This window comes from Pseudomonas sp. B19(2017), from assembly GCF_002113165.1.
Classification (GTDB): Bacteria; Pseudomonadota; Gammaproteobacteria; order Pseudomonadales; family Pseudomonadaceae; genus Aquipseudomonas.
In genome coordinates this window covers 448,812-506,482 of the sequence record NZ_NEJR01000001.1, presented here as the reverse complement: position 1 = coordinate 506,482, position 57,671 = coordinate 448,812, and the positions used below count along the sequence as shown (strand labels likewise).

The 57,671-nt window shown below is 62.8% G+C and carries 45 protein-coding genes (2 of these 45 cut by a window edge); 21 read left to right on the top strand and 24 right to left on the bottom strand.

The window, feature by feature from the left end; genetic code table 11:
• On the top strand, window positions 1-339 hold the end of the coding sequence (locus CAF70_RS02390; protein WP_256573237.1) for an NEL domain-containing protein. The gene continues 5,199 nt to the left of window position 1, outside the view; only the last 339 of its 5,538 coding nucleotides appear in the window; its start codon lies off the left edge, out of view; its stop codon occupies window positions 337-339.
• 60 nt (window positions 340-399) lie between these two features.
• On the opposite strand, the gene hutG is transcribed toward CAF70_RS02390, so the two are convergent.
• From hutG to hutC, 7 genes are all read right to left on the bottom strand, one after another.
• Window positions 400-1,203, bottom strand: a complete 804-nt coding sequence (gene hutG, locus CAF70_RS02385; RefSeq protein ID WP_085621719.1) for an N-formylglutamate deformylase — start codon at window positions 1,201-1,203, stop codon at window positions 400-402.
• A 10-nt stretch (window positions 1,204-1,213) separates the two neighbouring features.
• Entirely contained in the window at window positions 1,214-2,419 is a 1,206-nt protein-coding gene (gene hutI / locus CAF70_RS02380; RefSeq protein WP_085621718.1) for an imidazolonepropionase, read from the bottom strand.
• A 16-nt stretch (window positions 2,420-2,435) separates the two neighbouring features.
• Window positions 2,436-3,839: an amino acid permease gene (locus tag CAF70_RS02375; protein WP_085621717.1), complete on the bottom strand. Its 1,404-nt coding sequence runs from the start codon at window positions 3,837-3,839 to the stop codon at window positions 2,436-2,438.
• Window positions 3,840-3,990: 151 nt separating this feature from the next.
• Window positions 3,991-5,523, bottom strand: coding sequence for a histidine ammonia-lyase (gene hutH, locus CAF70_RS02370; RefSeq protein ID WP_063912025.1), 1,533 nt, complete (start codon window positions 5,521-5,523; stop codon window positions 3,991-3,993).
• Between the two features lie 105 nt (window positions 5,524-5,628).
• Window positions 5,629-7,302 (bottom strand): urocanate hydratase, encoded by a 1,674-nt coding sequence (gene hutU, locus CAF70_RS02365; RefSeq protein ID WP_054884271.1) that lies wholly within the window; start codon window positions 7,300-7,302, stop codon window positions 5,629-5,631.
• A 255-nt stretch (window positions 7,303-7,557) separates the two neighbouring features.
• Window positions 7,558-8,130 carry a HutD family protein gene (locus CAF70_RS02360; RefSeq protein WP_085621716.1) on the bottom strand — a complete coding sequence of 191 codons (573 nt, stop codon included), beginning with the start codon at window positions 8,128-8,130 and terminating at the stop codon, window positions 7,558-7,560.
• Window positions 8,127-8,837: a histidine utilization repressor gene (gene hutC, locus CAF70_RS02355; RefSeq protein ID WP_178076340.1), complete on the bottom strand. Its 711-nt coding sequence runs from the start codon at window positions 8,835-8,837 to the stop codon at window positions 8,127-8,129. Before hutC ends, CAF70_RS02360 begins: the two co-directional genes overlap by 4 nt.
• 145 nt (window positions 8,838-8,982) lie before the next feature.
• Between hutC and CAF70_RS02350 the strand changes: the two genes are divergently transcribed.
• The gene (locus tag CAF70_RS02350; protein WP_085621714.1) at window positions 8,983-10,347 is read left to right on the top strand and encodes a formimidoylglutamate deiminase; all 1,365 of its coding nucleotides are present in this window, start codon (window positions 8,983-8,985) and stop codon (window positions 10,345-10,347) included.
• A gap of 33 nt (window positions 10,348-10,380) precedes the next feature.
• Here CAF70_RS02350 and CAF70_RS02345 read toward each other — a convergent pair whose 3' ends face one another.
• From CAF70_RS02345 to CAF70_RS02325, 5 genes are all read right to left on the bottom strand, one after another.
• Window positions 10,381-10,953 (bottom strand): lipocalin family protein, encoded by a 573-nt coding sequence (locus CAF70_RS02345; RefSeq protein WP_085621713.1) that lies wholly within the window; start codon window positions 10,951-10,953, stop codon window positions 10,381-10,383.
• Window positions 10,950-11,204, bottom strand: coding sequence for an outer membrane protein assembly factor BamE (gene bamE, locus CAF70_RS02340; RefSeq protein ID WP_085599846.1), 255 nt, complete (start codon window positions 11,202-11,204; stop codon window positions 10,950-10,952). The genes CAF70_RS02345 and bamE overlap by 4 nt, the downstream gene beginning before the upstream one ends.
• A gap of 295 nt (window positions 11,205-11,499) precedes the next feature.
• A complete protein-coding gene (locus CAF70_RS02335; RefSeq protein ID WP_085621712.1) occupies window positions 11,500-12,096 on the bottom strand; it encodes a DUF924 family protein in 597 nt (198 codons plus the stop codon).
• A 3-nt stretch (window positions 12,097-12,099) separates the two neighbouring features.
• Window positions 12,100-13,110, bottom strand: coding sequence for a class 1 fructose-bisphosphatase (locus tag CAF70_RS02330; protein WP_085621711.1), 1,011 nt, complete (start codon window positions 13,108-13,110; stop codon window positions 12,100-12,102).
• A gap of 256 nt (window positions 13,111-13,366) precedes the next feature.
• The gene (locus CAF70_RS02325) at window positions 13,367-15,817 is read right to left on the bottom strand and encodes a glycogen/starch/alpha-glucan phosphorylase (RefSeq protein WP_085621710.1); all 2,451 of its coding nucleotides are present in this window, start codon (window positions 15,815-15,817) and stop codon (window positions 13,367-13,369) included.
• A gap of 184 nt (window positions 15,818-16,001) precedes the next feature.
• Here CAF70_RS02325 and CAF70_RS02320 point away from each other — a divergent pair, with 184 nt between their 5' ends.
• Window positions 16,002-16,406 (top strand): YkgJ family cysteine cluster protein, encoded by a 405-nt coding sequence (locus tag CAF70_RS02320; protein ID WP_003259873.1) that lies wholly within the window; start codon window positions 16,002-16,004, stop codon window positions 16,404-16,406.
• A 183-nt stretch (window positions 16,407-16,589) separates the two neighbouring features.
• Here the strand turns inward: CAF70_RS02320 and typA are convergent, their stop codons facing one another.
• Window positions 16,590-18,410 (bottom strand): translational GTPase TypA, encoded by a 1,821-nt coding sequence (gene typA / locus CAF70_RS02310; protein ID WP_016712460.1) that lies wholly within the window; start codon window positions 18,408-18,410, stop codon window positions 16,590-16,592.
• Between the two features lie 127 nt (window positions 18,411-18,537).
• Entirely contained in the window at window positions 18,538-19,992 is a 1,455-nt protein-coding gene (thiI, locus tag CAF70_RS02305; RefSeq protein WP_085621708.1) for a tRNA uracil 4-sulfurtransferase ThiI, read from the bottom strand.
• A gap of 490 nt (window positions 19,993-20,482) precedes the next feature.
• On the opposite strand from thiI, the gene glnA reads away from it, so the two are divergent.
• The 4 genes from glnA (at window position 20,483) to ntrC (ending at window position 25,335) form a co-directional block, all read left to right on the top strand.
• Window positions 20,483-21,889, top strand: a complete 1,407-nt coding sequence (glnA, locus tag CAF70_RS02300) for a type I glutamate--ammonia ligase (RefSeq protein ID WP_025340936.1) — start codon at window positions 20,483-20,485, stop codon at window positions 21,887-21,889.
• A gap of 317 nt (window positions 21,890-22,206) precedes the next feature.
• Complete coding sequence (locus CAF70_RS02295) at window positions 22,207-22,509, top strand: hypothetical protein (RefSeq protein WP_143491505.1); 303 nt, start codon at window positions 22,207-22,209, stop codon at window positions 22,507-22,509.
• A 307-nt stretch (window positions 22,510-22,816) separates the two neighbouring features.
• Window positions 22,817-23,902 (top strand): nitrogen regulation protein NR(II), encoded by a 1,086-nt coding sequence (gene glnL, locus CAF70_RS02290; protein WP_063912033.1) that lies wholly within the window; start codon window positions 22,817-22,819, stop codon window positions 23,900-23,902.
• Complete coding sequence (gene ntrC / locus CAF70_RS02285; protein ID WP_003249213.1) at window positions 23,899-25,335, top strand: nitrogen regulation protein NR(I); 1,437 nt, start codon at window positions 23,899-23,901, stop codon at window positions 25,333-25,335. The genes glnL and ntrC overlap by 4 nt, the downstream gene beginning before the upstream one ends.
• Window positions 25,336-25,716: 381 nt before the next feature.
• On the opposite strand, the gene CAF70_RS02280 is transcribed toward ntrC, so the two are convergent.
• A complete protein-coding gene (locus tag CAF70_RS02280) occupies window positions 25,717-26,154 on the bottom strand; it encodes a hypothetical protein (protein WP_085621706.1) in 438 nt (145 codons plus the stop codon).
• On the opposite strand from CAF70_RS02280, the gene trmL reads away from it, so the two are divergent.
• Window positions 26,153-26,614, top strand: a complete 462-nt coding sequence (gene trmL / locus CAF70_RS02275; RefSeq protein WP_025340939.1) for a tRNA (uridine(34)/cytosine(34)/5-carboxymethylaminomethyluridine(34)-2'-O)-methyltransferase TrmL — start codon at window positions 26,153-26,155, stop codon at window positions 26,612-26,614. The two genes, CAF70_RS02280 and trmL, sit on opposite strands and share 2 nt — an antisense overlap.
• Before the next feature lie 151 nt (window positions 26,615-26,765).
• Here the strand turns inward: trmL and secB are convergent, their stop codons facing one another.
• Genes secB through CAF70_RS02260 form a run of 3 tightly spaced genes read right to left on the bottom strand, consistent with a single transcriptional unit; the run spans window position 26,766 to window position 27,960 of the window.
• Window positions 26,766-27,251, bottom strand: coding sequence for a protein-export chaperone SecB (gene secB, locus CAF70_RS02270; RefSeq protein ID WP_013974581.1), 486 nt, complete (start codon window positions 27,249-27,251; stop codon window positions 26,766-26,768).
• 39 nt (window positions 27,252-27,290) lie between these two features.
• Window positions 27,291-27,545: a glutaredoxin 3 gene (gene grxC / locus CAF70_RS02265; protein ID WP_003249204.1), complete on the bottom strand. Its 255-nt coding sequence runs from the start codon at window positions 27,543-27,545 to the stop codon at window positions 27,291-27,293.
• A gap of 1 nt (window position 27,546) precedes the next feature.
• Window positions 27,547-27,960 carry a rhodanese-like domain-containing protein gene (locus CAF70_RS02260; protein WP_003259887.1) on the bottom strand — a complete coding sequence of 138 codons (414 nt, stop codon included), beginning with the start codon at window positions 27,958-27,960 and terminating at the stop codon, window positions 27,547-27,549.
• A 207-nt stretch (window positions 27,961-28,167) separates the two neighbouring features.
• Between CAF70_RS02260 and gpmI the strand changes: the two genes are divergently transcribed.
• The 5 genes from gpmI to CAF70_RS02235 all read left to right on the top strand — a co-directional run bounded on the left by gpmI (window position 28,168) and on the right by CAF70_RS02235 (window position 34,890).
• The gene (gene gpmI / locus CAF70_RS02255; RefSeq protein WP_085621705.1) at window positions 28,168-29,703 is read left to right on the top strand and encodes a 2,3-bisphosphoglycerate-independent phosphoglycerate mutase; all 1,536 of its coding nucleotides are present in this window, start codon (window positions 28,168-28,170) and stop codon (window positions 29,701-29,703) included.
• A gap of 230 nt (window positions 29,704-29,933) precedes the next feature.
• On the top strand, window positions 29,934-31,238 hold the full coding sequence (locus CAF70_RS02250; protein WP_085621704.1) for a murein hydrolase activator EnvC: 1,305 nt from the start codon (window positions 29,934-29,936) through the stop codon (window positions 31,236-31,238).
• A 77-nt stretch (window positions 31,239-31,315) separates the two neighbouring features.
• Window positions 31,316-32,632 carry a S41 family peptidase gene (locus CAF70_RS02245; protein ID WP_085621703.1) on the top strand — a complete coding sequence of 439 codons (1,317 nt, stop codon included), beginning with the start codon at window positions 31,316-31,318 and terminating at the stop codon, window positions 32,630-32,632.
• An 8-nt stretch (window positions 32,633-32,640) separates the two neighbouring features.
• Entirely contained in the window at window positions 32,641-33,408 is a 768-nt protein-coding gene (locus CAF70_RS02240) for a divergent polysaccharide deacetylase family protein (RefSeq protein WP_085621702.1), read from the top strand.
• A 78-nt stretch (window positions 33,409-33,486) separates the two neighbouring features.
• Entirely contained in the window at window positions 33,487-34,890 is a 1,404-nt protein-coding gene (locus CAF70_RS02235; protein ID WP_085621701.1) for a trypsin-like peptidase domain-containing protein, read from the top strand.
• Between the two features lie 77 nt (window positions 34,891-34,967).
• Here the strand turns inward: CAF70_RS02235 and CAF70_RS02230 are convergent, their stop codons facing one another.
• Window positions 34,968-39,620, bottom strand: coding sequence for a DUF6543 domain-containing protein (locus tag CAF70_RS02230; protein ID WP_085621700.1), 4,653 nt, complete (start codon window positions 39,618-39,620; stop codon window positions 34,968-34,970).
• Between the two features lie 123 nt (window positions 39,621-39,743).
• Window positions 39,744-41,690, bottom strand: coding sequence for a BCCT family transporter (locus tag CAF70_RS02225; protein WP_256573239.1), 1,947 nt, complete (start codon window positions 41,688-41,690; stop codon window positions 39,744-39,746).
• Window positions 41,691-42,223: 533 nt separating this feature from the next.
• Here CAF70_RS02225 and betI point away from each other — a divergent pair.
• The 7 genes from betI (at window position 42,224) to trxC (ending at window position 53,726) form a co-directional block, all read left to right on the top strand.
• On the top strand, window positions 42,224-42,880 hold the full coding sequence (gene betI / locus CAF70_RS02220; protein ID WP_003259891.1) for a transcriptional regulator BetI: 657 nt from the start codon (window positions 42,224-42,226) through the stop codon (window positions 42,878-42,880).
• 39 nt (window positions 42,881-42,919) lie between these two features.
• On the top strand, window positions 42,920-44,392 hold the full coding sequence (gene betB / locus CAF70_RS02215) for a betaine-aldehyde dehydrogenase (RefSeq protein ID WP_085621698.1): 1,473 nt from the start codon (window positions 42,920-42,922) through the stop codon (window positions 44,390-44,392).
• 77 nt (window positions 44,393-44,469) lie between these two features.
• The gene (gene betA, locus CAF70_RS02210) at window positions 44,470-46,167 is read left to right on the top strand and encodes a choline dehydrogenase (protein WP_085621697.1); all 1,698 of its coding nucleotides are present in this window, start codon (window positions 44,470-44,472) and stop codon (window positions 46,165-46,167) included.
• Window positions 46,168-46,434: 267 nt separating this feature from the next.
• Entirely contained in the window at window positions 46,435-48,177 is a 1,743-nt protein-coding gene (locus CAF70_RS02205) for a potassium/proton antiporter (RefSeq protein WP_085621696.1), read from the top strand.
• 35 nt (window positions 48,178-48,212) lie between these two features.
• Complete coding sequence (gene mscK, locus CAF70_RS02200) at window positions 48,213-51,521, top strand: mechanosensitive channel MscK (protein ID WP_085621695.1); 3,309 nt, start codon at window positions 48,213-48,215, stop codon at window positions 51,519-51,521.
• 180 nt (window positions 51,522-51,701) lie between these two features.
• Window positions 51,702-53,162, top strand: coding sequence for a protein adenylyltransferase SelO (gene selO, locus CAF70_RS02195; protein WP_085621694.1), 1,461 nt, complete (start codon window positions 51,702-51,704; stop codon window positions 53,160-53,162).
• A gap of 129 nt (window positions 53,163-53,291) precedes the next feature.
• Window positions 53,292-53,726, top strand: coding sequence for a thioredoxin TrxC (gene trxC, locus CAF70_RS02185; RefSeq protein WP_085621693.1), 435 nt, complete (start codon window positions 53,292-53,294; stop codon window positions 53,724-53,726).
• On the opposite strand, the gene CAF70_RS02180 is transcribed toward trxC, so the two are convergent.
• Together CAF70_RS02180 and CAF70_RS02175 are read right to left on the bottom strand one after the other, a co-directional pair.
• Entirely contained in the window at window positions 53,723-54,496 is a 774-nt protein-coding gene (locus CAF70_RS02180; protein ID WP_085621692.1) for a ParA family protein, read from the bottom strand. The genes trxC and CAF70_RS02180 overlap by 4 nt on opposite strands.
• Window positions 54,497-54,572: 76 nt before the next feature.
• Window positions 54,573-55,472 carry a LysR family transcriptional regulator gene (locus CAF70_RS02175; RefSeq protein ID WP_085621691.1) on the bottom strand — a complete coding sequence of 300 codons (900 nt, stop codon included), beginning with the start codon at window positions 55,470-55,472 and terminating at the stop codon, window positions 54,573-54,575.
• Window positions 55,473-55,638: 166 nt separating this feature from the next.
• Here CAF70_RS02175 and CAF70_RS02170 point away from each other — a divergent pair, with 166 nt between their 5' ends.
• Window positions 55,639-56,826, top strand: coding sequence for an MFS transporter (locus CAF70_RS02170; RefSeq protein WP_256573238.1), 1,188 nt, complete (start codon window positions 55,639-55,641; stop codon window positions 56,824-56,826).
• Window positions 56,827-56,907: 81 nt separating this feature from the next.
• Here the strand turns inward: CAF70_RS02170 and CAF70_RS02165 are convergent, their stop codons facing one another.
• Window positions 56,908-57,255, bottom strand: a complete 348-nt coding sequence (locus tag CAF70_RS02165; RefSeq protein WP_085621689.1) for a YgiW/YdeI family stress tolerance OB fold protein — start codon at window positions 57,253-57,255, stop codon at window positions 56,908-56,910.
• 116 nt (window positions 57,256-57,371) lie between these two features.
• Window positions 57,372-57,671, bottom strand: partial view of a uroporphyrinogen decarboxylase gene (gene hemE, locus CAF70_RS02160; protein WP_085621688.1) — the 3' portion only. It continues 765 nt past the right edge of the window; the window shows 300 of its 1,065 coding nt (coding positions 766-1,065); its start codon lies off the right edge, out of view; it ends in the stop codon at window positions 57,372-57,374.

The window sequence follows — 57,671 nt, the reverse complement described above, 5'->3', positions numbered from 1 at the left end:
TCCGACAGCATGCGTTTCCGAGGTGCCGCGAACCTGGCGGCCGGTGAGCTGGCCAGCGTGCTGGAAAAGGTCCGCCAAAGCGAACTGAGCGATGCACTGGTCGACTATATGTTGGCGAATAGCGACTGGACCACGCGCCTGCGCGTCGAACATGCCGATCGTTTTGCCGAAATAGATACACGCTACCGCATGCGCGTGCTTGAACTGGCCAACAAGGACCACCCGCTTCAGGACGAGTTGAACCTGCAGCAAGGCCTGCTGGAAGACAAGCACCAGGAAGAGCGCGAGCTGCTGCGTGAACTTACCCTCGCGCAGATCAACCGCAACGCTGGCAACTGACGCCGGCTGACTGGCGACGCGCATACCCTGCATCGCGTCGCCGCTTTCAACCGCAGAAGGTTACCGCCCGTACCGCTCCGCGCCCCACGCCAGCAGTGCCTGCAACAGCCCCCTCAGTACCTGCTGCGTCGGCCGGGCCAGGTCTTCACGGTAGGTGAACGGCTCGGTTTCCTCCATGTAGGTGCTTTGCGCCAGCTCCAGCTGTACCGCATGAACATGGTTGGCCGGGTCGCCGTAATGGCGGGTGATATGCCCGCCCTTGAAACGCCCGTTGAGCACATGGCTATAGCCTTGCGCCTGGGCACATACCGCTTGCAACCGCTCGGCCAGTTCCGGATCGCAACTGGCGCCGTTGAAAGTGCCCAGGTTGAAATCCGGTAGCTTGCCGTCGAACAGGTGCGGGATCAGCGAGCGGATCGAATGGGCGTCCCACAGCAGGGCGTAGCCGAACTGTTCACGCAGCCGCGCCAGCTCGCGACGAATCGTGTCGTGGTAGGGTCGCCAGATCTGCTCCAGATACTGCTTGCGTACCTCGCCAGTCGGCTCCAGCCCGTGCTTGAACAATGGCTCGCCATCGAACAGCGTGGCCGGGTACAGGCCGGTGGTGGCCCCGGCGTACAGCGGCTTGTCGTCATCCGGGCGGTTCAGGTCGATGACGAAACGCGAATACTCCGCCGCCACCACACTGGCGCCCATGTCACGGGCAAAGTCATACAGCCGTGGAATATGCCAGTCGGTGTCCGGCAGGCTGCTCGCCCGGTCGACCAGGCCGTCTCGTACCGCCGGCGACAGTTTCAGGCCGGCATGCGGCATGCTGATCAGCAGCGGCAGGCGGCCCTGGTGAAAACTCAGTACCTTGTCCATCGTGCCTCACTCAGTTGGAAATCTCGTAGCCCTTGCGCACCACGCGCTTGGGCAGGTCGCCGCCCAGCCAGTAGGCAAGGTCAGCGGGGCGTTCGATCTGCCAGGCAACGAAGTCGGCGACCTTGCCCACTTCCAGCGAGCCGTGGCTGTCGCCCAGGCCCAGCGCCGTGGCGGCGTGCACGGTGACACCGGCCAGGGCTTCTTCCGGGGTCATGCGGAAACAGGTACAGCCCATGTTCAGCATCAGCCGCAGCGACAGCCCGGGCGAGGTGCCCGGGTTGAGGTCGCTGGCCAGGGCAATCTTCACGCCGTGACGGCGCAGTGCATCCATCGGCGGCAGCTGGGTTTCGCGCAGGAAGTAGAACGCGCCCGGCAGCAGCACGGCGACCGTGCCGGCTTTTGCCATGGCAATGACGTCGTCCTCGGTCATGAACTCCAGGTGGTCGGCCGACAGCGCCTGGTAGCGCGCCGCCAGGCTGGAACCGTGCAGCGACGACAGCTGTTCGGCGTGCAGCTTGACCGGCAGGCCCAGCTCGCGCGCCTTGATGAACAGCCGCTCGACCTGGGCCGGGGAAAACGCCAGGTGTTCGCAGAAGGCATCAACGGCGTCCACCAGGCCCTCGGCGGCCAACGCCGGCAGCATTTCGTCGCAAATGTGCGCGATATAGTCGTCGGCCCGGCCGGCGTACTCCGGCGGCAGGGCGTGGGCGGCCAGGCAGGTTGCACGCACCGCCAAAGGCAGTTCGTCGGCCAGGCGCCGGGCCACGCGCAGCATCTTGCGCTCATTGGCCAGGTCCAGGCCATAACCGGACTTGATTTCGAGGGTGGTCACGCCATCGCGCATCAGTGCCTGGACCCGCTGGCGAGCACTGGCGAACAACTCGTCCTCGCTGGCCGCGCGGGTGGCCCGCACGGTGCTGGCGATGCCACCGCCCTGTGCGGCAATTTCGGCATAGCTCACGCCCTGAAGGCGCTGCTCGAACTCACCGCTGCGGTTGCCGCCGAACACCGCGTGGGTGTGGCAGTCGATCAGCCCCGGGGTGACCCAGGCACCGCCCAGGTCCACCGTGCGCTCTGCCTCGACCGACGCCAGCTCGGTGCGCGGGCCGATCCATTCGATCAGCCCGTCACGGGTGACGATGGCCGCGTCCTCGATGGCCGAGTAACGGCCCTCGGCCATGGTTGCCACATGGCAGTGCTGCCAGACGGTTCTCATGCACAATCTCCTTTTACTAGCGGTGCAACTCGGCAGGCTCTGCTACCGGCTGGCCCTGCCCGGCGCGTGGCTTGCACCACAGCAGGTAGGACGCCACCAGGAACACCACCCAGACCACGCCGACAAACAATGCCGCCTGGGTATCCGGGAAGTAACCGAGCACGCCAAAGATGAACACCATGAAAGCAATGGCCATGGCCGGGCCGTAAGGCCAGAACGGTACCGGGAACTGCAGCTGGGCCACCTGTTCACGGCTCATGCTGCGGCGCATGGCAACTTGGGTGACGAGGATCATCAGCCACACCCACACGGTGGCGAAGGTGGCGATCGAGGCGATCAGCAGGAACACGTTCTCCGGGATCAGGTAGTTGAGCAGCACGCCGATCAGCAGCGCAGCGCCCATCACCACCACGGTCATCCACGGCACGCCATGTTTCGACAGCTTGCTGAAGCCGCGCGGGGCGTGGCCTTGCTGAGCGAGGCCGTACATCATGCGGCCGGCGCCGAAAATGTCGCTGTTAATGGCCGAGATCGCGGCGGAAATCACCACGATGTTCAGCACCGCGGCGGCGGAGCCGATGCCCAGATTGCTGAAAATCTGCACGAACGGGCTGCCCTGGCTGCCGATTTGCGGCCATGGGTACAGGCACATCAGCACGAACAGGGTGAGCACATAGAACAGCAGGATGCGCAGTGGAACGGCGTTGATCGCCTTGGGGATGACCCGCTGCGGGTCCTTGGCCTCACCGGCAGTGACGCCGATGATCTCGATGCCGCCGAAGGCGAACATCACCACGGCAAAGGAGGCGATCAGGCCACCCACGCCATTGGGCATGAAGCCACCATGGTCGAACAGGTTGCTGACACCCACGGCATGCCCGGTGCCTACCTGGCTGAAGCCGAAGGCCATGATGCCGAGGCCGGCCAGGATCATCGCCACGATGGCGCCGACCTTGAGCAGCGACAGCCAGAATTCCATTTCGCCAAAGACCTTGACGTTGCACAGGTTGAGGCCGCCGATCAGGAAGACGATGCCCAGCACCCAGATCCAGCGGGCCACTTCCGGGAACCAGAAGCCCATGTAGATACCGAAGGCGGTGACGTCGGCGATGGCGACAATGACCATCTCGAAGGCGTAGGTCCAGCCGAGGATAAAGCCTGCCATTGGGCCGAGATAGGTGCTGGCGTAGTGGCCGAACGAGCCGGCAACCGGGTTGTGCACAGCCATTTCGCCGAGGGCGCGCATGACCATGAACACCGCGGCGCCGCCGATCAGGTAAGCCAGCAGCACGGCCGGGCCGGCCATCTGAATGGCCGAGGCGGAGCCGTAGAACAGCCCGGTACCGATGGCGGAACCGAGGGCCATGAAGCGGATGTGGCGGGCACTTAGCCCGCGCTTGAGACCTTGAGCTTGTTGCATGTCACGTCCTTAAATTGTTTTTGTGGTCGTGAGATCGAGGGGGCTGCCTTGCAGCCCTTTCGCAGCACAAGGCTGCTCCTACAAGGGAGCGCGTCGCCTTGCCGGAGCAGCCTTGTGCTGCGAATGGGCCGCACGGCGGCCCCAGGGGGCGTTACAGGCTTGGCAGCACACCCGCCGGCAGCAGGCCAGTCAGGCTACCCTTGGCCAACAGTTCCACGGCCTTTTCGATGTCGGGCGCGAAGAAACGGTCACGATCGTAGTGCGGCACTTCGCTGCGCAGCGCCTGGCGCGCCTGCTCCAGCTTGGCCGAAGTCTTCAGGCCCTTGCGCAGGTCGAGGCCCTGGCAGGCGCCCAGCCACTCGATGGCCAGCACGCCACGGGTGTTTTCAGCCATTTCCCACAGGCGCTTGCCGGCAGCCGGGGCCATCGACACGTGGTCTTCCTGGTTGGCCGAGGTCGGCAGGCTGTCGACGCTGTGCGGGTGCGACAGAGCCTTGTTCTCGCTGGCCAGGGCAGCTGCGGTGACCTGGGCGATCATGAAGCCGGAGTTGACCCCGCCGTTCTCCACCAGGAACGGCGGCAGCTGGGACATGTGCTTGTCCATCATCAGCGAGATGCGGCGCTCGCTGAGCGAACCGATTTCGGCGATGGCCAAGGCGATGTTGTCGGCGGCCATGGCCACCGGCTCGGCGTGGAAGTTGCCACCGGAAATCACGTCACCTTCGGCCGCGAACACCAACGGGTTGTCCGACACGGCGTTGGCTTCGATGCCCAGTACCTCGGCAGCCTGGCGCAGCTGGGTCAGGCAGGCGCCCATGACCTGCGGCTGGCAGCGCAGCGAGTACGGGTCCTGGACCTTGTCGCAGTTCTTGTGCGACAGCGACACTTCGCTGGAGTCGCCCAGCAGGTCACGGAAGCAGGCAGCAGTGTCGATCTGGCCGCGCTGGCCACGCACTTCGTGGATGCGCGCATCGAACGGCGAGCGCGAGCCCAGTGCGGCTTCGACGCTCAGGCCACCGCAGGCGATGGCGGCGGCGTACAGGTCTTCACCCTGGAACAGGCCACGCAGGGCATAGGCGGTGGACGCCTGGGTACCGTTGAGCAGGGCCAGGCCCTCTTTGGCGGCCAGGGTCAGTGGCTCGAGGCCGGCGACAGCCAGGGCTTCGGTGGCCGGCAGCCACTGCCCTTTATAGCGGGCCTTGCCTTCACCCAGCAGCACCAGCGACATGTGCGCCAGCGGGGCGAGGTCGCCGGAAGCACCCACCGAGCCCTTCAGCGGGATGTGCGGGTAGACTTCGGCGTTGACCAGGGCGATCAGCGCGTCGATGACTTTGCGACGGATGCCGGAGAAGCCACGGCTGAGGCTGTTGATCTTCAGTACCATGATCAGCCGCACCAGGTCGTCATCCAGCGGCGCGCCGACACCGGCGGCGTGGGACAGCACCAGCGAGCGCTGCAGGTTTTCCAGGTCGTGGCTGGCGATGCGGGTCGAGGCCAGCAGGCCGAAACCGGTGTTGATGCCGTAGGCGGTACGGTCTTCGGCAATGATCTGTTCGACGCAGGCAACGCTGGCGTCGATGGCCGGCGCGGCGCTGGCGTCCAGTTGCAGGCGCACTGGCGCGGCGTGGATGGCGCGCAGCTGGGCCAGGGTCAGGGTGCCGGGCTTGAGGGTCAATTCGGTCACTTTACTACTCCAATCGCGTGGAGCCGCAGGCCCGTTTCTGGTGCCTGCGCGCCCCTTCTTGTTGTTCAGTATCACCCTTGTGGGGTGCGATCCAAAGCGTGGCGATCAGCCAGTGATCATTGGCAAGTCCAGGCCCTGCTCCTTGGCGCAATCGATGGCGATGTCGTAACCGGCATCGGCATGGCGCATTACACCGGTCCCCGGGTCGTTGGTCAGCACGCGGGCAATACGCTCGGCGGCTTCGTCGGTACCGTCGCAGACGATGACCATGCCCGAGTGCTGGGAGAAGCCCATGCCCACGCCACCACCGTGGTGCAGCGACACCCAGGTAGCGCCGCCGGCGGTGTTCAGCAGGGCGTTGAGCAGCGGCCAGTCGGAAACAGCGTCGGAGCCGTCGCGCATGGCTTCGGTTTCACGGTTGGGGCTGGACACCGAACCGGAGTCCAGGTGGTCGCGGCCGATGACGACCGGCGCCGACAGCTCGCCGCTGCGGACCATTTCGTTGAACGCCAGGCCCAGCTTGGCGCGCAGACCCAGACCCACCCAGCAGATACGTGCCGGCAGGCCCTGGAAGCTGATGCGCTCGCGGGCCATGTCCAGCCAGCGGTGCAGGTGAGCGTCGTCGGGGATCAGTTCCTTGACCTTGGCGTCGGTCTTGTAGATGTCCTCGGCATCACCGGACAGCGCCGCCCAGCGGAACGGGCCGATGCCACGGCAGAACAGCGGACGGATGTAGGCCGGTACGAAGCCCGGGAAGTCGAAGGCATTGGCCACGCCCTCTTCCTTGGCCATCTGGCGGATGTTGTTGCCGTAGTCGAAGGTCGGGATGCCCTGCTTCTGGAAGTCGAGCATGGCTTGAACGTGCACGGCCATCGATTGCTTGGCAGCCTTGACCACTGCAGCCGGTTCGGTCTGCGCACGGTCGCGGTATTGCTCCCAGGTCCAGCCGGCAGGCAGGTAGCCGTTCAGTGGGTCGTGGGCACTGGTCTGGTCGGTGACCATGTCCGGGCGCACGCCACGCTTGACCAGCTCTGGCAGGATTTCGGCAGCGTTGCCGTGCAGGGCAATGGAGATGGCTTTGCCTTCCGCGGTGTACCTGGCGATGCGTGCCAGCGCGTCGTCGAGGTCGGTTGCCTGCTCGTCGACGTAACGGGTTTCCAGGCGGAAGTCGATGCGGCTCTGCTGGCATTCGATGTTCAGCGAGCAGGCGCCGGCCAGGGTGGCGGCCAGTGGCTGGGCGCCACCCATGCCGCCCAGGCCGGCGGTGAGAACCCACTTGCCTTTCAGGCTGCCGCCGTAATGCTGGCGACCGGCTTCGACGAAGGTTTCGTAGGTGCCCTGGACGATGCCCTGGCTGCCGATGTAGATCCAGCTGCCTGCGGTCATCTGGCCGTACATGGCCAGGCCCTTGGCGTCCAGTTCGTTGAAGTGTTCCCAGTTGGCCCAGTGCGGCACCAGGTTGGAGTTGGCGATCAGCACGCGCGGGGCGTTGCTGTGGGTCTTGAACACGCCGACCGGCTTGCCCGATTGCACCAGCAAGGTTTCGTCGTCTTCCAGGCGGGTCAGGGTCTCGACGATCTTGTCGTAGCAGGCCCAGTTGCGCGCAGCGCGGCCGATGCCACCGTACACCACCAGTTCTTTCGGGTTTTCCGCGACCTGTGGATCGAGGTTGTTCATCAGCATGCGCAGTGGCGCTTCGGTCAGCCAGCTTTTGGCGGTCAGCTTGTTGCCACGTGGGGCACGGATTTCAACGTCACGGTATTTGTTGTTGTCGGTCACGGGAAAGGTCCTCTACGGTCGTCCGCGGGCGGGTATGTCGTGGTAGATATACAAACACACCTTTACTTGTATGTACAAGCATGGACAACCAAAATAATTGGACTGATCCGCTGAGCGGCAAAAAAAACCGGGGCCGCTGCGCGGCCCTTCGCGGGCTTGCCCGCTCCCACAGAGGGCTTCACAGCCTTCAAGGCTTGCGCTGTACCTGTGGGAGCGGGCCAGCCCGCGAAGGGCTGCGCAGCAGCCCCGGCTATGTCAACGTGTAACGAGTTCGATCAGGCAGCAGCGCCCCTGCACATCCAGCCCCAACAACTGGTCATTGCCTTCCAGCCGCAGGCAGTCATACAACCCCAACCGCTGCGTCTCGCGCCCGGCAATGTCCACCTCGACCTGATTGCTGGCCGCAAACAGCAACACCGTCGACGCCGAGCTGTACAAGCGGCTGGTACCATCGAACCACTGCAACCGCGCCCGATAGCGCTGCGGCGCATAGATCAGGTTGAAATCGCGGATCGCCCCGCCCAGCAGCTTGCAACTGACCTGGCTCTCGCCGCTGAAGGCAAAGGCATCGAACGGCAGCAACGGCCGGCTGGCCTGGCCGTCGACCAGCAGGCGCATGCCGTCGCCCTGCAGCACGGTGATGATCCGCTGGTAGCCGGCGAAGGTGGAAAAGCCGCCGGATTCCTCGATATCGGCAATCGACAGGCGCCAGCCAAAGCCGTCCAGGCCCTCGCCATTGTCGCGGGTAATCTCTTCGGTGAAACCGCCACCGTTCTTCCAAGGCATGCGCGGGTAGCCCTGCGCACGCAACAACTGCAACTGACTCATTTACTGAAACGTCCTTCCAGGCGATGACGGGAACCGGGGTGGATCAGCCGCGCGGCGGTCACCGGCTGGCGGCCGGACCAGGTGCGACGGCGGATCAGCAGGCAAGGCTCGCCCCGCTCGATCTGCAACAGGCGGCATTCTTCCGGCTCGGCCAGGATGGCCTCGACCACGTGTTCACCCTCGGTCAGCGGCGCCACCTGCGACAGGTAGGCGTAAGGCGTCTGCCGGGTGAAGTCTTGCTTGAGGTAGTCGGGGGCAATCGCCGCATTGACGTAGCGGTCCTCGATCTGCACCGGTACGCCGTTCTCGCAATGCACGATCAGCGAGTGGAACACCCGCTGGCCTTCGCGCATGTCCAGGGCCAGGGCCCGCTCGGAACCGGCGGTTTCCTCGGTGAGGATGATTACCTGGCAACTATGCTGGTGGCCACGCGCGGCAATTTCGTCGGCGATGTTGTTGACCTCGAACAACGCGGAACGGCCCTTGGGCTCGGCCACGAAGGTGCCGACCCCTTGCATGCGCACCAGCAGGCCCTCGGCGGTGAGTTCGCGCAGGGCGCGGTTGATGGTCATGCGGCTGAAGCCCAGCTCGCTGACCAGTTCGCTCTCCGAGGGTACCCGGTGATGCGGTGGCCAGCTGCCGTTGTCGATCTGCTGGACGATCATCTGTTTGACCCGGGCGTACAGCGGCGCCGGGCCCTCGCCCATCTGGGCAACCAGCGCGGAGACAGGAGGTGTCGGCACGGCGTTGGATCCTTGTGCAAATGGAATGAGCGGTAGCTTGCCGCAGTTTACCCGGCAGGCAAACGCCTGTATATGTATATACAAGTTAACAATAACAGGATTTTCACCGATGTCCGCCTACTTCGCCGAACGCGCCCTGTTACCCACGGGCTGGGCCAGCCATGTCCGCATCGAGGTCGCCAGCGATGGCCACGTGACCAGCATCGAACCGGATGCTTCGGCCGCAGGCGCCGAGCGGCTGGCCGGCCCGCTGCTGCCTGGCATGCCCAACCTGCACTCGCACGCCTTCCAGCGCGCCATGGCAGGGCTGGCGGAAGTCGCCGGCAACCCCAACGACAGCTTCTGGACCTGGCGTGACCTGATGTACCGCCTGGTTGGCCAGATCAGCCCGGAACAGCTGCAGGTGATCGCCCGCCAGCTGTACATCGAGATGCTCAAGGCCGGCTACACCTCCGTGGCCGAATTCCACTACGTGCACCACGACCAGGCGGGCAAGGCCTATGCCGACCCGGCCGAACTGTCCCGCCGCATCAGCGCAGCCGCAGCCGGCAGCGGCATTGGCCTGACCTTGCTGCCGGTGCTGTACAGCCACGCTGGCTTCGGCGGCCAGGCGCCAAATGACGGGCAACGGCGCTTCATCAACTCCACCGAACAGTACCTGCAACTGCAAGCGCAACTGGCCCCGCTGCTGGCCGCGCAACCGGCGCAGCAACTGGGCTTGTGCTTCCACTCGCTGCGGGCGGTGACGCCCGGGCAGATCGTCGAGGTGCTGGCCGCCAGCGACAAGCAATGCCCTGTGCATATCCACATCGCCGAGCAGCAGAAGGAAGTCGACGACTGCCTGGCCTGGAGCGGCCTGCGCCCGTTGCAGTGGCTGTACGAGCATGTCGACGTCGACCCGCGCTGGTGCCTGGTGCACGCTACCCATGCCGAGCCGGATGAAGTCACCGCCATGGCTCGCAGCGGCGCGGTAGCCGGGCTGTGCCTGACCACCGAGGCCAACCTCGGCGACGGGATTTTCCCGGCAGTGGACTACCTGGCGCAGGGTGGGCGGATGGGCATTGGTTCGGACAGCCATGTATCGCTGAGCGTGGTGGAGGAGCTGCGCTGGCTGGAATATGGCCAGCGGCTGCGCGACCAGCGGCGCAACCGCCTGTATCGCGGCGACCAGCCGATGGTCGGGCGCACGCTGTATGACGCTGCGCTGGCGGGCGGTGCGCAGGCGCTGGGGCAGGCGGTCGGTGAGCTGGCCGTAGGCAAGCGCGCGGACTGGCTGGTGCTCGACGGCCAGGACCCTTACATCGCCATGGCCGATGGCGATGCCATTCTCAACCGCTGGCTGTTTGCCGGGGGTGATCGCCAGGTGCGCGATGTAATGGTCAATGGGCAGTGGGTGGTGCGCCAGGGGCGGCATGCGCAGGAAGAGCAAAGCGCGCGGGCGTTTGCCGAGGTGTTGCGCCAGCTTTTGGGGTAAGTGTATCGGGGCTGCTTTGCAGCCCCAGAAAATTCAGTGCCTTTTGACGATCTGTTGGTCCGATGCGCGCCAGATCAAGCGGCTGGTGTCATAGCCCTGCTGCCGCGCCTTGGACATCAGGTTCTCGCGCTCCCAGGCAGGTAGCGTCGGCGTGCGCGACAGGATCCACAGGTGCTTGCGGTCCGGGCTGCCGACCACCGCCGTGCGGTAGCGATCATCCACGTACAGAATCCAGTACTCGCCCCTGGCCACGCCAGGTACCAGCTTGGTGAACCAGTTGTCGAACTCGACCCACAACTTGTCGGTGTGCCCCGGTTCCTGGATGTTCGCATGCCCTTCGGCACGCAGCCATTCGTCACCCATGGTGCGGCAGCGGTTGAGCACGCCGAGGCTACCATCGAGCCTGAGGTTGTAGTGCGCTTCGGACTGCTCGCAGCCGGTCTGATAGCGCATCGGCAGGCGCGCCAGCTCATACCACTTGCCCTGATAGCGCTTGAGGTCGATGTTGCCTGCAGTTTTCGGTGCCAGCGGGTCATGCACGGAGCCGGCACAACCGCCCAGCAGCAACGCCAGGCATACCCCCATCAGCAGATACAGACGTCTCATTTGAGACCCTGCCCTGAATACATCAGTACCTTGTCAGCCGCGTACTGCACGCTGATGAAGCTCTTCTCGTCCCCCCAGGTGCAGCTGCTCATGCCCAGTGCGCCAGAGCACTCGGTCGGCGTACCGAGCAGCTGCTCGACCTCGACCTTGTTCATACCGGCCTTGATCTTGGAATAGTTTTCCTGGTTGATCTTGCTGCAGGCAGTCAGGACGACGCACAGCGACAACAGGGCGAGGGAACGCAACGACATGAAGGACACTCCTGAAGAGGGGATACAGGCGAGTGGCCTGCAGTGACCTTCGACGAAAAAAAGCCTCCCAGGTTCCCTGCCCTACCCCCTTTGCGCCTACACCATTGGTCGGATGGCCACTACTGTGCGATTAATCACAAAGCATTAATCATCCGCCCAATAAAAAAGCCGCCCCTACACACTGCAGGAGCAGCCTTGTGCTGCGAAAGGGCCGGTAAGGTCAACAGGGATGCATGGGCCGCGAGGGCCTCTTCGCAGCGCAAGGCTGCTCCTGCAAAAAGCCGCCAGCGTGGCGTCAGAACCTGGACCCAGGCTCCAGCAAAAAATCCATCTCTTCGCTGGTGCTCGGCCGCTCCAGCACCAGATTGCGGTGCGGGAAGCGCCCGAACCGGGCAATCACCCGCTGGTGCTGCTTGGCATAGTCGAGGAAGCCTTCGAACAACCGGCGGTTGGCCTCAGGCTGCTCGTCCAGCAGCAGCTGGTAGCGTTCGACGCACAGGTTCTGCCAGTCCAGCACTTCGGCATGCTCCAGTACCAGCAGCACGAACACCCGCTGGATCGGCAGCAACTGGTAATCCCAGTGTTTCTGCAAACCCTGCATCGCCACCACCTGGGCACGCCGGTCGCCCTCGAAGGCGCGCGGCGTGTCGCGGTAGATCATGCGTGGCAGCTGGTCCAGCAGGAGCAGCAGACCCAGCCAGCCCTGCGGGCTTTGCTGCCACTCGTCAAGCCCACCCGCCAGGGCATGCTCGACCAGATCGCCAAACAGCGCCTGGGCCTCGGCGTCATGATGCTTGCCGAACCACAGCGTGCTCTTCTCGTCAGCCACGGCCTGGGGACTGGTGCCCCAACCGAACCACCACTCCAGCAACGGCTGCCAAGGTGCGAGCATGACTTACTCCTTGTGGTAGGCGGTAACGCGCTCGACCTCTTCCTTCGAGCCGAGGATTACCGACACTCGCTGGTGCAGGCTCTCCGGCTTGATGTCGAGGATGCGATCGTAACCGTTGGTGGAAGCGCCGCCAGCCTGTTCGATGATGAACGACATCGGGTTGGCTTCGTACATCAGGCGCAGCTTGCCCGGCTTGCTCGGTTCGCGGGCGTCACGTGGGTACATGAACAGGCCGCCACGGGTCAGGATGCGGTGCACGTCGGCCACCATCGAGGCGATCCAGCGCATGTTGTAGTTCTTTTTCAGCGGGCCGGTCTCGCCTGCCAGCAGTTCGCCCACGTAACGCTGAACCGGGGCTTCCCAGTGGCGCTGGTTGGACATGTTGATGGCGAACTCGGCAGTGCTTTCCGGCACGCGGATGTTTTCATGGGTGAGGACGAAGCTGCCCAGTTCGCGGTCCAGGGTGAAGCCCTTGACGCCGTTGCCCAGGGTCAGGATCAGCATGGTCTGCGGGCCATAGATGGCGTAACCGGCGGCGACCTGCTCGGTGCCTGGCTGCAGGAAGGCGTTTTCGTTCAGGGTTTCGTTCTGGCTCAGGTACTCGTTAGGGCAACGCAGTACCGAGAAGATGGTGCCGACCGACACGTTGACGTCGATGTTGGACGAGCCGTCCAGCGGGTCGAAGACCAGCAGGTAGGCGCCTTTCGGGTACTTGCCCGGGATCTGGTAGGCGTTGTCCATTTCTTCGGAAGCCATGCCGGCCAGGTGGCCGCCCCACTCGTTGGCTTCCAGCAGGATATCGTTGGAAATCACGTCCAGTTTCTTCTGGACTTCGCCCTGCACGTTTTCAGTGCCCATGCTGCCCAGTACACCGCCGAGGGCGCCTTTGGACACGTGATGGCTGATTTCCTTGCACGCACGCGCCACCACCTCGATCAGGAAGCGCAGATCGGCAGGGGTATTGTTGCTGCGGGTCTGCTCAATCAGATAGCGACTCAGGGTAACGCGGGACATGTATGGCTCCGAAAGGATTGGGGGGATAAAAAACCCACGCAGTTTACAGGGAGAGTTGCAGGCTAGCGAGTGATGAGACTCGCCACGGCTCTCAGACGGCACAATAGGTCGGTAGTTCAGCGCGCGCCAGGCCGGTGGTCTGGTTGTGGGCCCATTCGCGGGCACGCCCGCTCCCACAGGGATTGCACAGCCTTCGAAACCTGTGCAGTCCCTGTGGGAGCGGGCGTGCCCGCGAAGAGGCCGGAACAGACTTACATCAATCCAGAGCCTTCCAGATTTCGGTCGCATATTCCCGAATGGTCCGGTCCGACGAGAACCAACCCATCCGCGCAGTGTTCAGCACCGCCATGCGCCACCACTCCTGCGGCTTGTGCCACAGGTCCTCGACCCGCCGCTGGGCATCCCAGTAGGCATCGAAGTCGGCGCACACCAGGAAGCGGTCATAGGCCACCAGCCCGTCGATCAAGGCGCTGTAGCGCGACGGATCATCCGGCGAGAACACCCCGCTGCGAATGGCCTGCAGCACATCATTCAGGCGACTCGATGCGGCAATTGCCGCCGTCGCACCGAAGTCCCCGGCGCGGCGCCGCGCTTCCACCTGCTGCGCGGTAAGGCCGAAGATGAACATGTTGTCGGCACCGACCTGCTCGCTCATTTCCACGTTGGCACCATCCAGGGTGCCGATGGTCAGCGCGCCGTTGAGGCCGAACTTCATGTTGCTGGTGCCGGAAGCTTCGTAACCGGCGGTGGAAATCTGCTCCGAAAGGTCTGCCGCAGGGATGATGCTTTCGGCCAGGCTGACGTTGTAATTGGGCAGGAACACCACCTTCAGCAGGCCGCGCACGGTCGGGTCGTTGTTCACCACCCGAGCGATGTCGTTGGCCAGCTTGATGATCAGCTTGGCCTGGTGATAGCTGGCCGCAGCCTTGCCGGCGAAAATCTTCACCCGCGGCACCCAGTCGGTACCGGGGTCGTTGCGCATGGCCTGGTACAGCGCCACGGTATGCAGCAGGTTGAGCAATTGGCGTTTGTACTCGTGAATGCGCTTGACCTGCACATCGAACAACGCCTCGGGGTTTACCGTGACGCCCAGGCGGTCCTGGATGATGCTGGCCAAGGCTCGCTTGCTGTGCAGGCGCTGCGCGGCGAACTGTTTGCGGAAGCCGCTCTTGTCGGCGAACGGCACCAGATTGGCCAGGCGCCCTTCGGGGTCATCCAGCAGCTCCGGTCCCAGCGCCTCTACCAGCATCGCGGTCAGTTGCGGGTTGGACTGGTACAGCCAGCGGCGGAAGGTAATGCCGTTGGTCTTGTTGTTGATCCGTTGCGGGTACAGCTTGTGCAACTCGGCGAATACCGTGCTTTTCATCAGCTTGCTGTGCAGCGCGGACACACCGTTGACACTGTGCGAGCCGAGGAAAGCCAGGTTGCCCATGCGCACCCGGCGGCCGTTGTCTTCTTCGATCAAAGACACGGCCCGCAGCACATCGAAGTCGTGCAGGCCTTTCGCCCGCAGCGCGTCGATATGGTAGGCGTTGATCAGGTAGATGATCTGCATGTGCCGCGGCAGCATGCGCTCCATCAACGCCACCGGCCAGGTTTCCAGGGCTTCGGGCAGCAAGGTGTGGTTGGTGTAGGCCAGCGTGCCGACAGTCAGCTCCCAGGCGGTATCCCAAGGAATTTCATGCTGGTCGACCAGCAGGCGCATCAGCTCGGCCACGGCGATCGACGGGTGGGTATCGTTGAGCTGGATGGCCGCCGCATCCGGCAGGTTGAGCAGGTTGTCATGCATGTTCAGGTGGCGGCGCAGCAGGTCCTGCAGCGAAGCCGAGACAAAAAAGTATTCCTGGCGCAGGCGCAGTTCCTGGCCCGCCTCGGTGCTGTCGGCCGGGTACAGCACCCGCGAAATGCTCTCGGCCCGTGCCACCTCGGCCACCGCGCCCAGGTGGTCGCCGGCGTTGAAGCGCTCCAGATGCAGCTCTTCCAGCGCCCGCGCACGCCACAGGCGCAGGGTGTTGACGCTGGCCCCGCGCCAACCGACCACCGGGGTGTCATAGGCCACCGCCCGCACGGTCTCGCCCGGCCACCACACCTGGCGCTGCTGGCCGTGGGTGTCGTGCACCGTTTCGACGCTGCCGCCAAAGCTGATCGGGTAGATCACCTCGGCGCGCTCGAACTCCCAGGGGTTGCCAAAGTCCAGCCAGTTCTCGGTCTGCTCTTGCTGCCAGCCATCGACCATGGCCTGGCGGAACAGCCCGTGCTCGTAGCGGATGCCGTAACCGTGGGCGGCGATGCCAAGGGTCGACATGCTCTCCATGAAGCACGCCGCCAGGCGGCCCAGGCCACCGTTGCCCAGCGCGGCATCGGGCTCGAGCAGGCGGATGCGTTCCAGGTCCACGTCCAGCCCTTCCAGGGCGTCGCGGGCAATGTCGAGCAGGCCCAGGTTGCTCAGGCTGTCGTACAGCAGCCGGCCGATAAGGAATTCGAGGGAAAGGTAATAGACCCGCTTCTGGCTGCGGCGATAAGCCTGACGAGTGTGGTCCATCCAGTGATCGACCATGTGATCGCGCGCGGCCAAGGCAATGGCTTCGAACCAGTCGTGGTCGAAAGCGTGTTCCGGGTCCTTGCCGACCGCATAGGTCAGCTTGTCCAGTACAGCGGCGCGGAATTCGGCCACCTCGGCGTCACGAGCTTTGGGTTCCTGGGACATGCGGCATCCTCGGGCAAGTTGACGAAAACGGAGGGAGACTGTTGAGCCTAGACCCTTCGACAGGGAGTGACAGTTAGCGTTCGCAGTTTTCATGCCCACTCTGCGATTCCGGCAAAAGGTTGTTCATAAATTGAACAATTCCGGTATGATCGCGCGCCCCAAGACCGTGATACACCTCATAACGATGAAAACGACCCTGATCGCCGCAGCCGAAGTCGACCGCCTGGAGACCTGGCAGCGCTACACCAGCAACATGTGCCATGGCTGCCATTCGACCTGCTGCACCCTGCCGGTGGAGGTGAAGATCAAGGATCTGATCCGTATCGGCGTGGTCGATGAGTTCGAGAAAGACGAACCGCCGAAGAACATCGCCAAGCGCCTGCAGAAGGACGGCATCATCGAGCGCTTCAACCAGAAATCCGGGATCTTCACCCTGACCCGGATGAGCAATGACGACTGCCTTTATCTGGATCGTAAAAGCCGCCTGTGCACCATTTATGACAAGCGGCCGGACACCTGCCGCAACCACCCCAAGGTCGGGCCGCGGCCGGGGTATTGTGCCTACAAGCCCAAGGTGGTCGGGCGCTAAGCGCTAGCCTTCAAGGGCCCCTTCGCGGGCTTGCCCGCTCCCACAGGATCTCCACAACATTCAGGACTTGTGCAGTACCTGTGGGAGCGGGCAAGCCCGCGAAAGGGCCGACACAAATCCTGCTGGCAAAAAAAACGCCCCCGGCCTTTCGACCGGGGGCGTTTTCATTCAGCCTGAGCTAACTCAGTTCTTGGCTTTCTTGGCAGCGCGGGTACGCTCGCCTTCGTCCAGGATCTTCTTGCGCAGGCGGATCGACTTCGGCGTCACTTCGCACAGTTCGTCGTCCTGGATGAACTCCAGGGCCTGTTCCAGGGTGTGGCGAACCGGCGGTACCAGGGCGATGACTTCGTCTTTGCCCGAAGCACGCATGTTGTCGAGCTTCTTGCCCTTGGTCGGGTTCACGCCCAGGTCGTTGTCACGGCTGTTCAGGCCGATGATCTGACCGTTGTAGATCTCCTGGCCGTGTTCAACGAACAGCTTGCCGCGAGCCTGCAGGGTTTCCAGCGAGTAGGTCAGCGCCTTGCCGGTCTCTACCGATACCAGAACGCCGTTCAGACGGCCGGACATCTGGCCCGACTTCATGGTGTCGTAGCGATCGAAGATCGAGGTCAGGATGCCTGCACCGTTGGTCAGGGTCAGGAACTGGTTACGGAAACCGATCAGACCGCGGGCTGGAATGTTGTATTCCAGGCGAACACGGCCCTTGCCATCCGGCACCATGTTGGTCAGGTCGCCCTTACGCAGGCCCATCTCTTCCATGACCTTGCCCTGGGATTCTTCAGGGATGTCGATGGTGACGTTTTCGAACGGCTCCTGCTTCACGCCGTCGACTTCGCGGATGATCACTTCAGGACGGCCTACGGCCATCTCGAAGCCTTCACGACGCATGGTTTCGATCAGTACCGACAGATGCAGTTCACCGCGGCCCGATACCTTGAATTTGTCAGGAGAATCAGTTTCCTGAACGCGCAGGGCTACGTTGTACAGCAGCTCTTTGTCCAGACGGTCCTTGATGTTACGGCTGGTGACGAACTTGCCTTCCTTGCCGCAGAACGGCGAGTCGTTGACCTGGAAGGTCATCGAAACGGTTGGCTCGTCGACGGTCAGCGGCTTCATCGCTTCTACCGCATCCGGTGCGCAAAGGGTGTCGGAGATGAACAGCTCGTCGAAACCGCTGATGCAGACGATATCGCCCGCCTGGGCTTCTTCGACATCCACGCGGTGCAGGCCGTGGTGACCCATCAGCTTCAGGATACGACCGTTACGCTTCTTGCCGTTGGTGTCGATGGCGACAACCGGGGTGTTCGGCTTGACGCGACCACGGGCGATACGGCCAACGCCGATAACACCGAGGAAGCTGTTGTAGTCCAGTGCGGAGATCTGCATCTGGAACGGGCCGTCACGGTCAACGGACGGTGCTGGTACGTTGTCGACGATCGACTGGTACAGCGCGGTCATGTCTTCGCCCATTTCGGTGTGGTCCAGACCGGCAATGCCGTTCAGGGCCGAGGCGTAGACAACCTTGAAGTCCAGCTGCTCATCGGTGGCACCGAGGTTGTCGAACAGGTCGAAGATCTGGTCCAGAACCCAGTCAGGACGCGCGCCCGGGCGGTCAACCTTGTTGATCACGACGATTGGCTTCAGGCCAGCTTCGAAAGCCTTTTTGGTCACGAAGCGGGTTTGCGGCATCGGGCCGTCCTGGGCGTCGACCAGCAGCAGCACGGAGTCGACCATGGACATTACACGCTCGACCTCGCCACCGAAGTCGGCGTGGCCGGGGGTGTCGACGATGTTGATGTGGTAGCCGTTCCAGTTGATGGCGGTGTTTTTCGCCAGAATGGTAATGCCGCGCTCTTTTTCCTGGTCGTTGGAGTCCATCACGCGCTCGTCGTTGAGCTCGTTACGCTCCAGGGTGCCGGACTGGCGCAGGAGTTTGTCGACCAGGGTGGTTTTACCATGGTCAACGTGGGCGATGATGGCGATGTTACGCAGATTTTCGATCACAACTGTATCTCGATCAGAGGATTCGGTTGCCGCCAGTGTAGGCGGCGAATATGTACGGTTTGAGGCTCAGCGGGCCCGATGGTCGGGAGGGCGATGGCGGATGCTGCCGCCATACAGCCCTGGCGTCTTATGTCGGACGATAAACACGCACATTGGCATGTCCCTCACTGAGCAGGTGGTGTGCGTGCAGGCGGCTCATCACACCTTTGTCGCAATACAGCAAGTACTGGCGCGTAGGGTCCAGGTGCTTGAACTTGCTGTTGATTGCGTAGAACGGCATGGCCTGGACTTCGATACCCTCCAGCACCAGAGGTTCGTCTTCCTGGGCATCGGGGTGACGAATGTCGATGACGATCTGGCCTGGCAGCGCCTCGGCCACTTCCTCGACTTCGACGTCCTTGCCCAATTCATCGATCACATGGTCGATGGAAATGAATTTGGCACGCTCCAGGGCGCGCTCCAGCACGGCCATGTCGAACTGCTTTTCTTCGTGCTCCATGCGGTGACGCTTGGCATGGGTAGTCGGGTTTACCGAAATCACGCCGCAGTATTCCGGCATGTGCTTGGCGAAGTCGGCGGTGCCGATTTCGGTGGCCTGGTCGATGATGTCCTGCTTGTGGCTGGCCAGCAGCGGGCGCAATACCAGCTTGTCGGTGGCCGAGTCGATGATCGACAGGTTCGGCAGGGTCTGGCTGGACACCTGGGAAATCGCCTCGCCGGTAACCAGCGCATCGATCTGCAGACGGTCGGCCATGTGCGCGGCACCGCGCAGCATCATGCGCTTGAGGGTTACGCCCATATAGCTGTTGTCGACCTTGTTGAGGATCTCGCCGACCACTTCTTCAAACGGCACGCTGATGAACAGCACGCGCTGGCTGCTGCCGTACTTTTTCCACAGGTAGTGAGCCACTTCCATCACGCCCAGTTCGTGGGCACGGCCACCGAGGTTGAAGAAGCAGAAGTGGGTCATCAGGCCGCGGCGCATCATCTGGTAGGCCGCCACGGTGGAGTCGAAGCCGCCGGACATCAGCACCAGGGTCTGCTCCAGGGCACCCAGCGGATAGCCACCAATACCGTTGTGCTGGTTATGGATCACGTACAGACGCTGGTCGCGGATTTCGATGCGCACCAGCACTTCCGGGTTCTTCAGCTCGATGCCGGCGGCGCCGCACTGCTGGCGCAGCTGGCTGCCGACGTAACGGTCAACATCCATCGAGGTGAAGTCGTGGTGGCCGCCGCGCTTGCAGCGCACGGCGAAGTGCTTGCCGGCCAGCAGGTGCCCGAAGTGCTGCTTGCACTTGGCGACGATGTCGTCGAAGTCACCGAGCGGGTATTCCTCTACCTGCAGGAAGTGGGTGATACCCGGGGTGCAGGTGAGGCGCTCGATCATCTCGCGCTGGACTTTTTCGTCTTCGACGCGGGTGACCACTTCGAGGTTGTCCCAGACACCATCGACCACGAGCTCAGGGTCGAGGTCCTTGAGCACGTTGCGGATGTTCTTGCCGAGCTGGCGGATGAAGCGCTTGCGCACCGGCCGGCTCTTGATGGTGATTTCTGGGAAGACTTTGACGATAAGTTTCATTGGTTAACAGCGCGCACAGGGCCTGCCGAAAATGAGGGGCGCGAATTATAGCGGAAATTGCTCAGGATTTGACCAACTTTTGATCAGAAGCTTGCAGATAAATGCAGGAAGCAGGTTTTGTGCTGCCTGTCCCGGCCCTTTCGCGGGCACGCCCGCTCCCACAGGGACTGCACCGATTTCGAATGCAGTGTAATTCCTGTGGGAGCGGGCGTGCCCGCGAAGAGGCCCTTGAACAATGCACACCACCCAACCATCGCACCATATCAGTGCACTGCTACAAAAATTCGCATCTTAAGGGTGCATTTTTCCCCATCGACCCACCACCAGATGCCCGCAAACGCCCCCTTTTATCCCGCGCTCGCCATTTTCGGGCACTGGCATGCAATTTGCTCCCTTGTGAGGCAGGTACGCTTGGCCGACTATCCGCGCCCGGCAACACCCTTTTTCCAGGGCAGCGGCCCACCGCGCTCTAGACCATCCGGAGGACAACATGTCGAAGTCGGTTCAACTCATCAAAGATCATGACGTCAAGTGGATTGATCTGCGTTTCACGGACACCAAAGGCATTCAGCACCACGTGACCATGCCGTCGCGTGATGCGCTGGAAGACGACTTCTTCGAAGTCGGCAAGATGTTCGACGGTTCCTCCATCGCTGGCTGGAAAGGCATCGAAGCATCCGACATGATCCTGATGCCGGTCGACGAAACTGCCGTACTGGACCCGTTCACCGAAGAACCAACCCTGATCATCACCTGCGACATCGTCGACCCGTCGAGCATGCAGGGCTACGATCGCGACCCACGCGCCATCGCCAAACGCGCCGAAGAGTACCTGAAGAGCACCGGCATCGGTGACACCGTATTCGCAGGCCCCGAGCCAGAGTTCTTCATCTTCGACGAAGTGAAGTTCCAGTCGGACATCTCCGGCTCGATGTTCAAGATCTTCTCCGAGCAAGGCTCGTGGATGACCGGTGCTGACGTGGAAGGCGGCAACAAAGGCCACCGTCCAGGCGTGAAAGGCGGCTACTTCCCGGTTCCGCCGTTCGACCACGACCACGAAATCCGTACTGCCATGTGCAACGCACTGGAAGAAATGGGCCAGACCGTCGAAGTTCACCACCACGAAGTGGCGACTGCCGGCCAGAACGAAATCGGCGTCAAGTTCAACACCCTGGTGAAGAAGGCTGACGAAGTACAGGCGCTGAAGTACGTCGTGCACAACGTTGCCGACGCCTACGGCCGCACCGCTACCTTCATGCCGAAGCCCCTGTACGGCGACAACGGCTCGGGCATGCACGTGCACATGTCGATCTGGAAAGACGGCAAGAACACCTTCTCGGGTGAAGGCTATGCCGGCCTGTCCGACACTGCCCTGTACTTCATCGGCGGTATCATCAAGCACGGTAAGGCCCTGAACGGCTTCACCAACCCGTCGACCAACTCCTACAAGCGTCTGGTCCCAGGCTTCGAAGCACCGGTAATGCTGGCCTACTCGGCGCGCAACCGCTCCGCCTCGATCCGTATTCCTTACGTCGGCAGCCCGAAAGCCCGCCGTATCGAAGCCCGCTTCCCGGACCCATCGGCCAACCCGTACCTGGCCTTCGCAGCCCTGCTGATGGCCGGCCTGGACGGTATCCAGAACAAGATCCACCCAGGCGATGCTGCCGACAAGAACCTGTACGACCTGCCGCCTGAAGAGGCCAAGGACATCCCGCAGGTTTGCGGCAGCCTGAAGGAAGCTCTGGAAGAGCTGGACAAAGGCCGTGCGTTCCTGACCAAGGGCGGCGTGTTCTCCGACGACTTCATCGATGCCTTCATCGAGCTGAAGAGCGAAGAAGAAATCAAGGTCCGCACCTTCGTTCACCCGCTGGAATACGAGCTGTACTACAGCTGCTGATCTGATCAGCGCACCTGCGCCGATCAGCTCACCGGAAACGGCCTTCTTCTGAAGGCCGTTTTTGTTTCAAGTCCCACCGATTCAGATGCTTCCTACAAACAAGGCCAACGTTGAGCGCGCACAATCCACTCTCCTGTAACGAGGGGATTGCCATGCGAACTGCGCTACTTCTGCTCACTACCTTGCTCATCACAGGTTGCGACAAAAACCCACCGCAAGCGGCCTCGATAGAAGCTAAGACCCTCCTGCGCACACGCGTGGCCTGGGACCAGACGCCCTATACGCATTACCCGGCGGGCCGGCCCGAACTGTCACTGATGAAAATCCGCATCCCTGCGCACACGACCATGGACTGGCATTGCCACCTGGCGCCCAACGCCGGCTACCTGCTCGATGGCCAGATCGAAGTCGAAAACGCTGCTGGCATACGGGTAATGCTCAACGCAGGCGATGCCTTGGCCGAGATCGTAGGCGGTCTGCATCGAGGACGCACTGCAGAGGCCTCCGCCGAAATCCTGGTGTTCTATGCCGGCGCCAGAGGTGTGGCGCCCTTCACGCCAGCGGAAGAATGCCCGCAACCTGCGCCGAAACAAGGCATGGCCACGCCTACTGCAGGCTGAAAAGCTGATAGCGGAGCTTGTTGCCCGCTTCGACACCCGTCAGGTTCGGGATTCTTCTATGCTCTATATTGGTGCACAAAAGGGCATCAATCTCCGCCGCCATCGCCCAAAACAGGTCACAAGAACCGATTTATCAGGGCATTCTGGTCCGAATTTGCGCAATTCCAGGCTTTTATAGGGAAAATCCGCTTCTTTTCGGAGCCTTGGTTTGTTTCTTGCATTTTGCTTGCATCAGCGGATTCCACAGCGCGTCCGGCCCTGCCCACAGCCATAGTCGACACGCGCCAAAAGAGGTCAACGACGCCTTATGACCATCAGCGATGCGCAGCACCGTCTGCTTCTGGACAACCTGACCACCGCCACGCTACTGCTCAACGCCGAGCTGCGCCTGGAGTACATGAACCCTGCCGCGGAAATGCTGCTGGCTGTCAGTGGTCAGCGCAGCCACGGGCAGTTCATCAGCGAACTGTTCACCGAATCGACCGAGGCGCTCAGCTCGCTGCGCCAGGCAGTCGAGCAGGCGCACCCGTTCACCAAGCGCGAAGCGCAGCTCACCTCGCTGACCGGGCAGGCCATCACCGTCGACTACGCGGTAACGCCGATCCTGCATCAGGGCCAGACCCTGCTGCTGCTGGAGGTGCACCCGCGCGACCGGCTGTTGCGCATCACCAAGGAGGAGGCCCAGCTGAGCAAGCAGGAAACCACCAAGATGCTGGTGCGCGGCCTGGCCCACGAAATCAAGAACCCCCTCGGCGGCATCCGCGGCGCAGCCCAGTTGCTGGCTCGCGAACTGCCGGACGAAGGCCTGCGCGACTACACCAATGTGATCATCGAGGAAGCCGACCGCCTGCGTAACCTGGTTGACCGCATGCTCGGTTCGAACAAGCTGCCGTCGCTGGCCATGACCAACATCCACGAAGTACTGGAGCGGGTCTGCAGCCTGGTAGAGGCCGAAAGCCAGGGCTGCATCACTTTGGTGCGCGATTACGACCCCAGCCTGCCGGACGTGTTGATCGACCGCGAACAGATGATCCAGGCCGTGCTCAACATCGTGCGCAACGCCATGCAGGCGATCAGTTCGCAGAACGAGCTGCGCCTGGGCCGTATCACCCTGCGCAGCCGCGCCCTGCGCCAGTTCACCATCGGTCACGTACGCCATCGCCTGGTGGCGCGGGTGGAGATCATCGACAACGGCCCGGGCATCCCGCCGGAGCTGCAGGACACCCTCTTCTATCCCATGGTCAGCGGCCGCCCGGACGGTACCGGGCTGGGCCTGGCCATTACCCAGAACATCATCAGCCAGCACCAGGGCCTGATCGAGTGTGAAAGCCATGCCGGCCACACCGCCTTCTCGATCTACCTGCCCCTGGAACAAGGAGCCACCGCCTCATGAGCCGAAGTGAAACCGTATGGATCGTCGACGATGATCGCTCCATCCGCTGGGTCCTGGAAAAAGCCCTGCAACAGGAAGGCATGACCACCCAGAGCTTCGATAGCGCCGATGGCGTGATGGGCCGCCTGGCACGCCAGCAACCGGACGTGATCATTTCCGATATCCGCATGCCGGGCACCAGCGGCCTCGACCTGTTGGCACAGATACGTGAGCAGCACCCGCGCCTGCCGGTCATCATCATGACCGCCCACTCCGACCTGGACAGCGCCGTGGCGTCGTACCAGGGCGGTGCATTCGAGTACCTGCCCAAACCGTTCGATGTGGACGAGGCAGTCTCGCTGGTCAAGCGCGCCAACCAGCACGCCCAGGAGCAACAAGGGCTGGATGTGCCGCAGAACCTGGCGCGCACCCCGGAAATCATCGGTGAAGCACCGGCGATGCAGGAAGTGTTCCGCGCCATCGGCCGCCTCAGCCACTCCAACATCACCGTGCTGATCAACGGCGAGTCCGGCACCGGCAAGGAGCTGGTGGCCCACGCCCTGCATCGCCATAGCCCGCGCGCGGCGTCACCGTTCATTGCCCTGAACATGGCCGCCATCCCCAAGGACCTGATGGAGTCCGAGCTGTTCGGCCATGAGAAAGGTGCCTTCACCGGCGCCGCCAACCTGCGCCGGGGGCGCTTCGAGCAGGCCGACGGCGGCACCCTGTTCCTTGACGAAATCGGTGACATGCCCGCCGACACCCAGACCCGCTTGCTGCGGGTACTGGCCGATGGCGAGTTCTATCGCGTGGGCGGCCACGTGCCGGTCAAGGTCGACGTGCGCATCATCGCCGCAACGCACCAGAACCTGGAGTCGCTGGTACAGGCCGGCAAGTTCCGCGAGGACTTGTTCCACCGCCTGAACGTGATCCGTATCCACATTCCGCGGCTGGCCGACCGGCGCGAGGATATCCCTGCCCTCGCCCGCCACTTCCTTGCCCGCGCGGCTCAGGAACTGGCGGTCGAGCCGAAGATCCTCAAGCCGGAAACCGAGGAATTCATCCGCAACCTGCCGTGGCCGGGCAACGTGCGGCAGATGGAGAACACCTGCCGCTGGATCACCGTGATGGCCTCCAGCCGCGAAGTACTGATCGGTGACCTACCGCCCGAACTGCTGAACTTGCCACAGGACGCCGCGCCGGTGACCAACTGGGAGCAGGCCCTGCGCCAGTGGGCCGACCAGGCGTTGGCACGCGGCCAGACCAGCCTGCTGGACAGCGCAGTGCCGAGCTTCGAGCGGATCATGATCGAGACCGCGCTCAAACACACCGCTGGCCGTCGGCGTGATGCGGCGCTGTTGCTGGGTTGGGGGCGCAATACCCTGACGCGCAAGATCAAGGAGTTGGGGATGAACGTGGCGGGGGGAGATGATGAGGAAGGTGACGACCATTAATCCTTGACCGCCTGCACCGACGCATTCGCGGGTAAACCCGCTCCCACAAGTACAGCGCCAGCCTCAAGGTTAGCGCCGTCCCTGTGGGAGCGGGTTTACCCGCGAATGCGTTGTAAGAGCCAGACAAAGTTTCAGCCTTCCGATGCACCGTTCCTGTGCCTGACGCACCGCTCAAAGGCACAAATCCCCTCAAAACCCGGCCAGATTCCCCTCAAAGCCCCTATTCACGGGGCCTGGCAAAACTGGCACGCCCCCTGCAATAGCTAATACATCCCAAGTTTCGGGGGCCCTGGTACAGGCAGGCCGGGTGAACCCCTCTTTTATTCGCAACACCGCCAGTTTTGGGGACCTCGGTACAGGCAGGCCGGGACATCCCCTCTTTTATTCGTGCAGTTTCACCTGCACCCGCCAGCGCCCCGCGTCCTCTGCACCGGCCCATTCGCCCAGCAGGGGGCGCGCAGCGACCACCGTCAGCAATAAACCTTCCTTGCTCTTCTGCACCCGCCAGCTCACCGGCTTGCCTTGCAGGCTCAATTGCCCTTGCTGGGCCTTGCCCTGGGCCTGGAACAGCAGCGCCACAGTGCCGTCCACATTCTCGCCATGCAGCTGGGGCTCCTCGTTGAACCACAGTTGCAGGCCATCCTGCACCACCTCCACCTGCTGCAGCTCGCGCTCGTCGGGCGTGGTCAGGCGGCCGATCATAAGCCCCACCATCAAGCCGACGACAGCCAGCGACAGCATCATCCGCGGGAACGCCTTCGAACGCACGTCCGGTTCGGGGGTAGAATGCCCGTCATCTTCACGCTTGGAGCCGTGCATGTTTCACGTCATCCTTTTTCAACCAGAAATTCCGCCAAATACCGGCAACATCATTCGCCTGTGCGCCAACAGCGGCTGCGACCTGCACCTGATCGAACCCATCAGCTTCGAACTGGATGACAAGCGCCTGCGCCGCGCGGGGCTGGATTACCACGAGTATGCCACGCTCAAGCGCCACGAGAGCCTGGCCGGATGCCTGGAGAGCCTGGGCAACCCACGGCTGTTCGCCTTCACCACCAAGGGCTCGCACCCGTTCCACGAAGTGGCCTACCAGCCGGGGGATGCGTTCCTGTTCGGGCCGGAAAGCCGTGGCTTGCCGACCGAAGTGCTGGACAGCCTGCCGGCCGAACAACGCCTGCGCCTACCGATGCGGCCTGGATGCCGCAGCCTGAACCTGTCCAATACCGTGGCGGTGACGGTATATGAGGCGTGGCGGCAGAACGGGTTTGCCGGGAGCTGAGCGATAGCCTGTGCCGGCCTCTTCGCGGGCGCGCCCGCTCCCACAGGTTCGGGTTCGGCGCGATCCCTGTGGGAGCGGGCGAGCCCGCGAAAGGGCTGGCACAGGCAACAAAAAAGCGCCCCGAGAGGCGCTTTCCTGATACCGGCAGCTATTACTGAACGGTCGGCGCTTCGCCAGCTTCCTGCATGCGCTGCATCTCTTGCGCGTACAGGGCGTCGAAGTTGACCGGCGACAGCATCAGGGCCGGGAACGAACCGCGGGTCACCAGGCTGTCCAGGGTCTCGCGGGCGTACGGGAACAGGATGTTCGGGCAGAACGCACCCAGGGTGTGGCTCATCGAAGCCGCGTCCAGATTCTTGATCAGGAAGATACCGGCCTGCTGAACTTCAGCGATGAAGGCCACTTCGTCACCGTTCTTGACGGTAACCGACAGGGTCAGCACCACCTCGTGGAAGTCGCCTTCCAGGGCTTTCTGCTTGGTGTTCAGGTCCAGGGCAACGCTCGGCTCCCAGGTCTGGCGGAAGATCTGCGGGCTTTTCGGGGCCTCGAACGACAGGTCGCGCACATAGATGCGCTGCATGGAGAACTGAGGGCTGTTGTCTTCTGCAGCAGCGCCGTTGGTCTGTTGGTCAGTCATGGCAGATCCTTATCCTAATGTTTTTGAATGCAGTGCAAATCAGGCCGCCAGCAGCGCGTCGAGCTTGCCGGCGCGCTCCAGGGCGTAGAGGTCATCGCATCCACCGACATGGGTGCTGCCGATCCAGATCTGCGGCACCGATGTACGGCCGGCCTTCTGGCTCATTTCGGCGCGGACCTGCGGCTTGCCGTCGACCTTGATCTCCTCGAAGGCCACGCCCTTGCTCTCGAGCAGGTACTTGGCGCGCATGCAGTAGGGGCAGTAGTCGCTGGAATAGACGATGACGGGCTTCATATCACTTCACCAGGGGCAGGTTATCGGCTTTCCAGCTGGAAACGCCACCGCTCAGTTTGGCGGCGTTGTAACCAGCCTTGAGCAGCTCGCGGCAGATGGTGCCGGACTGCTGGCCCATCGAGTCGACGACGATCAGGGTCTTCTCTTTGTGCTTGTCCAGCTCGCTCATGCGGTTGACCAGCTTGTCCTGCGGGATGTTCACCGCACCGACGATGTGACCGGCGGAATATTCCTTGGTCGGGCGGATGTCGATGACCAGGGCTTTCTCGGCATTGACCAGGGCAGTCAGCTGGCCGTTGCTCAGGCTCTGGCCACCGCGACGGATTTCGTTGACCAGCAGCGCGACCAGCAAGACAACGAAGATCGCCACCAGGATGTAGTGGTTTGTCGCAAATTGAATCAGGTTAGCAACCATCTGGGGTGTTCCACGCGATTGAAAATGCCGGCCAGTATACACAGCCCCTTATTGCCACCAAAGCCCGGCGGGCCGGCGGCAAAGCCATCTGCACATTGCTGGCACGTGCACGCCGGTCGGGGGAATGGGACGAATATTCGCCGTCGGTGGCGCATTTGCCCTAAAATGCGTGTCTTTATCATCTTTGAACAACCGTGAGTTTGATTGATGACGAGTACGCCCAAACCCCTGGTCCTGATCATCCTGGATGGCTTCGGCCACAGCGAAAGCCCCGAATACAACGCCATCTATGCCGCCAACACACCGGTCTATGACCGCCTGCGCGCCAGCCAGCCGCATGGCCTCATTTCCGGTTCTGGCATGGATGTCGGCCTGCCGGACGGGCAGATGGGCAACTCCGAAGTCGGTCACATGAACCTCGGCGCCGGTCGCGTGGTGTACCAGGATTTCACCCGGGTGACCAAGGCCATCCGCGACGGCGAGTTCTTCGAGAACCCGGTGCTCACCGGTTCGGTAGACAAGGCAGCCAGTGCCGGCAAGGCCGTGCACATCCTCGGCCTGCTGTCCGATGGCGGCGTACACAGCCACCAGGACCACCTGGTGGCCATGGCCGAACTGGCCGCTCAGCGCGGTGCGCAGAAGATCTATCTGCACGCCTTCCTCGACGGCCGCGACACGCCGCCACGCAGCGCGCAGTCGTCCATCGAACTGCTCGACGCCACCTTCGCCAGGCTGGGCAAGGGCCGCATCGCCAGCCTGATCGGCCGCTACTACGCCATGGACCGCGACAACCGCTGGGACCGCGTCAGCGCCGCCTATAACCTGATCGTCGACAGCGCTGCCGAATACACCGCCGACACCGCCCTGGCCGGCCTGGAAGCGGCCTATGCCCGCGACGAGAGCGACGAGTTCGTCAAGGCCACGCGCATCGGTGAAGCCGTCAAGGTCGAAGACGGCGACGCGGTGATTTTCATGAACTTCCGCGCCGACCGCGCTCGCGAACTTTCGCGCGTGTTCGTCGAAGCCGACTTCAACGAATTCCCGCGTGCCCGCCTGCCAAAACTGGCCGCCTACATCGGCCTGACCCAGTACTCGGCGAAAATCCCGGCCCCCGCCGCCTTCGCCCCGGCCAGCCTGAACAACGTACTGGGCGAGTACCTGGCGAAAAACGGCAAGACCCAGCTGCGCATCGCCGAAACCGAGAAGTACGCCCACGTCACTTTCTTCTTCTCCGGTGGCCGCGAGGAACCGTTCGAAGGCGAAGAGCGCATCCTGATTCCGTCGCCGAAAGTCGCCACCTACGACCTGCAGCCGGAAATGAGCGCACCGGAAGTGACCGACCGCATCATCGAGGCCATCGAGCAGCAGCGTTATGACGTGATCGTGGTCAACTACGCCAATGGCGACATGGTTGGCCACACTGGCGTGTTCGAAGCTGCGGTCAAGGCCGTCGAAGCCCTGGATACCTGCGTTGGCCGCATCGTTGAAGCCTTGGACAAAGTCGGCGGCGAAGCGCTGATCACGGCTGACCACGGCAACGTCGAGCAGATGGAAGACGAGTGCACTGGCCAGGCGCACACCGCGCACACCACCGAGCCGGTACCGTTCATTTATGTGGGCAAGCGCAATGTGAAAGTGCGGGATGGCGGTGTGCTGGCTGATGTGGCGCCGACCATGCTGAAGCTGCTGGGGCTGGAGAAGCCGGTGGAAATGACCGGCACATCCATCCTGGTTGACCCCTGATTCTGTGTATTGGGGCCGCTCTGCGGCCCTTCGCGGGCACGCCCGCTCCCACAGGATCGGCGGTACAGCCTGCTTTTGTGGGAGCGGGCGTGCCCGCGAAGGGCTGCAGCGCAGCCCCAATAACACATGAATTCCAGACAAACGCCCCTCTGCACCCGCAGCGAGGCGTTTTTTTTGCCCGCCCGCGCGGGCATACTAGGCCAGTCTCCATCCTTGGTACGCCAAACCCCATGCTTCGCGCCCTGATCCTCCTAGCCCTGTCTTGCCTGCTCAGCCCGGCCTTTGCCGATGAGCGTGCGCAGACCCAGCAGCAACTGGACGCCACCCGCCAGGACATTGCCGAGCTCAAGAAGACGCTGGGCAAGCTCCAGGAAGAAAAGGCCGGTGTGCAAAAGGACCTCAAAGCCACCGAGACCGATATCGGCAACCTCGAAAAGCAGGTGGAGGCCCTGCAGCAAGAACTAAAAAAGACCGAGGGCGAGCTGGAGCGCCTTGATTCCGAGAAAAAAAAACTCCAGAGCGCCCGCGTTGAACAACAGCGACTGATCGCCATCCAGGCCCGCTCGGCCTACCAGAACGGCCGTGAGGAATACCTCAAGCTGCTGCTCAACCAGCAGAACCCCGAAAAGTTCGCCCGTACCCTCACCTACTACGACTACCTGAGCAAGGCGCGCCTGGAGCAACTGCGCACCTTCAACGAGACCCTGCGCCAGTTGGCCAACGTCGAACAGGAAATCGCCACCCAGCAGCAACAGTTGCTGGCCCAGCGCGCCGACCTCGACAGCCGCCGACAGGCTCTGGAAACCGAGCGGGGCAAGCGCCAGCAGGTACTGGCCAAGCTCAACAGCGACATGAAGGACCGCGACCAGAAGCTGCAATCGCGCGAGCAGGACCAGGCCGACCTGTCCAAAGTTCTCAAGACCATCGAGGAAACCCTCGCCCGCCAGGCCCGCGAGGCCGAAGAAGCGCGCAAGAAGGCCCTGCTGGCCCAGCAGGAAGCGGAAAAACGACGCCAGCAGGAAGCCCTGGCCGCCGCTGCCGCCCGCGAACAGGCCCGCGAACCGGTGGAACCACCGAAAAAGGCCCGCACCACCCTGGGCCCGATGGTTTCCAGCGATGGCGTCAGCTACGGTGGCGCATTTTCTGCCGCTCGGGGAAAACTTCCCTGGCCAGTCAATGGTCGATTGCTGGCACGCTTCGGTGATGCCCGTGGCAGCGATGCACGTGCCAAGTGGGACGGGGTGATGATCAGCGCCAACCCCGGCACCCAGGTACGAGCCGTGCATGGCGGGCGCGTCGTGTTCGCCGACTGGTTGCGCGGTGCCGGGCTTCTGGTCATTCTCGACCATGGCAACGGTTACCTGAGCCTGTACGGCCATAACCAGAGCCTGCTCAAGAGCGCCGGTGATATCGTCAAGGCCGGCGAAGCCATTTCCACCGTTGGCGACAGCGGCGGCCAGGACGCTGCCGGCTTGTATTTCGCCATCCGCCAGCAGGGCCGGCCTACCGACCCTTCACAGTGGTGCCGGGGCTAGTCAAATTTCTACGGGGTAGCCACGGGCTGCCCCGATGCTCCCCAGGGAGCGCTTACAGGATCAGGAGTTCGTTCGACATGCTGCACTCGCCTCGTCTCACCCAGCTGGCCCTGTCCATCGCCCTGGCGATCGGCGCGCCCCTGGCCATTGCCGCAGAGCCGGCCAAGCCGGCCGCAGTAGCGGCCACCGAGGTGACCGCCAAGGCGCCACTGCCGCTTGAAGAGCTGCGCACCTTCGCCGAAGTCATGGACCGCATCAAGGCGGCCTATGTGGAGCCGGTGGATGACAAGACCCTGCTGGAAAATGCCATCAAGGGCATGCTCAGCAACCTGGACCCGCACTCGGCCTACCTCGGCCCCGAGGACTTCCAGGAACTGCAGGAAAGCACCAGCGGCGAGTTCGGCGGGCTGGGCATCGAAGTGGGCCAGGAGGACGGCTTCATCAAGGTGGTCTCGCCGATCGATGACACCCCGGCCTCGCGTGCCGGCGTGCAGGCAGGCGACCTGATCGTCAAGATCAACGGCGCCCCGACCCGTGGCCAGACCATGACCGAAGCGGTCGACAAGATGCGCGGCAAGGTCGGCGAGAAAATCACCCTGACCCTGGTACGTGACGGCGGCAACCCCTTCGACGTGACCCTTGCCCGTGCGGTCATCCAGGTCAAGAGCGTGAAGAGCCAGCTGCTGGAGAACGACTACGGCTACATCCGTATCACCCAGTTCCAGGTCAAGACCGGCGACGAAGTCGGCAAGGCCCTGGCCAAGCTGCGCAAGGACAACGGCAAGAAGCTGCGTGGTGTGGTACTGGACCTGCGCAACAACCCCGGTGGCGTGCTGCAGTCGGCGGTGGAAGTGGCCGACCACTTCCTGACCAAGGGCCTGATCGTCTACACCAAGGGCCGCATCGCCAACTCCGAGCTGCGCTTCTCGGCCGACCCGGCCGACGCCAGCGCCGGCGTGCCACTGGTAGTGCTGATCAACGGCGGCAGCGCCTCGGCCTCGGAAATTGTCGCCGGCGCCCTGCAAGACCAGAAACGCGCGGTGCTGATGGGTACCGACAGCTTCGGCAAAGGCTCGGTGCAGACCGTGCTGCCACTGGCCAACGACCGTGCGCTGAAGCTCACCACCGCGCTGTACTTCACCCCTAATGGCCGCTCGATCCAGGCCCAGGGCATCGTCCCCGACATCGAAGTGCGCCCGGCCAAGCTCACCGCCGAAGCCGACACCGACAACTTCAAGGAAGCCGACCTGCAGGGCCACCTGGGCAACGGCAACGGCGGCGCCGACCGCCCGACCGGCAGCGGCAAGCGCAAGGAGCGTCCACAGGATGACGACTTCCAGCTGAGCCAGGCCCTGAGCCTGCTCAAGGGCCTGAACATCACCAAGGGCGACTGACCCACCCCATGCGTTATCTGCTGTGTCTGTTGTTCTGCCTGTTGGCCGGGGTCGCGCAAGCGGCGCCGGCCGGCAAGGCCTACATGAGCATCATCATCGACGACCTGGGCCAGAGCCCCGAGCGTGACAGCCGCACCCTGGCCCTGCCCGGGCCGGTGACCATGGCGATCATGCCTGATACCCCACATGCCACCGACTTCGCTCGCCAGGCACACAAGGCCGGCAAGACGGTAATCCTGCACATGCCCATGGACCCGGCCACCGGGCCCTATGCCTGGCATCCTGGCCTACCCATCGAGGAGCTGGCCAGGCGCCTGGACAGCGCCTTGCTCAAGGTGCCCTACGCCGCCGGCATCAACAACCACATGGGCAGCCGCATGACCGCGCAGCGCGAACCCATGGACTGGCTGATGGGCGAATTGCAGCGGCGCCATCTGTTCTTCGTCGACAGCCGCACCAGCGCCGCCACCGTGGCCGCAGCCGAAGCCCAGCGCATCGGCCTGGCCCACGTTTCGCGCGATGTGTTCCTTGACGACGTGCGCACCACCGAGGCGATTACGCAGCAGTTTCAGCAAGCCATTGCCACGGCCCGCAAGCAAGGCTCGGCAGTGCTGATCGGGCATCCTTACCCGCAGACGCTGGAAGTGCTGGAGCGCGAACTGCCACGGCTCAACGGCCAAGGTGTCATCTTGATCAAGCTGTCGCAGATGATCGCCGAGCGGAGTAACCAGGCAATGCCGGCACATGGCAAGCATGGCCGCTACAGCAACCGCTGAGCAGGCCCTTCAACTATGTACCGCCAAGCGCATCGGTAGCACCTTCACCCTTCGTCCTCCATCCCATGGAGGTACGACATGCATAACCCCTTACTCCTGGCCACACTGGGCCTGACACTCTTCAGCAACCTGGCCAATGCCAACGACACCACGCCTCCTCCCGCAGCACCACTTGCCCTGCACAACAGCGCTGGCCAGAACTCGCAGTGGACAGGCGTTGGCCGGCTGATCTGGAAAAACCGACATTGCATCGGCACCTTGCTGGACAGCCGTGATGACACCCACGGTACAAGTGGGCCGGCCTACATACTGACAGCCGGCCACTGCGCTGGCGGTGTCAATGGCAAGGTCATTGTCGACCAGCCGATTACCGGCAGCATTGCCTTCAATTATTTTGTCTATACACAAGACCAGCACCACACCGTGCCGTTGAAACGAACGGTATGGAGCAGCCTGCAAGGTGCCGACCTGGCGCTTCTGGAACTGGAGGCCACCCTTGAGGAGCTGCTGGCACAAGGCATCACGCCACTCAAGCTGGGCCGCTCCGCGGCATCGGGCAGCGCGGTTCAGGTAATCGGCGAACCCAGCTCAATCGGCAAAGGCCTGCGCTTGTCCACCTGCACGGAGCGCTTCCACAGTACATCCAGTGTCGGCAACTGGGTGTGGCGCAACGTCAGGCGTAACGATTGCCAAGGCCTGGATGAGGGGGCCTCCGGCAGCCCGGTCATCGACACCGCCAGCAATCGCCTGGTCAGCATTGCCAACAGCCTGCATGACAACGAGGTCGGTGCAATCCCGGTCCAACGCCTTCATGGCTGCTTCAGTGCAGGCCGTGCAGACCTCGATCTGGAAGATTGCCAGTTGCTGCCGGGCTTTCAACTCGAGCCGCAGGGCAACAGCTTCAAAACACTGACCAAGGACCGAGGCTTGGCCGATGAGCCCCTCGAGCCTGCGCGCTGGGGCTTCCAGTTCCTGATCGATACACCGCGCTACCGCTACAAAACCAGCACAGACGCACTCGCATGCGAAGACCCGGTTGGCTACAGCGGCACCCTCCCTTCAAGCGAAGCCATGATCAACGACCCGATCGGCCCCGAGCCCGGTACTCACTACTTGTGCCTGGTCGGCGTACAGTCGCCAGAGCAGTTACCTTCTCGTGCGCTCATGGCCAATAGCCTGAGCATCAAGGTGGAGCTGCTACCACCTGGCAAACCCTTGGCTCAGGTGATGACTGAACACTTGCCTGACGGTGGCGCCCGGATCAGTTGGTTGCGCGATCCTGATGTGGTGTTCTACCGGGTAAAACGTGGTGCACCGGCAACGACAGATTGCAATGATCCGTCAGGCTATCGCCTGTTGCGCGCACAAAGCCGCGATCTCCCGGGTTCGGCCCTGCCCTTGAAGCTATGCAGCGTCGCCATCGATGTGATTGGGCAGAGTTCCGAGTTCCGTACGGATCTGGTTCAAGCCGTGGCACCGTAACAGGCTGCCCGAGCCTGCCGTACCCGGGCATGAATGCCAGGTTCGGCAGGCCGGCTCCCGTCTTGTTACCGGGCCGGTCAATGGAACGGAATGATCCCCCGCGCTTGCTCCAGCGTCAGCCTGCCCCGGTGGAGCCGCTGCCCTGCGCTCGCAGCGAGGCGGCTGCTCATGCGACGTTGGCTCCAGGTCTTGAGGTGGCCGGTAAGGAAATCCTCGGCGAAGTCGTCAGGCGAGCGGAAATGGAAATGCGCAGCCCACAGATTTCGTTTGCTTGGCAGGCGCAGCACCCGATATTCGTCAAACGCACTACCATCCTGCATGGTACGCCGCTCATTGTATTCAACCGTGATCAGCTTCTTTGCGTGCAGGAAGCGCAAGGCTTCAGCGGAGGGATAATGGGTGTCGGTATATAGGGTGGTGAGTTGGAGCTCTTTCTCCGCAGCCAAAGCATCCGCCTCGCGCTCCAGGGTCCTGAGCAGCGTGTCGTTGCCACCGGCATCACGCAGCGTGCTTGCTGCCTGATCCAGTTTGCCCAGCTGTTGGTCGAACAAACGAGCGAGCAAGGTACCCTTGATATCGTTGTCGACATACGACTTGGCCTTCACCCGCAACGCATTGCTCTCGTCCAGCAGTGACTGCACCCACATGGCCAGGTCACTTGGGGGCGCTTCGTCAGCCGCCGAAGGCTGCTCAGCCTCGCGCTGGCGCCACTCGCCCTCTATTCGTTCGAACGTGGCCAGCACGGTTTCGCTGACCGCCTCACGCACCTCGAGCAGGCGCTGCCCCTGCACTTCGATCTCGGTTCCGATCATTAGCTGGCCCTGAGCATTGCGCACTAGCCGCTGCGTCGCGCTGGACGCCTTGTAAGGCGAAGACCTGGCAGGCACGCTGGGGTCATCCTGCTCCCGAGCCGCCTCGACCAGACGGCTGCCCGCATCCAGCTTGAGCTTGCCGAGATGCTCGCGGTAGCGATCGATCATCGTCGGCTCGATCAACACCCCGCCTTCCTTGCGAATACGGTCGCTGTCGAGCAGCGCAGCACTGTATTCATCCCAGGCTTCCTGCAGGATGACGATCCGGTCCTGCGCCGACAGGTTGGCGAAGTCCAGCTCGCCATGAGCTTCAGCGGCGTTGCGCAGACTCAGGCTGGCCAGCTCCTCCCTGTAACCGGCAAGCACGTTTTGCCCGGACTCACTGTCAAGGTGCAAGGCCAGGTCAGCCAGGTTCAATACCTGGTGGAAACGCAGCTGAACCGTGGAGACGTTGCGCCGGGCAATCAGTTGCGCAACGGTACGCACAGGTTCATCCGAGATACCGCTGATCGCGAAATCGTCTGCAGTATCAGCCAACAACTGGTCGAGATCCTCGAACCCTACGAGTATGCGCTCCTGCAGGCCGACAACCTTTTCCAGCCTGAGGCGGAACGTCTGATACAGCTCAGCGACTTCGGCGACTGGCTGCCCATCCAGAGCCTTTTGCATTTCGACCAATTTGGGGTAATCCACCAGGTCCCAGAGCTCATCGATGATGAAGTCGCTATTGCGGATAAGTCCCTCCCGTGCAGTTGTCTCGTATTGTGGAAGCACATCATCCCAGTTGCCCTTCTGCCGCTCGTTGGCATATTTGGGTTCTTTGATGGTCGCCAGTAAAGGGAGTGTTGCCCTTTCAGCGCTGACAGCGGCCTCCAACTGCTGTATCGCCCGGTCCCTCTGCTGGAGGCTATCCACCTCCAGAGCGGTTATGCGCTCATCGTAGCGCTGCAGCAGAGCTCTCAAACGGGCAGCTTCGTCTCCCTCCGGCAGCGACGATTGGGTTGCGGCTGCCTTGGCTCTGAGCGCCTTCAAAGCGTCGAGCTTTTTCTTCGAGTCGAGCGATTTCGCGGCCATGCTGCCGAATTGCTCTCTTGCCCGGTTGACCTGTTGATCTAGCTGGTTGATTTTCTGATGCAATTCGCGGAAGCGCTTTGCCAGCCGGGCGCGGGCAGAGTTTTGCGGCATACCACCGGCCAGACGAAGTGTCGTATCAACCCGCCAGACGCTATCGGTAAAACTCAGCCAGGGCCCTGGGGTTCCTTTGGAGCCGACCACCCGCACACCACCTGGCAACTGCTCCACGCGGTAGACGTCACCAGCCAAAGCCACGTAATAGTTGTCGTCGATGCGGTACAAGCCCTCCATGTTTCCGTCACCCAACGGTTTGATGCCATTGAGCGACACACTGGAACGCATGGCCAGCAGGGCTTTGCGCTGGGCGTGTGGCAACCAGTTGAAGCCACTCTGGCCACGCCAGCTAAAATCAAGCCAGCTGCTGGGCAGCGCTTCACCAGCAACCTGCGCCTGCTCCACCGGGGCGACAGTAACCTCGGCAAAGGCCCCGCGCTGCGGCGCAGGCCCTTCCACAGCTGCCGCGCCAGGCAGTTCATGGCTGGGAACTTTGCGTCGGGGTTGCCTGGCATGCAACAACACCATGCTCAAATTCAGCATCAGATCGGCAGCGGCAGCCGCACGATCAAACTCATCGTCGCGCTCAAGGGCGTCAAGGTCGTGCTCCAAGGAAGCCAGCAGTTGTACCAGCCAGGCCACGGATGCCACCGGCCCACGAAGCGCCAAGGTCACGACATCGAACAATAGCCATGCGCCCTCGCACAGGGTCTGCCAGCGGCTCTCGGCATTGGATACAGACTGCTCTTCGGCGACACTTACCAGCAGATCGCGGTTCGCCCCGTAAAACTTCTCGTCGATGTTGTTACGCCAATAGGTGATGGCCAGCTGGGCCGGTGCCGGGCGTGTGGGATTGACGTAGGGGTCGATGCCGATAACCCTGATGTGGGGTTCGCTGAAACCACCATGGTCATATACCGACCGGACGCTCGGATCCATCCAGTCGAGAATGCTGTCCTGCAGGATCACCGACTCGCGCACATGTTCGAGCAAGGCCGACAGGCTGGCATATTCACGAAGCGTGTCCTGGCTGAACAAAGGGCGGTAAAGCAGTACCAGCGAGGGTTCTGCGCAGTACAGAATGTACATGCACCGGACTTCGTCCGTTTTCGCAGAGGTTGCGCTGCGCTTGAACGCCAACGGAATCAACATCATTCGCGGCGTGCTCGGGTCGACATGACCGGCACAGAAGTCGACCACGCATTGCAGCCCAGGCTCTGTGACCTTTGCGTCAAGCTTGGCAGTGATCGCACTGGCGAGCAGAGCGGCACGCCATTCCCCACCCAACCGCCTGACCCGGTCCGCGCGAGTGGCCGGATCGTCCAGCTGCGCGGCGACATAGGCTGGATAGTGGCTTCCGATATCCACCTTGGTGACCAGTGCCTTGGCTGACTCGGCATTCAACCATGCCGGCACATCCCCGCCGCTGCGAAGGTAAACCCGCTTGATGCTCGCCCCCTTGAGGGAGGCGAGGTTACCGATGGCGAACTCGGTGAGCGTCTTGCTGCCAGCGAAAGCGAGCGGCTCACCACCGCCAGCACCTGTTGCCGCCCCTCCCGGCACCCCGCGGGCGAGGTAAAGGTCGAACATCAGCTCATCCGGTGAGATGTCAGCCGCATGGTCCTCGCGGATTTGTGCAATCAGCCGCCGGCGAGCGTAATCGGTCAACGGCTGAATGCCATCCAGTGCCGCGATGCCGCCCGAGTCGAGTTGATATAGCGCGATCTGCAGCAACGCAGCCCTGCACGCAAAGCTGTCCCGTGCATGGCTATCCCGCAAACCCGGAGGTGGTTGTACTGCCGGGGTTTCGTCCTGGTAGGCCTCGAACCAGGGCGAAGGATCGCTCAGTTGGGCGAAACGCTGCTCAAGGGCCGAAACGTCTTTGATTTCGCAATAGCGGGCTTGCTCGATTCTCTGAAACAGCGTCTCGAGCAAGAGCGAGACCTGCTGGGCGAAAACGTTGCCTTGGGCCGGATGACGTTGCCAACTCATTTGTTCGAAGGCATAGGCTTGCGCCAGTTCGTCACGCAACGCCAGGCCAAACGCAGTCAACGAATCGAAGCTGCGCACCGCGCCCGAAGGCGCGCACCACAGGACAACCTCGCGCTCGTCCCACTCACCACAAATCAGCATCTGGCATTGCATCTGGGCATACTGCAGTGACGCACTGGTCAGATGCGTCTGGACGACGTACACCGGGGGCTGGTCGTCACCGCCGTGCAGCAGCCCACGGATACACGCCTGCTCCTGCGGATCCAGTCCTTGCAAGGGCAGCCCGCGCAGCAGGGCGGTCTTGAGCAGCAACTGCAACCAGCTGTCGCGACTGACTGCTGCGTTGCCCGTGCCCCGCCAATACTCGAGCTGGGCCTCGCAGAAACGTTGTGGAAGCTCCTCTACCAGCTGATTGAGGGCGGATGACAAGCCTGACAACTGACGGGTATCGAAATCACTCGTCGAGCCGGCGAAACGATAGCCGCCAGTCAACCCGAGGTTGAAATGGCGGCCATCAGCCAGTGGCTCGAGACTCAGCGGCTGCGGGTCGAGCAAGGCTTGCAGAACCCGGTCCACCAAGGGGCCGGTGGTCCAATAGTTGGTGTAGGGCTCCGGGCTGTCCAGCGTCAGCGGGTCAGCCGTTGTCAGGGCAGGGGTAACGTAGGCCAACCATGGCAATTCTGCCAGCAACACGCGCAGCAGCTGTGCACTGGCGACCTGGCGCAGGGTCGGCCGATCGTCGAACTGCCTGGCAACGGCCTGCCTGAAATCAAAGACTGGAACCTGGTTACGGGTCATGCTGGGTGCCTCCGCCTCGAAAAACGGTAGGCTGTGGCAAGCAGGCCCGTTACCCGCACTACATATTGCTCAAAAAAAAGGCCTTGCTCTTTCGGGCAAGGCCTTTTCTTCAATTCACCAGTATCAGCTGTATACACGCCCCAGTAACTGGCGGTGGCTTTCGAACTGGTCCAGCACGTCACGCACGATCTGCTCCGGTGCAAAGCCCATCAGATCGTACTCCTGGCTACCATCGTGCAAGTACACCTCGGCTCGATAGAAGCGCTGACGGACTTCCGGCTCACCTTCCACCGGTGCTTCGCTCGGCGCCGCCAGGTAGCCGTCCAGGCTCACTTCGTAGACGAACGGGTTGCCCTCTTCCATCATCACCCGCAGGCCCATCATGTTGCGCGACTGGCCAACACGGGTTTCCACCTCGAAGCCCAGGGTCTGCAACTGCGCGGCGGCCTCTTTAAGCGCCGGGCTGACATGCCGGTCCATGAACCGCTGTACCACGGCCTGGGTCGGCTGCAGTTCCAGCTGGGTCAGGCGCTCACTGAAGCCGCGACGGCCACGGGCGGCCAGCTCGGCACGCTCCTGCTCGACCACCACGTCCTGTTTCATCGCCTTGTACAGGCCGAACATGAACAGCACCAGCACCACCGAGAACGGCAGCCCCGCCAGTACCACCATGGTCTGCATGGCCTCGAAGTTACCGGCGAACAGCAGGCCGATGGTGACCAGGGTGATGACCACCGACCAGAACACCACCATCCAGTGCGGGGCGTCTTCGTCCACCTTGCCGCCCTTGCAGGAGAGGTTGGCCATCATCACCGCGCCAGAGTCGGCCGGGGTGAGGAACAGGACGAAGCCGACGAACACCGCCACACCGATCACGATCTTGGCAGCCGGGAAATATTCCAACAGCTGGTAGATCGACATCGACGGCTGTTCCAGCGCAGTCTTGCCCAGTTCCACCGCGCCCTGGTTGATTACCAGGTCCAGCGCCGTGTTGCCGAAGATTGACAACCAGGCCAGGGTAAAGCCCAGCGGGATCAGCAACACGCCGCTGACCAGTTGACGCACGGTGCGGCCCTTGGAGATACGGGCAATGAACATGCCGACGAACGGGCCCCAGGAAATCCACCAGGCCCAGTAGAACACGGTCCACAGGCCCAGCCAGCGCTCGGACTTGCCGGCTTCGCCTTCATATACGTAGAGGTCGAAGGTTTTCAGCACGATGCCGTTGAGGTAGTCGCCGATGTTCTGCACGAAGGCATTGAGCAGGTGCAGGGTTTCGCCGCCCAGCAGGACGAAGATCAACAGGCCGCTGAACAACACGATGTTCAGGTTGGACAAGCGGCGAATGCCGTTTTCCACACCCGACACCGCCGCCACGGTGGCCACGCCGGCCATGACCAGGATCACCACCAGCAGGTTGGTCTTGCTGTGGTCCATGCCGAACAGGTATTCCAGGCCGGAGGCCACCTGCATCGAGCCGATGCCCAGGTTGGTCACCAGGCCCAGCAGGGTGACGAACATGCCGAAGATGTCCACGGCGTTGCCGGCGGCACCCTTGACCCAACGCTCGCCTACCAGCGGGTACAACGCCGAGCGCAGGGCCAGCGGCTGGTTATGACGGTAGGCGAAGTAACCCACGGCCAGGCCGACCAGGGCGTAGATCGCCCAGCCGTGCAGGCCCCAGTGCAGGAAGGTCAGCTGCAGGCCCTGGCGCGCGGCGTCGAGGCTGGCAGAGGTGCCTTCCGGTGGGTTGAAGTAGTGGTCCAGCGGTTCGGAGGCGCCAAAGTACAGCAGCGAAATACCGATACCGGAGGAGAACAGCATGCCGGCCCAGGCGCCATAGCTGAAATCGGGCTGGTCATCCTTGCCGCCAAGCTTGAGCTTGCCGTAGTCGGAGAAGGCCAGGTAGATGACGAACAGCAGGTAACCGCCGATTACCAGCATGTAGTACCAGCCAAAGGTGCGGGTCAGCCATTTCTGGGCCACGCCCAGCACCTGGCCGGCGGTTTCGGGTACAGCGATAAGCAAGGCAGTCAGAACGAGGATCATCAGCGCGGAGGTGAAGAACACCACGCGGTTGACCCGTACCCTCTCGGCCGGAGGGTTGGTAAGTGAGGCAGAACTCATTGCACGAATGCTCCGGGCAGTGCAGCTGTGGAGGCTAATCAGTCTTTCCCGAGCAATTGGTGGAATATCCCCACTGCATCAGGTGTTATAAAAGCACCCTTGGAAACCGTGATCCCGAATCGATACGTTGCAAAAAACAGACAGGTGGCCTGCTGAAAATGCCACGCCTCAGCCGAGGTGCGCGCATTCGTCACAGATCACCCCGCCCGCTCCAAGGGCCCGCCGCAGGGTAGATGACCGTACGGCAGAATCTGCATTTCGCATCGCTCATGCCCGTCAACGCCTTGTATTCCGGGGGTTACGCGATTTCCTGGGGTGTCAACTCGTGCCTTTTCGACCGCCTGAAAAACTGTCAATGGCACAAATTGTCGCAGAGCTTATTCTTTATTGATTGAACGTTCAATCAAAACAAAATAGACTGGCCTTCGCCGAGTCAGCCGCCCGTCGTCTGCTCGCAGGCCTGAGGAGATAGCAAGATGCCCAAGGTCGGTATGCAACCCATCCGCCGCCAGCAGTTGATCGAAGCCACATTGCAGGCGGTCGATCAGGTCGGACTGGGTGACGCCAGCATTGCGCTGATTGCCCGTTTGGCCGGTGTGTCGAACGGCATCATCAGTCACTACTTTCGGGACAAGAACGGCCTGATCGCAGCGACGATGGGTTACATCATGAACATGCTCAACGAAGGTGTCAGAGCACGTCGCCAGGCCCTGACGGACGACAGCCCGCGCGCTCACCTGAAAGTGATCATCGAGGGCAACTTCGATGCCAGCCAGGTGAACGGCCCGGCGATGAAAACCTGGTTGGCCTTCTGGGCTTCCAGCATGCACCAGCCCGATTTGCACAGGTTGCAGCGGATCAACGACCACCGCTTGTATTCCAACCTGTGCTGCCAGTTCCGCCGCGCCCTGCCGCTCTACCATGCGCGCAAGGCCGCCCGCGGCCTGGCGGCTCTGATCGACGGCTTGTGGCTGCGTGGCGCCCTGTCGGGTGATGCATTCGACACCGACCAGGCGATACGGATTGCTTACGAATACATGGATCTACAACTGGCTAAACAGCACACCCTGGGTACAAACGACCAGGCCGCTGAACAACCGCGCACGGCCCTTGCCAACCCGGCAGGAGCGTGACGCGCAAGCCAAACCACACACTGCACTTGCGAGGACACTATGGCCCGTTTCGGAACGCAAAAACTCTACATTGATGGCGCTTACGTCGACGCTGGCAGCGATGCCACCTTCGAAGCCATCAACCCGGCCACCGGCGAAGTCCTCGCCCACGTGCAACGTGCCACCGCGGCTGACGTCGAGAAGGCCGTCGAAAGCGCCGAGCGTGGCCAGAAAATCTGGGCCGCGATGACCGCCATGCAGCGTTCGCGCATCCTGCGCCGCGCCGTCGAGATCCTGCGCGAGCGCAACGACGAGCTGGCCATGCTGGAAACCCTGGACACCGGCAAGTCGTACTCTGAAACCCGTTACGTCGACATCGTCACCGGCGCCGACGTGCTGGAGTACTATGCTGGCCTGGTACCGGCCATCGAAGGCGAGCAGATCCCGCTGCGTGAATCGTCCTTCGTCTATACCCGCCGCGAGCCGCTGGGCGTAACCGCCGGTATCGGCGCCTGGAACTACCCGATCCAGATCGCCCTGTGGAAATCCGCCCCGGCCCTGGCCGCCGGCAACGCGATGATCTTCAAGCCGTCGGAAGTCACCTCGCTGACCACCCTGAAACTGGCCGAGATCTACACCGAAGCCGGCCTGCCGAACGGCGTGTTCAACGTCCTGACCGGCAGCGGCCGCGAAGTCGGCACCTGGCTGACCGAGCACCCACGTATCGAAAAAGTCTCCTTCACCGGCGGCACCACCACCGGCAAGAAGGTCATGGCCAGCGCCTCGAGCTCGTCGCTCAAGGAAGTCACCATGGAACTGGGCGGCAAGTCGCCACTGATCATCTGCGCCGACGCCGACCTGGACAAGGCCGCCGACATCGCCATGATGGCCAACTTCTATAGCTCGGGCCAGGTCTGCACCAACGGCACCCGCGTGTTCATCCCGGCTGAAATGAAGGCTGCCTTCGAAGCCAAGATCGTCGAGCGTGTTGCCCGCATCCGCGCTGGCAACCCGGAAGACGAAAACACCAACTTCGGCCCGCTGGTCAGCTTCCAGCACATGGAAAGCGTGCTTGGCTACATCGCCAAGGGCAAGGAAGAAGGTGCCCGCGTACTGTGCGGTGGCGAGCGCCTGACCGCCGGTGATTTCGCCAAGGGCGCGTTCGTGGCCCCGACCGTGTTCACCGACTGCACCGACGACATGACCATCGTCAAGGAAGAGATCTTCGGCCCGGTGATGAGCATCCTCACCTACGAAACCGAAGAAGAAGTGATCCGCCGTGCCAACGACACCGAATACGGCCTGGCCGCCGGTGTCTGCACCAACGACATCACCCGCGCCCACCGCATCATCCACAAGCTGGAAGCCGGTATCTGCTGGATCAACGCCTGGGGCGAATCGCCGGCCGAAATGCCGGTCGGTGGCTACAAGCAGTCGGGTGTCGGCCGTGAGAACGGCATCAGCTCGCTGGCTCAATACACTCGCATCAAGTCGGTCCAGGTCGAGCTGGGCGGCTACAACTCGGTTTTCTGAACCCTGTCTAGCCCCGCCCGTGCCGCTGCGCACGGGCGTTCCCGCTCCCTGATCACCGCCAACACGAGGGTACTTTCATGTCCCAAGAATTCGATTACATCATCGTCGGTGCCGGCTCGGCCGGTAACACCCTGGCGACCCGCCTGACCGAAGATGCCGGCGTCACCGTACTGCTGCTGGAAGCCGGTGGCCCCGACTACCGCTTCGACTTCCGTACCCAGATGCCGGCCGCCCTGGCCTTCCCGCTACAGGGTCGCCGCTACAACTGGGCCTACGAAACCGACCCGGAGCCGTACATGGACGGCCGCCGCATGGAATGTGGCCGCGGCAAGGGCCTGGGCGGCTCGTCGCTGATCAACGGCATGTGCTACATCCGCGGTAACGCCATGGACTTCGACGGCTGGGCAGAACTGCCAGGCCTGGAAGACTGGACCTATCTGGACTGCCTGCCGTACTTCCGTAAAGCCGAGACCCGCGACATCGGCCCGAACGACTATCACGGCGGCGAAGGTCCGGTCAGCGTGACCACGCCAAAAGCGGGCAACAACCCACTGTTCCACGCCATGGTCGAAGCCGGCGTGCAGGCCGGTTACCCGCGCACCGAAGACCTCAATGGGTACCAGCAGGAAGGCTTCGGTCCCATGGACCGTACCGTGACCAAGAACGGCCGCCGTTCCAGCACCGCTCGTGGCTACCTGGACCAGGCAAAGAAGCGCCCGAACCTGACCATCGTCACCCACGCCCTGACCGACCGTGTGCTGTTCGACGGCAAGCGCGCAATTGGCGTGACCTACCTGGTCGGCGACAGCGAAGAACGCGTTGAAGCCCGTGCCCGCAAGGAAGTCATCGTCAGCTCGGGCGCCATCGCTTCGCCGCAGCTGCTGCAGCGCTCCGGCGTCGGCCCGCGCGCCCTGCTGGAAAGCCTCGACATCCCGGTGGTGCACGACTTGCCGGGCGTGGGCGAAAACCTTCAGGACCACCTGGAACTGTACCTGCAGTACGCCTGCACCCAGCCGGTGTCGCTGTACCCGTCGCTGCTGTGGTGGAACCAGCCGGCCATCGGTGCCGAGTGGATGTTCAACGGCACCGGCATCGGCGCCAGCAACCAGTTCGAGGCCGGTGGTTTCATTCGCACCCGCCCTGAATTCAAGTGGCCGAACATCCAGTACCACTTCCTGCCGGTGGCCATCAACTACAACGGCTCCAATGGCGTGAAGGAACACGGCTTCCAGGCGCACATGGGCTCCATGCGCTCGCCTGCCCGCGGCCGCATCCAGGTCAAGTCGAAGGACCCGCGCCAACACCCGAGCATCCTGTTCAACTACATGTCCACCGAACAGGACTGGCAGGAATTCCGGGACGGCATCCGTCTGACCCGCGAAATCATGGCCCAGCCGGCACTGGACCCGTACCGTGGCCGCGAGATCAGCCCGGGCGCACACGTGCAAACCGATGAAGAACTGGACAAGTTCATCCGCGAGCACGCCGAAACCGCCTTCCACCCGTCCTGCTCGTGCAAGATGGGCACCGACGACATGGCGGTGGTCGACGGCGAAGGCCGTGTGCATGGCATGAAGGGCCTGCGCGTGGTCGATGCGTCGATCATGCCGCTGATCATTACCGGTAACCTCAACGCCACCACGATCATGATCGCCGAGAAAATCTCGGACAAGATCCGTGGCCGCAAACCGCTGCCGCGCAGCACCGCCAAGTACTATGTGGCGGGTGATGCACCGGTGAAGGGCAAGCCGATGCGTGAAGTGAAACAGGCGTAAGCCTGCACTGGCCTCTTCGCGGGCGCGCCCGCTCCCACAGGTATTGCATCGCCAGCAGGCCTTGCGATATCCCTGTGGGAGCGGGCAAGCCCGCGAAGAGGCCCGCATAGGCAACACATCAAAAGGCACCCACCGCGGTGCCTTTTTTTCATCTGCAGAAACGCTTTACAGCCTGCCAATTCATCAGGTTAGAATCATTTGGCACGCGACCTGCTAGCGTCATGCTATCAAGTCCCCTCCCCCCTGCGGTCCCCGGAGTACCTGCCTTTGGATGCAAGCACCATCAACAGCCTGTTCCTGATCGGCGCATTGCTGGTGGGTGCAAGTATCCTGGTCAGCTCGCTGTCGTCGCGCCTGGGCATCCCTATTCTGGTCATCATCCTCGCCGTCGGCATGGTCGCCGGTGTGGATGGTGGCGGCATCATCTTCAACAACTACCCCACCGCCTACCTGGTGGGCAACCTGGCACTGGCCGTGATCCTGCTCGACGGTGGCCTGCGCACACGGGTGGCAAGCTTTCGCGTGGCGCTGTGGCCAGCGCTGTCGCTAGCCACGGTCGGGGTAATGATCACCACCGCCCTCACCGGCCTGGTTGCCGCCTGGCTGTTCAACCTCAGCCTGATCCAGGGCCTGCTGATCGGCGCCATCGTCGGCTCTACCGACGCTGCGGCGGTGTTCTCGCTGCTCGGCGGCAAAGGCCTGAACGAACGGGTTACCGCTACCCTGGAAATCGAGTCGGGCAGCAACGACCCGATGGCGGTGTTCCTCACTGTCACCCTGATCGACATGATCGCCAGCGGCCAGACTGGCCTGCACTGGAGCCTGCTCGCCCACCTGCTGCGCGAGTTCGGCATTGGCGGGCTGCTGGGGCTGGGCGGCGGCTGGCTGATGCTGCAACTGGTCAACCGCATCAACCTGGCCGGCGGCCTGTACCCCATCCTGGTGGTCGCCGGCGGCCTGGCGGTGTTCTCGGCGACCAACGCCCTGCACGGCAGCGGCTTCCTTGCCGTGTACCTGTGCGGCCTGGTACTGGGCAACAAGCCGATCCGCAGCCGCCACGGTATTCTGCACATGCTCGACGGCATGGCCTGGCTGGCGCAGATCGGCATGTTCCTGGTGTTGGGGCTGCTGGTCACGCCCCACGATCTGCTGCCCATCGCCCTGCCGGCGCTGGGTCTGGCACTGTGGATGATCCTGGTGGCGCGCCCGCTGTCGGTGGTCGCCGCCCTGCTGCCGTTCAAGGCTTTCCATGGCCGTGAAAAGGGCTTCATCTCGTGGGTCGGCCTGCGCGGTGCGGTGCCGATCATCCTTGCGGTGTTCCCGTTGATGGCCGGCTTGCCGGACGCCCAGCTGTTCTTCAACCTGGCCTTCTTCATCGTGCTGGTGTCGCTGCTGGTGCAAGGCACCAGCCTGCCGTGGATGGCCAAGCTGCTGAAAGTGACGGTACCGCCAGACCCGGCACCGATCTCCCGCTCCGCCCTGGAAGTGCACATCACCAGCGAGTGGGAAATGTTCGTTTACCGCCTGGGCGCCGAAAAATGGTGTATCGGCGCCGCCCTGCGCGAGTTGAAAATGCCCGAAGGCACGCGGATCGCCGCGCTGTTCCGGGGCGAGCAGCTGCTGCACCCGTCAGGCAGCACCGTGCTGGAAGTGGGGGACATGCTCTGCGTGATCGGTCACGAGCACAACCTGCCGGCCTTGGGCAAACTGTTCAGCCAGGCGCCACAACGTGGCCTGGACCTGCGTTTCTTCGGCGACTTCGTGCTCGAAGGCGATGCCGAACTGGGTGCGGTGGCAGCACTGTATGGCCTGAAACTCGACGGTCTGGACGCGAAAATGCCGCTAGCCCAGTTCATCCGACAGAAGGTCGGAGGCGCTCCAGTAGTAGGTGACCAGGTCGAATGGCATGGCACGATCTGGACCGTGGCCACAATGGACGGGAACAAGATTCAGAAAGTAGGCGTCAGATTCCCCGAAGGAACGCGACCCGGACCAGGATTGTTCCTCTAAACTTCGTTTCTGCCGGATCCACAAGTAGTCTGCCTATGTCCCTGCGCGTGTACCTTCGCACAGCCCTGCTCGGGCTGTGCCTGTCTCTCTCTTTTGCAGCAACTGCAGCAGAAGCCCCGACCACCGCCAGCATCCAGAACAGCCTCGACAAGATCGCCGAGCGCAAGCTGCCCGAGGCCGAGCAGAAAGCCCTGCAGCAGGTGCTGGAGCAAACTCTCAGCCTGCTCGCCAGCAAGGAAGACAACGAGAAGAAACTCGCCGCGCTCAAGCAGCAGCTGGCCGGTGCGCCGAAGGAAACCAGTGACAGCCAGCGCGAACTGGCCAGGCTCAAGGAAAGCAAGCCTCAGCCGGTGGCCCAGCGTTACGCCGCCCTCTCCGTGCCGCAACTGGAGCAGATGCTCAGCGAGCGCAGCACCCTGCAGGGCGAGCTGCAGAAGGCGTTGTCCGAAGCCAACAGCCTGATCATCAACTCGCAGACCCGCCCGGAACGCGCCCAGGCCGAGATCAGCAACAGCCAGGCACGCACCCAGCAGATCAACAGCATCCTCAAGACCGGCAAGGACGCCGGCAAACCGATCAACGCCGACCAGCGCAACCAGTTGAATGCCGAACTGGCCTCGCTGAACGCACTGACCCTGCTGCGCCGCCAGGAGCTGGCCGGCAACAGCCTGCTGCAAGACCTGGGCAACGCCCGCCACGACCTGCTGATCGAGCGCGCCGCACGTCTGGAGCAGGAAATCCAGGACCTGCAGACCCTGATCAACGACAAGCGCCTGGCCCAGTCCCAGGAAGCGGTCACCCAGCAGTCGATCGAAGCCCAGAAAGCCGGCGGCAGCAGCCTGCTGGCCACCGAAAGCGCGGTCAACCTCAAGCTCTCCGACTACCTGCTGAAAAGCACTGACCGCCTCAACGAGCTGACCCAGCAGAACCTGCGCACCAAGCAGCAACTGGACAGCCTGACCCAGGCCGACCAGGCGCTGGACGAGCAGATCAACGTGCTCAAGGGCAGCCTGCTGCTGTCGAAAATCCTCTACAAGCAGAAGCAGACCCTGCCGCACCTGAAGGTCGACCGCGACCTCGCCGACCAGATCGCCGACACCCGCCTGTACCAGTTCGAGGTCAACCAGCAACGCGAGCAGATGAGCAGCCCGGTCACCTACGTCGACAAGCTGCTGGCCGCCCAACCACAGGAAGAAGTGACGCCACAGCTGCGCAAGGCCCTGCTGGAAGTGGCGATAACCCGCAGCGACCTGCTGGAGCGGTTGAACCGCGAGCTGTCGGCATTGCTCAACGAATCGATCACCCTGCAGCTCAACCAGAAGCAGCTGCTGGGCACCGCCCAGAGCCTGCGCACCACCCTCGACGAGCAGATGTTCTGGATCCCCAGCAACAAACCGCTGGACTGGGACTGGCTGCGCTATGTGCCGGAACGCCTGGCCGACCAGGTGGCCAACCTGCCGTGGGGCTCGGGCCTGAAGGAACTGGCCGACGGCCTGAGCCAGCGCCCGTTGCTGTTCCTGCCGCTGCTGCTGGTGATCGGCGCCCTGCTGTGGCGGCGCAAATACCTGTACCAACGGCTGGGCAAGGTGCACCAGGACATCGGCCATTTCCGTCGTGACAGCCAGTGGCATACACCGCAGGCGATCCTCATCAACATCCTGCTGGCAATGCCGGTCAGCCTGGGCCTGGCCCTGTGCAGCTACGCCCTGCAGATCGACGCCCGCGGGCAGAATGCCAACCTCGGCGCTGCCCTCTGGCAACTGGCCCAGGCCTGGCTGGTGTTCTACACCGCCTACCGCATCCTCGCCCCGGGCGGCGTGGCGGAAATCCACTTCCGCTGGCACAAGCCGCAGGTCGAGTTCCTGCGCGGCTGGGTGCGCCGCCTGGGCACCGTGGTACTGGCACTGGTCGGTGTGGTGGCGGTGGCCGAACATCAGCCTTCGGCCTTGGCCGATGATGTACTGGGTATCGGCGTGGTGCTGACCTGCTATGCACTGATGGCCTGGCTGCTCAGCCGGCTGTTGCTCAGCAGCCCGGCGCACCGCGACACCTCGCTGTTCCGCAAGGCCGTGGGCGTGGCCTTCACCGCCCTGCCCATCGCCCTGTTCGTGGCCGTGTGCTTCGGCTATTACTACACCGCACTGAAACTGACCGACCGGCTGATCTATACCCTGTACCTGCTGCTGTTCTGGCTGGTGATCGAAGCCGCATTCGTGCGCGGCCTGTCGGTGGCGGCACGGCGCCTGGCCTACCAGCGCGCGCTAAGCAAGCGGGCAGCGGTCAAGGAAGGGCTGGATGGCGAGGTCATCACCGAAGAACCGACACTGGACATCGAACAGGTCAACCAACAGTCGCTGCGCCTGATTCGCCTGGCGCTGCTTGGCGGCTTCATCGCCGGCCTGTACTGGGTGTGGTCGGACCTGATCTCGGTGTTCGCCTACCTCAACAACTTCGTCCTCTACGAATACACCAGCGGCACTGGCGCTGCCGCCAGCATGGTACCTATCAGCCTCGGCGACCTGCTGGGCGCTCTGGTGATCGTCGGCATCACCTTCGCCCTGGCCGGCAACTTGCCGGGCCTGCTGGAAGTGCTGGTGCTGTCACGCCTGAATCTTGCCCAGGGCAGTGCCTACGCCACCACCACGCTGTTGTCGTACACCATCGTCGGTATCGGTATCGTCAGCACCTTGTCGACCCTGGGGGTCAGCTGGGACAAGTTGCAATGGCTGGTGGCCGCGCTGTCGGTGGGCCTGGGCTTCGGCATGCAGGAAATCTTCGCCAACTTCATCTCCGGCATCATGATCCTGTTCGAGCGCCCGGTACGGATTGGCGACACCATCACCATCGGCAACCTGTCGGGCACGGTGAGCAAGATACGCATCCGTGCCACCACCATCACCGACTTCGACCGCAAGGACATCATCGTCCCCAACAAGACCTTCATCACCGGCCAGCTGATCAACTGGTCGCTGACCGACACGGTCACCCGGGTAACGCTGAAGCTGGGCATCGACTATGGCTCGGACCTGGACCTGGTGCGCGATCTGCTGCTCAAGGGCGCCCATGAAAACCCACGCGTACTCAAGGACCCGGAGCCGATCGTGTACTTCCTCAACTTTGGCGAGAGCTCGCTGGACCACGAGCTGCGCATGCACGTACGCGACCTGGGCGACCGCAACCCGACGCTGGACGAGATCAACCGGTACATCAACCGCGAATTCAAGGCGCACAATATCAAAATCTCGGTGCGCCAGGTCGAGGTGTTCCTGATGGACCCGAAGGGCGGCAAACAGCAGCTGATTCCGGTGGAACAGCCAAAACCGGATGGCACTGCTTCGGCCTGAGTGGGCTCTAATACTTTATTCTGTGCAGAATCCCTGCGAGGGCTTCGCCCTCGTTCGCGGGCGCGCCCGCTCCCACAAGGGCCGCGCCGCTCTCAGGCACTGCGCAATACCTGTGGGAGCGGGCTTGCCCGCGAAGGGCCGCAAAGCGGCCCCAGTCCATCAATTTCTGGAGCCGGCCCCGTGAAAGCCCTCGACCAACTCACCTTCGACAATCGCTTTGCCCGCCTGGGCGACGCGTTCTCCACCCAGGTGCTGCCCGAACCCATCGCAGACCCGCGCCTGGTGGTAGCGAGCGAGTCGGCCATGGCGCTGCTCGACCTTGACCCGGCCCAGGCAGAGCTGCCGGTTTTCGCCGAGCTGTTCAGCGGCCACAAGCTGTGGGAAGAAGCGGACCCTCGGGCGATGGTCTATTCCGGCCATCAGTTCGGCTCCTACAACCCGCGCCTGGGTGATGGCCGTGGCCTGCTGCTGGCCGAAGTACTCAACGACGCAGGCGAACACTGGGACCTGCACCTCAAGGGCGCGGGACAGACGCCCTACTCGCGCATGGGCGACGGCCGCGCCGTGCTGCGCTCCTCGATCCGCGAGTTCCTCGCCTCCGAGGCCCTGCACGCCCTGGGCATTCCCAGCAGCCGGGCGCTGTGTGTGATCGGCTCGAGCACCCCGGTGTGGCGCGAAACCCGCGAAAGCGCCGCCATGCTCACCCGACTGGCGCAAAGCCATGTGCGCTTCGGGCATTTCGAGTACTTCTACTACACCAGGCAACCAGAACAGCAGCGGGTGCTGATCGACCATGTGCTGGAGCAGCACTATCCGGAATGCCGCGATGCCGAACAGCCCTACCTGGCCATGTTCCGCACCATCGTCGAACGCAATGCCGAGCTGATCGCCCGCTGGCAGGCCTATGGTTTCTGCCACGGGGTGATGAACACCGACAACATGTCGATCCTCGGTATCACCTTCGATTTCGGCCCGTACGCCTTCCTCGACGACTTCGACGCCAACTTCATCTGCAACCACTCCGACGACCGTGGCCGGTACAGCTACGCCAACCAGGTACCGATCGCCCACTGGAACCTCAGTGCGCTGGCACAGGCCCTGACCACGGTGATCGAAGTCGAACCGCTCAAGGAAGCGCTGGGCATGTTCCTGCCGCTGTACCAGGCACACTATCTGGACCTGATGCGCCGGCGCCTGGGTCTGACCACCGGGGAAGAGGAAGACATGGCGCTGGTGGAGCGCCTGTTGCAGCGCATGCAGAGTGGAGGTGTGGACTACAACCTGTTCTTCCGCAGGCTGGGCGATCAGCCGGTCAGCGAGGCGCTGAAAGTGGTGCGCGACGACTTCATCGACCTGGCCGGTTTCGATGCCTGGGGGGCGGACTACCTGGCCCGCTGCGCACGCGAAGCGGATAATGCCGAAGGGCGGCGTGAGCGCATGCATGCGGTGAACCCGCTTTACGTGCTGCGCAACTACCTGGCACAGAAAGCCATCGAAGCGGCCGAAGCAGGGGATTACAGCGAAGTGCGGCGGCTGCATCAGGTGCTGAGCAAGCCCTTCGAAGAGCAAGCCGGAATGCAGGCCTACGCCGAACGCCCACCGGAATGGGGCAAGCATCTGGAAATCAGCTGCTCTTCCTGATTAACACCGAAACCTGTGGGAGCGGGCTTGCCCGCGAAGCAGACAACGCGATGGATGGCACCGGCTTCGCCGGTGTTCGCGGGCAAGCCCGCTCCCACGGGGATTCGCGATACACCTATTGGAGATGAAATGTCCGAACCACTGGTAATCCCCTGCCCCCACTGCAACGGCCTCAACCGCCTGCCCGCCGAGCGCCTGGGCGACGCGCCGAAATGTGGCCGCTGCAAACAGGACGTACTGCTGAGCACCCCCTTCGAACTCAGCGAAGCCAGCTACGCCAGCCAGATCAAAGGCGACCTGCCATTGCTGGTCGACATCTGGGCCGACTGGTGCGGCCCGTGCAAGTCCTTCGCCCCCACCTTCGAACAGGCCGCCCGCCAACTGGCCGGCCGCTGCCGCCTGGCCAAGCTCGACAGCGAAGCCAACCGCAACCTGGCCGGGCAACTGGGCATCCGCTCGATCCCCAGCCTGCTGCTGTTCAAGAATGGCCGTGAAGTCAGTCGCCAGGCCGGGGCGTTTCCACTGCAGTCGTTGCTGGAGTGGTTGCGTAGCCAGGGGGTCTAAGCATTCTCTTCGAGCAGCGAATGCAACTCGACGAACTGCTGGGTCAGCTTGTGCCTGGGCTCCAGGTGAATCAGCGGCAGGCTGGCATGGTGCGACTCTCGCATCTTCACCGAACTACCCAGGTACACCGGTAGCACCGGCAGCCCTTCGGCCAGCAGCTCGTCGAGCATCTGCTGCGGCAGGCTGGCACGGGACTGGAACTGGTTGACCACGATGCCTTCGACCACCAGGTCTTCGTTGTGGTCGTCCTTGAGTTCTTCGATCTCGGCCAGCAGGCCATACAGCGCCTGACGGGAAAAACTGTCGCAGTCGAAGGGGATCAGCACGCGATCGGCGGCGATCAATGCGGAAACCGCATAGAAATTCAGCGCCGGCGGGGTATCGATGTAGATGCGCTCGTAGTCCTCGTCCAGTTCGTCGAGCAATTTGCGCAATTTGTTGATCTTGTGCTTGGCCTCAAGCTTCGGCTGCAGGTCGGCCAGCTCGGCAGTGGCGGTCACCACGTGCAGGTTATCGAACGGGGTTTCGTAGATATCGACCTTGTTCTTCTTGCTGAACGGCCCGCTGGACAGGCTTTGCTTGAAGAAGTCGGCGATGCCCATGGGGATGTCCTCGCCGGTGAGGCCGGTGAGGTACTGGGTCGAGTTGGCCTGGGCATCCAGGTCGATCAACAGGGTCCGGTAGCCTTCATTGGCACTGACCGCCGCCAGGTTGCAGGCGATACTCGACTTGCCCACGCCACCTTTCTGATTGAACACCACGCGCCGCATGATTGACCTCCGTGTATCAACGAATGCCCGAGTATGTGGCGCCACTGCGGCAATGGCCAGTGCCATTTGACCGGCATTACCCTTGGCCGCCCACCTGCCCCGTCAACAGTTCGGCAAATGCCTTGGCCATCACCGAATTGCCGCGCTCGCGCTGCACCAGCCATACCGCCGATATCGCCCCTTCATCCAGCAACGTGCGATAAACCACCCCCTCGATGCGCATGCGCTGGAACGACGCCGGTAGCACCGACACCCCAAGCCCCGCCGACACCAGGCCAATGATGGTCATCGCCTCCCCAGCTTCCTGGGCAAAATGCGGGCTGAAACCCGCCTGGCGCGCCAGGCTCAGCAGCTGCGCATGCAACCCGCTGCCATAGCTGCGTGGGAAGAACACGAACGGCTCATCGGCCAGGTCGCCCATGTGCACGCCATGTTCCGTGCCTTCTGCCAATGGATGAGAGGCATTGATCACCGCCACCAGCGGCTCGCGAAACAGTTCAGTGGCCACCAGCCCTTCCGGCAGCGGCATCGGCCGCATCAGCCCCACCTCGATAGACTCGTCGAATACGCCTTCTGCAACGTCGCGGCTGCTCATTTCCTTTAGGTTCAGGTGCACCGCCGGGAAGCGCTGGCGGAAGGCATGGATGGCCTTGGGGATCTTCGAGGTGAACGGTGCCGACGAGGTAAAACCGATCTTCATCTCCCCCAGTTCACCCAACTGCGCACGCCGGGCCACATCGGCAGCCCGCGCCACCTGCGCCAGTGCCTGGCGGGCTTCGTCGAGGAACAGCCGCCCTGCCTCGCTCAGCTCGACCCGACGGTTGGTACGCTCGAACAGGCGGGCCCCCAGTTCCTGCTCCAGCGCCTGGATCTGTTGGCTCAAGGGGGGTTGCGAAATACCCAACTGCCGAGCAGCGCGGCCAAAGTGCAGCTCTTCGGCCACGGCGATGAAGTAACGCAGATGACGCAATTCCATGAGCGGCTCCGAACAGGTCGCAAAACGTCTCAAATAGGTCGAACAATATATTGGATGTAATTATTAGCCAGCTATATGCTTTTTTTCATTGCGCCAGAGGTACCCGCCCGTGAAAACTGCTGTAGCGCCCCTTCCCGCCGAGCCCGAACCTGCCTCGCTGAACGAAATGTGGATCGAAAAAGGCACCCCCGCTTTCATGAAGACCGTGCTGGCACTGTTCAGCGGCGGCTTCGCCACCTTCGCCCTGCTGTACTGCGTGCAGCCGATGATGCCGTTGCTGTCGAAGGAATTTGCCATCAATGCGGCGCAGAGCAGCCTGGTGCTGTCGGTCTCCACAGCCATGCTGGCGTTCGGCCTGTTGATCACCGGCCCCATCTCCGACCGCATCGGGCGCAAGCCGGTGATGGTGTTTGCCCTGGTCTGCGCCGCCCTCTCCACCCTGGCCAGCGCGATAATGCCGAGCTGGGAGCTGGTACTGGCCACCCGCGCCCTGGTCGGCCTGTCACTTAGCGGCCTGGCGGCGGTGGCCATGACCTACCTGAGCGAAGAAATTCACCCACAGCACATCGGCCTGGCCATGGGCTTGTATATCGGTGGCAATGCCATTGGCGGTATGAGCGGGCGCCTGATCACCGGCGTGCTGATCGACTTCGTCAGCTGGCACACGGCGATGCTGACCATCGGCGGCCTGGCCCTGGTGGCGGCGCTGGTGTTCTGGAAGGTGCTGCCCGAATCGCGCAATTTCCGCGCGCAGGCGATGAACCCACGCAGCCTGCTGGATGGTTTCGTCATGCACTTCAGGGATGCCGGCCTGCCCTGGCTGTTCCTCGAAGCCTTCCTGCTGATGGGCGCTTTCGTCACCCTGTTCAACTACATCGGCTACCGCCTGCTGGCCGAGCCCTACCACATGAACCAGGCGCTGGTCGGCTTGCTGTCGGTGGTGTACCTGTCGGGCATCTACAGCTCGGCGCAGGTCGGCGCGTTGGCCGACAAGCTGGGCCGGCGCAAGGTTTTCTGGGCCAGTATCGTGGTCATGGCGGGCGGCTTGCTGATGACCCTGGCCAGCCCGCTGGTGATGGTGATTGCCGGCATGCTGGTGTTCACCTTTGGCTTCTTCGGCGCGCACTCGGTGGCCAGCAGCTGGATCGGCCGCCGGGCCTTGAAGGCCAAGGGGCAGGCGTCGTCGTTGTACCTGTTCAGCTATTACGCGGGGTCGAGTGTGGCCGGTACGGCGGGCGGGGTGTTCTGGCACCAGTGGGGTTGGAATGGCATCGGGTTGTTCATCGGCAGCCTGCTGGTGGTGGCGTTGCTGGTGGCGCTACACCTGAGCAAGCTGCCACCGAAATCGGTGTGAAGCATTCGCGGGCACGCCCGCTCCCACAGGTTCGGCGCAGTACCCTGTGGGAGCGGGCGTGCCCGCGAATAAGCCCTCGGATCAGTTGATGATCTCAACCATATCCACATCCACCTCCCGGCTCATCAGGTGCTTCTCCACCTCGCCGGTCAGCTTGACCTTGGTCTTGTCATTGAACGGTGTCGTCGGCAGGTCTTCATCATCGATTTCCACGGTGATGGTGCCGGTGTTGTCCTTGAACTCGTACTTGTCGTCGTTGTTGATCTTTTTGGTCACGAAGCCTTGCAGCACCACTGGTGTGTCGTCGGCAGCGTCGTTGGCCGCTGCTACAGTGGTGACGGACTGGGCACCGGGGCCGGTATAACCGGCGGCCAGGGCGGCAGTGCTGAACAACGGGGCGAGGATCAACGCAAGATAACGTGCTTTCATGAGGATCGGGTCCTGTTTCGGTTTCGATGGGACCAGATTAACGACGATCGCTGAATTAAAACTTAATGCAACAAAAAGCCCGGCACATGGCCGGGCTTTCGTGTTCAGCAATCAATTCACTGATGATACTGCGCCGACAGCTCATGCACGGCGTTGATGAACACGCCAGCGTGCTCCGGGTCGACTTCCGGGGTGATGCCGTGGCCCAGGTTGAACACATGGCCCGTGCCGTGGCCATAGCTGCCCAGGATGCGCGCCACTTCCTTGCGGATGGCCTCGGGCTTGGCGTACAGCACGGTCGGGTCCATGTTGCCCTGCAACGCCACCTTGTCACCCACGCGGCGGCGGGCATCGCCGATCTCGCAGGTCCAGTCCAGGCCCAGCGCGTCGGCACCGGCTTCAGCGATGCTTTCCAG

Excerpts from the sequence above, each read along its gene's own strand:
- hutG (WP_085621719.1), bottom strand. The coding sequence starts at position 1,203 with ATGGACAAGGTACTGAGTTTTCACCAGGGCCGCCTGCCGCTGCTGATC.
- hutI (WP_085621718.1), bottom strand. The coding sequence starts at position 2,419 with ATGAGAACCGTCTGGCAGCACTGCCATGTGGCAACCATGGCCGAGGGC.
- CAF70_RS02375 (WP_085621717.1), bottom strand. The coding sequence starts at position 3,839 with ATGCAACAAGCTCAAGGTCTCAAGCGCGGGCTAAGTGCCCGCCACATC.
- CAF70_RS02360 (WP_085621716.1), bottom strand. The coding sequence starts at position 8,130 with ATGAGTCAGTTGCAGTTGTTGCGTGCGCAGGGCTACCCGCGCATGCCT.
- hutC (WP_178076340.1), bottom strand. The coding sequence starts at position 8,837 with ATGGGCGAGGGCCCGGCGCCGCTGTACGCCCGGGTCAAACAGATGATC.
- CAF70_RS02350 (WP_085621714.1), top strand. The coding sequence starts at position 8,983 with ATGTCCGCCTACTTCGCCGAACGCGCCCTGTTACCCACGGGCTGGGCC.
- CAF70_RS02345 (WP_085621713.1), bottom strand. The coding sequence starts at position 10,953 with ATGAGACGTCTGTATCTGCTGATGGGGGTATGCCTGGCGTTGCTGCTG.
- bamE (WP_085599846.1), bottom strand. The coding sequence starts at position 11,204 with ATGTCGTTGCGTTCCCTCGCCCTGTTGTCGCTGTGCGTCGTCCTGACT.
- CAF70_RS02335 (WP_085621712.1), bottom strand. The coding sequence starts at position 12,096 with ATGCTCGCACCTTGGCAGCCGTTGCTGGAGTGGTGGTTCGGTTGGGGC.
- CAF70_RS02330 (WP_085621711.1), bottom strand. The coding sequence starts at position 13,110 with ATGTCCCGCGTTACCCTGAGTCGCTATCTGATTGAGCAGACCCGCAGC.
- CAF70_RS02325 (WP_085621710.1), bottom strand. The coding sequence starts at position 15,817 with ATGTCCCAGGAACCCAAAGCTCGTGACGCCGAGGTGGCCGAATTCCGC.
- CAF70_RS02320 (WP_003259873.1), top strand. The coding sequence starts at position 16,002 with ATGAAAACGACCCTGATCGCCGCAGCCGAAGTCGACCGCCTGGAGACC.
- thiI (WP_085621708.1), bottom strand. The coding sequence starts at position 19,992 with ATGAAACTTATCGTCAAAGTCTTCCCAGAAATCACCATCAAGAGCCGG.
- glnA (WP_025340936.1), top strand. The coding sequence starts at position 20,483 with ATGTCGAAGTCGGTTCAACTCATCAAAGATCATGACGTCAAGTGGATT.
- CAF70_RS02295 (WP_143491505.1), top strand. The coding sequence starts at position 22,207 with ATGAAAATCCGCATCCCTGCGCACACGACCATGGACTGGCATTGCCAC.
- glnL (WP_063912033.1), top strand. The coding sequence starts at position 22,817 with ATGACCATCAGCGATGCGCAGCACCGTCTGCTTCTGGACAACCTGACC.
- ntrC (WP_003249213.1), top strand. The coding sequence starts at position 23,899 with ATGAGCCGAAGTGAAACCGTATGGATCGTCGACGATGATCGCTCCATC.
- trmL (WP_025340939.1), top strand. The coding sequence starts at position 26,153 with ATGTTTCACGTCATCCTTTTTCAACCAGAAATTCCGCCAAATACCGGC.
- CAF70_RS02280 (WP_085621706.1), bottom strand. The coding sequence starts at position 26,154 with ATGCACGGCTCCAAGCGTGAAGATGACGGGCATTCTACCCCCGAACCG.
- secB (WP_013974581.1), bottom strand. The coding sequence starts at position 27,251 with ATGACTGACCAACAGACCAACGGCGCTGCTGCAGAAGACAACAGCCCT.
- grxC (WP_003249204.1), bottom strand. The coding sequence starts at position 27,545 with ATGAAGCCCGTCATCGTCTATTCCAGCGACTACTGCCCCTACTGCATG.
- CAF70_RS02260 (WP_003259887.1), bottom strand. The coding sequence starts at position 27,960 with ATGGTTGCTAACCTGATTCAATTTGCGACAAACCACTACATCCTGGTG.
- gpmI (WP_085621705.1), top strand. The coding sequence starts at position 28,168 with ATGACGAGTACGCCCAAACCCCTGGTCCTGATCATCCTGGATGGCTTC.
- CAF70_RS02250 (WP_085621704.1), top strand. The coding sequence starts at position 29,934 with ATGCTTCGCGCCCTGATCCTCCTAGCCCTGTCTTGCCTGCTCAGCCCG.
- CAF70_RS02245 (WP_085621703.1), top strand. The coding sequence starts at position 31,316 with ATGCTGCACTCGCCTCGTCTCACCCAGCTGGCCCTGTCCATCGCCCTG.
- CAF70_RS02240 (WP_085621702.1), top strand. The coding sequence starts at position 32,641 with ATGCGTTATCTGCTGTGTCTGTTGTTCTGCCTGTTGGCCGGGGTCGCG.
- CAF70_RS02235 (WP_085621701.1), top strand. The coding sequence starts at position 33,487 with ATGCATAACCCCTTACTCCTGGCCACACTGGGCCTGACACTCTTCAGC.
- CAF70_RS02230 (WP_085621700.1), bottom strand. The coding sequence starts at position 39,620 with ATGACCCGTAACCAGGTTCCAGTCTTTGATTTCAGGCAGGCCGTTGCC.
- betI (WP_003259891.1), top strand. The coding sequence starts at position 42,224 with ATGCCCAAGGTCGGTATGCAACCCATCCGCCGCCAGCAGTTGATCGAA.
- betB (WP_085621698.1), top strand. The coding sequence starts at position 42,920 with ATGGCCCGTTTCGGAACGCAAAAACTCTACATTGATGGCGCTTACGTC.
- betA (WP_085621697.1), top strand. The coding sequence starts at position 44,470 with ATGTCCCAAGAATTCGATTACATCATCGTCGGTGCCGGCTCGGCCGGT.
- mscK (WP_085621695.1), top strand. The coding sequence starts at position 48,213 with ATGTCCCTGCGCGTGTACCTTCGCACAGCCCTGCTCGGGCTGTGCCTG.
- trxC (WP_085621693.1), top strand. The coding sequence starts at position 53,292 with ATGTCCGAACCACTGGTAATCCCCTGCCCCCACTGCAACGGCCTCAAC.
- CAF70_RS02180 (WP_085621692.1), bottom strand. The coding sequence starts at position 54,496 with ATGCGGCGCGTGGTGTTCAATCAGAAAGGTGGCGTGGGCAAGTCGAGT.
- CAF70_RS02175 (WP_085621691.1), bottom strand. The coding sequence starts at position 55,472 with ATGGAATTGCGTCATCTGCGTTACTTCATCGCCGTGGCCGAAGAGCTG.
- CAF70_RS02170 (WP_256573238.1), top strand. The coding sequence starts at position 55,639 with ATGTGGATCGAAAAAGGCACCCCCGCTTTCATGAAGACCGTGCTGGCA.
- CAF70_RS02165 (WP_085621689.1), bottom strand. The coding sequence starts at position 57,255 with ATGAAAGCACGTTATCTTGCGTTGATCCTCGCCCCGTTGTTCAGCACT.